50 protein-coding genes (1 of these 50 cut by a window edge) are annotated in these 56,656 nt (G+C 68.5%); 31 read left to right on the forward strand and 19 right to left on the reverse strand.

The window, feature by feature from the left end; translation table 11 throughout:
• Window positions 1-152: the 5' end (the start) of an Rrf2 family transcriptional regulator gene (locus ACW17X_RS11680; RefSeq protein WP_492097557.1), read on the reverse strand. The gene continues 319 nt to the left of window position 1, outside the view; the window shows 152 of its 471 coding nt (coding positions 1-152); the start codon lies at window positions 150-152; its stop codon lies off the left edge, out of view.
• A 167-nt stretch (window positions 153-319) separates the two neighbouring features.
• On the opposite strand from ACW17X_RS11680, the gene ACW17X_RS11685 reads away from it, so the two are divergent.
• The 8 genes from ACW17X_RS11685 to ACW17X_RS11720 all read left to right on the forward strand — a co-directional run bounded on the left by ACW17X_RS11685 (window position 320) and on the right by ACW17X_RS11720 (window position 11,762).
• Entirely contained in the window at window positions 320-2,296 is a 1,977-nt protein-coding gene (locus tag ACW17X_RS11685) for a potassium transporter Kup (protein ID WP_492097559.1), read from the forward strand.
• Between the two features lie 65 nt (window positions 2,297-2,361).
• Window positions 2,362-3,699, forward strand: a complete 1,338-nt coding sequence (locus tag ACW17X_RS11690; RefSeq protein WP_492097560.1) for an RsmB/NOP family class I SAM-dependent RNA methyltransferase — start codon at window positions 2,362-2,364, stop codon at window positions 3,697-3,699.
• A 46-nt stretch (window positions 3,700-3,745) separates the two neighbouring features.
• Window positions 3,746-4,411, forward strand: coding sequence for a ribulose-phosphate 3-epimerase (gene rpe / locus ACW17X_RS11695; RefSeq protein ID WP_492097561.1), 666 nt, complete (start codon window positions 3,746-3,748; stop codon window positions 4,409-4,411).
• Entirely contained in the window at window positions 4,408-6,261 is a 1,854-nt protein-coding gene (locus ACW17X_RS11700) for a heparinase II/III family protein (protein ID WP_492097563.1), read from the forward strand. The genes rpe and ACW17X_RS11700 overlap by 4 nt, the downstream gene beginning before the upstream one ends.
• On the forward strand, window positions 6,258-6,707 hold the full coding sequence (locus ACW17X_RS11705) for a WapI family immunity protein (protein ID WP_292123630.1): 450 nt from the start codon (window positions 6,258-6,260) through the stop codon (window positions 6,705-6,707). Before ACW17X_RS11700 ends, ACW17X_RS11705 begins: the two co-directional genes overlap by 4 nt.
• Before the next feature lie 83 nt (window positions 6,708-6,790).
• Window positions 6,791-8,395, forward strand: a complete 1,605-nt coding sequence (purH, locus tag ACW17X_RS11710) for a bifunctional phosphoribosylaminoimidazolecarboxamide formyltransferase/IMP cyclohydrolase (RefSeq protein ID WP_492097565.1) — start codon at window positions 6,791-6,793, stop codon at window positions 8,393-8,395.
• 149 nt (window positions 8,396-8,544) lie between these two features.
• Window positions 8,545-9,444 carry a dienelactone hydrolase family protein gene (locus tag ACW17X_RS11715; protein WP_492097567.1) on the forward strand — a complete coding sequence of 300 codons (900 nt, stop codon included), beginning with the start codon at window positions 8,545-8,547 and terminating at the stop codon, window positions 9,442-9,444.
• A 233-nt stretch (window positions 9,445-9,677) separates the two neighbouring features.
• The gene (locus tag ACW17X_RS11720; protein WP_492097569.1) at window positions 9,678-11,762 is read left to right on the forward strand and encodes a S8 family peptidase; all 2,085 of its coding nucleotides are present in this window, start codon (window positions 9,678-9,680) and stop codon (window positions 11,760-11,762) included.
• A gap of 102 nt (window positions 11,763-11,864) precedes the next feature.
• Here ACW17X_RS11720 and grpE read toward each other — a convergent pair whose 3' ends face one another.
• Genes grpE through ACW17X_RS11735 form a run of 3 tightly spaced genes read right to left on the reverse strand, consistent with a single transcriptional unit; the run spans window position 11,865 to window position 14,178 of the window.
• The gene (gene grpE, locus ACW17X_RS11725) at window positions 11,865-12,452 is read right to left on the reverse strand and encodes a nucleotide exchange factor GrpE (protein WP_492100466.1); all 588 of its coding nucleotides are present in this window, start codon (window positions 12,450-12,452) and stop codon (window positions 11,865-11,867) included.
• A 44-nt stretch (window positions 12,453-12,496) separates the two neighbouring features.
• Window positions 12,497-13,585, reverse strand: coding sequence for a heat-inducible transcriptional repressor HrcA (gene hrcA / locus ACW17X_RS11730; protein WP_492097571.1), 1,089 nt, complete (start codon window positions 13,583-13,585; stop codon window positions 12,497-12,499).
• Window positions 13,582-14,178, reverse strand: coding sequence for a DUF1287 domain-containing protein (locus ACW17X_RS11735; protein WP_492097572.1), 597 nt, complete (start codon window positions 14,176-14,178; stop codon window positions 13,582-13,584). Before ACW17X_RS11735 ends, hrcA begins: the two co-directional genes overlap by 4 nt.
• A 121-nt stretch (window positions 14,179-14,299) precedes the next feature.
• Here ACW17X_RS11735 and rph point away from each other — a divergent pair, with 121 nt between their 5' ends.
• Window positions 14,300-15,025, forward strand: a complete 726-nt coding sequence (gene rph, locus ACW17X_RS11740; RefSeq protein ID WP_492097574.1) for a ribonuclease PH — start codon at window positions 14,300-14,302, stop codon at window positions 15,023-15,025.
• Window positions 15,026-15,050: 25 nt separating this feature from the next.
• Here rph and ACW17X_RS11745 read toward each other — a convergent pair whose 3' ends face one another.
• Window positions 15,051-15,818 (reverse strand): DUF6065 family protein, encoded by a 768-nt coding sequence (locus ACW17X_RS11745; protein WP_492097576.1) that lies wholly within the window; start codon window positions 15,816-15,818, stop codon window positions 15,051-15,053.
• Between the two features lie 38 nt (window positions 15,819-15,856).
• Here ACW17X_RS11745 and ACW17X_RS11750 point away from each other — a divergent pair, with 38 nt between their 5' ends.
• Complete coding sequence (locus tag ACW17X_RS11750) at window positions 15,857-16,369, forward strand: prolyl-tRNA synthetase associated domain-containing protein (protein WP_492097578.1); 513 nt, start codon at window positions 15,857-15,859, stop codon at window positions 16,367-16,369.
• A 10-nt stretch (window positions 16,370-16,379) separates the two neighbouring features.
• Here the strand turns inward: ACW17X_RS11750 and ACW17X_RS11755 are convergent, their stop codons facing one another.
• A complete protein-coding gene (locus tag ACW17X_RS11755) occupies window positions 16,380-17,669 on the reverse strand; it encodes a cation:proton antiporter (protein ID WP_492097580.1) in 1,290 nt (429 codons plus the stop codon).
• Between the two features lie 281 nt (window positions 17,670-17,950).
• On the opposite strand from ACW17X_RS11755, the gene trxA reads away from it, so the two are divergent.
• The 7 genes from trxA to ACW17X_RS11790 all read left to right on the forward strand — a co-directional run bounded on the left by trxA (window position 17,951) and on the right by ACW17X_RS11790 (window position 25,880).
• A complete protein-coding gene (gene trxA / locus ACW17X_RS11760; RefSeq protein ID WP_492097582.1) occupies window positions 17,951-18,859 on the forward strand; it encodes a thioredoxin in 909 nt (302 codons plus the stop codon).
• Window positions 18,860-18,875: 16 nt separating this feature from the next.
• The gene (locus tag ACW17X_RS11765; protein WP_492097584.1) at window positions 18,876-19,532 is read left to right on the forward strand and encodes an LON peptidase substrate-binding domain-containing protein; all 657 of its coding nucleotides are present in this window, start codon (window positions 18,876-18,878) and stop codon (window positions 19,530-19,532) included.
• Between the two features lie 27 nt (window positions 19,533-19,559).
• Window positions 19,560-19,754, forward strand: coding sequence for a Trm112 family protein (locus tag ACW17X_RS11770; protein WP_183197330.1), 195 nt, complete (start codon window positions 19,560-19,562; stop codon window positions 19,752-19,754).
• Between the two features lie 83 nt (window positions 19,755-19,837).
• Entirely contained in the window at window positions 19,838-20,809 is a 972-nt protein-coding gene (gshB, locus tag ACW17X_RS11775) for a glutathione synthase (RefSeq protein ID WP_492097586.1), read from the forward strand.
• 41 nt (window positions 20,810-20,850) lie between these two features.
• The gene (locus ACW17X_RS11780; RefSeq protein WP_492097588.1) at window positions 20,851-22,467 is read left to right on the forward strand and encodes a YifB family Mg chelatase-like AAA ATPase; all 1,617 of its coding nucleotides are present in this window, start codon (window positions 20,851-20,853) and stop codon (window positions 22,465-22,467) included.
• 88 nt (window positions 22,468-22,555) lie between these two features.
• Window positions 22,556-24,094 carry a response regulator gene (locus tag ACW17X_RS11785; RefSeq protein WP_492097590.1) on the forward strand — a complete coding sequence of 513 codons (1,539 nt, stop codon included), beginning with the start codon at window positions 22,556-22,558 and terminating at the stop codon, window positions 24,092-24,094.
• 34 nt (window positions 24,095-24,128) lie between these two features.
• A complete protein-coding gene (locus tag ACW17X_RS11790; protein ID WP_492097591.1) occupies window positions 24,129-25,880 on the forward strand; it encodes an AmpG family muropeptide MFS transporter in 1,752 nt (583 codons plus the stop codon).
• Window positions 25,881-25,905: 25 nt separating this feature from the next.
• On the opposite strand, the gene ACW17X_RS11795 is transcribed toward ACW17X_RS11790, so the two are convergent.
• Window positions 25,906-26,043: an entericidin A/B family lipoprotein gene (locus tag ACW17X_RS11795; protein ID WP_054764494.1), complete on the reverse strand. Its 138-nt coding sequence runs from the start codon at window positions 26,041-26,043 to the stop codon at window positions 25,906-25,908.
• 186 nt (window positions 26,044-26,229) lie between these two features.
• Here ACW17X_RS11795 and ACW17X_RS11800 point away from each other — a divergent pair, with 186 nt between their 5' ends.
• From ACW17X_RS11800 to rplS, 3 genes are read left to right on the forward strand one after another with little or no spacing between them, the layout of a single operon-like run.
• The gene (locus ACW17X_RS11800; RefSeq protein ID WP_492097594.1) at window positions 26,230-28,080 is read left to right on the forward strand and encodes a DUF885 domain-containing protein; all 1,851 of its coding nucleotides are present in this window, start codon (window positions 26,230-26,232) and stop codon (window positions 28,078-28,080) included.
• 44 nt (window positions 28,081-28,124) lie between these two features.
• Complete coding sequence (gene trmD, locus ACW17X_RS11805; RefSeq protein ID WP_492097596.1) at window positions 28,125-28,865, forward strand: tRNA (guanosine(37)-N1)-methyltransferase TrmD; 741 nt, start codon at window positions 28,125-28,127, stop codon at window positions 28,863-28,865.
• Window position 28,866: 1 nt separating this feature from the next.
• On the forward strand, window positions 28,867-29,289 hold the full coding sequence (gene rplS / locus ACW17X_RS11810; protein ID WP_492088419.1) for a 50S ribosomal protein L19: 423 nt from the start codon (window positions 28,867-28,869) through the stop codon (window positions 29,287-29,289).
• Between the two features lie 79 nt (window positions 29,290-29,368).
• On the opposite strand, the gene ACW17X_RS11815 is transcribed toward rplS, so the two are convergent.
• The 4 genes from ACW17X_RS11815 to ACW17X_RS11830 all read right to left on the reverse strand — a co-directional run bounded on the left by ACW17X_RS11815 (window position 29,369) and on the right by ACW17X_RS11830 (window position 35,592).
• Window positions 29,369-30,121 carry a DUF1223 domain-containing protein gene (locus ACW17X_RS11815; RefSeq protein ID WP_492097598.1) on the reverse strand — a complete coding sequence of 251 codons (753 nt, stop codon included), beginning with the start codon at window positions 30,119-30,121 and terminating at the stop codon, window positions 29,369-29,371.
• Window positions 30,122-30,188: 67 nt separating this feature from the next.
• Entirely contained in the window at window positions 30,189-32,396 is a 2,208-nt protein-coding gene (locus tag ACW17X_RS11820; RefSeq protein ID WP_492097599.1) for a prolyl oligopeptidase family serine peptidase, read from the reverse strand.
• A 142-nt stretch (window positions 32,397-32,538) separates the two neighbouring features.
• A complete protein-coding gene (locus ACW17X_RS11825) occupies window positions 32,539-34,707 on the reverse strand; it encodes a prolyl oligopeptidase family serine peptidase (RefSeq protein WP_492097601.1) in 2,169 nt (722 codons plus the stop codon).
• A 93-nt stretch (window positions 34,708-34,800) separates the two neighbouring features.
• Entirely contained in the window at window positions 34,801-35,592 is a 792-nt protein-coding gene (locus tag ACW17X_RS11830; RefSeq protein WP_492026888.1) for a potassium channel family protein, read from the reverse strand.
• Between the two features lie 40 nt (window positions 35,593-35,632).
• Here ACW17X_RS11830 and dapF point away from each other — a divergent pair, with 40 nt between their 5' ends.
• The 5 genes from dapF (at window position 35,633) to ACW17X_RS11855 (ending at window position 41,078) form a co-directional block, all read left to right on the forward strand.
• Window positions 35,633-36,463 (forward strand): diaminopimelate epimerase, encoded by an 831-nt coding sequence (dapF, locus tag ACW17X_RS11835; RefSeq protein ID WP_492088414.1) that lies wholly within the window; start codon window positions 35,633-35,635, stop codon window positions 36,461-36,463.
• A gap of 142 nt (window positions 36,464-36,605) precedes the next feature.
• The gene (locus ACW17X_RS11840; RefSeq protein ID WP_492097603.1) at window positions 36,606-38,963 is read left to right on the forward strand and encodes an NADP-dependent malic enzyme; all 2,358 of its coding nucleotides are present in this window, start codon (window positions 36,606-36,608) and stop codon (window positions 38,961-38,963) included.
• Window positions 38,964-38,965: 2 nt separating this feature from the next.
• The gene (gene rsmI, locus ACW17X_RS11845; protein ID WP_492088412.1) at window positions 38,966-39,838 is read left to right on the forward strand and encodes a 16S rRNA (cytidine(1402)-2'-O)-methyltransferase; all 873 of its coding nucleotides are present in this window, start codon (window positions 38,966-38,968) and stop codon (window positions 39,836-39,838) included.
• Window positions 39,835-40,266 carry a YraN family protein gene (locus tag ACW17X_RS11850; protein ID WP_492097605.1) on the forward strand — a complete coding sequence of 144 codons (432 nt, stop codon included), beginning with the start codon at window positions 39,835-39,837 and terminating at the stop codon, window positions 40,264-40,266. The genes rsmI and ACW17X_RS11850 overlap by 4 nt, the downstream gene beginning before the upstream one ends.
• Complete coding sequence (locus ACW17X_RS11855; RefSeq protein ID WP_492097607.1) at window positions 40,263-41,078, forward strand: transglutaminase family protein; 816 nt, start codon at window positions 40,263-40,265, stop codon at window positions 41,076-41,078. Before ACW17X_RS11850 ends, ACW17X_RS11855 begins: the two co-directional genes overlap by 4 nt.
• Here the strand turns inward: ACW17X_RS11855 and ACW17X_RS11860 are convergent.
• Window positions 41,075-42,328, reverse strand: coding sequence for a UbiH/UbiF/VisC/COQ6 family ubiquinone biosynthesis hydroxylase (locus tag ACW17X_RS11860; protein WP_492097609.1), 1,254 nt, complete (start codon window positions 42,326-42,328; stop codon window positions 41,075-41,077). The two genes, ACW17X_RS11855 and ACW17X_RS11860, sit on opposite strands and share 4 nt — an antisense overlap.
• A gap of 129 nt (window positions 42,329-42,457) precedes the next feature.
• Here ACW17X_RS11860 and ACW17X_RS11865 point away from each other — a divergent pair, with 129 nt between their 5' ends.
• Window positions 42,458-43,549 carry an Acg family FMN-binding oxidoreductase gene (locus ACW17X_RS11865; protein WP_492097611.1) on the forward strand — a complete coding sequence of 364 codons (1,092 nt, stop codon included), beginning with the start codon at window positions 42,458-42,460 and terminating at the stop codon, window positions 43,547-43,549.
• A 90-nt stretch (window positions 43,550-43,639) separates the two neighbouring features.
• Entirely contained in the window at window positions 43,640-46,051 is a 2,412-nt protein-coding gene (locus ACW17X_RS11870) for a DNA translocase FtsK (RefSeq protein ID WP_492097612.1), read from the forward strand.
• A gap of 10 nt (window positions 46,052-46,061) precedes the next feature.
• Here ACW17X_RS11870 and holA read toward each other — a convergent pair whose 3' ends face one another.
• The 4 genes from holA to ACW17X_RS11890 form a co-directional block, all read right to left on the reverse strand.
• Window positions 46,062-47,114 (reverse strand): DNA polymerase III subunit delta, encoded by a 1,053-nt coding sequence (holA, locus tag ACW17X_RS11875; RefSeq protein WP_492097614.1) that lies wholly within the window; start codon window positions 47,112-47,114, stop codon window positions 46,062-46,064.
• A complete protein-coding gene (gene lptE, locus ACW17X_RS11880) occupies window positions 47,111-47,590 on the reverse strand; it encodes an LPS assembly lipoprotein LptE (RefSeq protein WP_492097616.1) in 480 nt (159 codons plus the stop codon). The genes holA and lptE overlap by 4 nt, the downstream gene beginning before the upstream one ends.
• Window positions 47,590-50,139, reverse strand: coding sequence for a leucine--tRNA ligase (gene leuS / locus ACW17X_RS11885; RefSeq protein ID WP_492097618.1), 2,550 nt, complete (start codon window positions 50,137-50,139; stop codon window positions 47,590-47,592). Before leuS ends, lptE begins: the two co-directional genes overlap by 1 nt.
• Before the next feature lie 185 nt (window positions 50,140-50,324).
• Window positions 50,325-50,777: a DUF3576 domain-containing protein gene (locus ACW17X_RS11890; protein ID WP_492097619.1), complete on the reverse strand. Its 453-nt coding sequence runs from the start codon at window positions 50,775-50,777 to the stop codon at window positions 50,325-50,327.
• A 369-nt stretch (window positions 50,778-51,146) separates the two neighbouring features.
• Here ACW17X_RS11890 and ACW17X_RS11895 point away from each other — a divergent pair, with 369 nt between their 5' ends.
• Window positions 51,147-51,539: an NtrZ family periplasmic regulatory protein gene (locus ACW17X_RS11895; protein ID WP_492088404.1), complete on the forward strand. Its 393-nt coding sequence runs from the start codon at window positions 51,147-51,149 to the stop codon at window positions 51,537-51,539.
• A 37-nt stretch (window positions 51,540-51,576) separates the two neighbouring features.
• Here ACW17X_RS11895 and ACW17X_RS11900 read toward each other — a convergent pair whose 3' ends face one another.
• Window positions 51,577-52,221, reverse strand: coding sequence for a thiamine phosphate synthase (locus ACW17X_RS11900; protein ID WP_492097621.1), 645 nt, complete (start codon window positions 52,219-52,221; stop codon window positions 51,577-51,579).
• Between ACW17X_RS11900 and ACW17X_RS11905 the strand changes: the two genes are divergently transcribed.
• Window positions 52,220-52,918, forward strand: coding sequence for a YggS family pyridoxal phosphate-dependent enzyme (locus ACW17X_RS11905; RefSeq protein WP_492097623.1), 699 nt, complete (start codon window positions 52,220-52,222; stop codon window positions 52,916-52,918). The two genes, ACW17X_RS11900 and ACW17X_RS11905, sit on opposite strands and share 2 nt — an antisense overlap.
• Window positions 52,919-52,998: 80 nt before the next feature.
• Complete coding sequence (locus ACW17X_RS11910; protein WP_492097625.1) at window positions 52,999-53,685, forward strand: response regulator transcription factor; 687 nt, start codon at window positions 52,999-53,001, stop codon at window positions 53,683-53,685.
• Between the two features lie 3 nt (window positions 53,686-53,688).
• On the opposite strand, the gene yczE is transcribed toward ACW17X_RS11910, so the two are convergent.
• A complete protein-coding gene (yczE, locus tag ACW17X_RS11915; RefSeq protein ID WP_492097627.1) occupies window positions 53,689-54,285 on the reverse strand; it encodes a membrane protein YczE in 597 nt (198 codons plus the stop codon).
• Between the two features lie 60 nt (window positions 54,286-54,345).
• On the opposite strand from yczE, the gene yczR reads away from it, so the two are divergent.
• Complete coding sequence (gene yczR, locus ACW17X_RS11920; protein ID WP_492097629.1) at window positions 54,346-55,794, forward strand: MocR-like transcription factor YczR; 1,449 nt, start codon at window positions 54,346-54,348, stop codon at window positions 55,792-55,794.
• A gap of 1 nt (window position 55,795) precedes the next feature.
• On the opposite strand, the gene ACW17X_RS11925 is transcribed toward yczR, so the two are convergent.
• Window positions 55,796-56,593 (reverse strand): exodeoxyribonuclease III, encoded by a 798-nt coding sequence (locus ACW17X_RS11925; RefSeq protein WP_492097631.1) that lies wholly within the window; start codon window positions 56,591-56,593, stop codon window positions 55,796-55,798.
• Window positions 56,594-56,656: the final 63 nt, after the last annotated feature.

Below are 56,656 nucleotides of genomic sequence, written 5' to 3' on the forward strand. Positions count from 1 at the left end.
AGGGCCGTCACCCGGCGCACAACCACGGGATTGGTTGGGATCGACGAGGCCAGCAACCCGCTGGGGGCCGCCTGGGCAGGCGAAAACGCGCCCTTGTGGGCCATATAGGCCAGGGCGTGGGCGGCGACGGGAAAGCGCTGGCTGTCTGACATGTTTGTGTTCCTGCACGTAAAATAGGCGTTCCGACGCCGAATCACAAATGCCGGGCCCCGCTGTGAAAGCGAATCCCGCGCGTCACGATTGAAGCGGGCGCGGAATGGGCCTAAAGGCTCGCCGCTTTGAAGGGCTCGACCTGTCGTCGGAGACCCGGAGGATACGCATGGCCGGGGATACTCCCCACGACGCGGGCGCTCTCCCCGCCGCGTCGAATACGCCGAACCAGCCCCCCCACGCCACGGGACCCGAGTCCCACGCCCCAGGGGGGCAGATCGCCAAGCACGGCGGCTTCTGGGCCCTGACCCTGGGCGCGATCGGCGTGGTGTTCGGCGATATCGGCACCAGCCCGCTTTACGCCCTGCGTGAAGCCATCGCCCACGCCCAGTCCGGCGTCGGCGGGGACCTGGCCGTAATCGGCGTCGTGTCGCTGGCCTTCTGGGCCCTGATGGTCGTCGTGACCTTCAAATATGTCTTCTTCCTGATGCGCGCCGACAACAAGGGCGAGGGCGGCACCCTGTCGCTGATGGCCCTGGCCCAGTTCGCGGTCGGTCGCCGCAGCGCCTGGATCTTCATCCTGGGCGTCTGCGGCGCGGCCCTCTTCTACGGCGACGGCATCATCACGCCCGCGATCTCGGTGCTCTCGGCCGTCGAGGGCTTGCAGGACGCGCCGGGCCTGGCCGGGCGTCTGGACCCCTTCATCGTGCCGATCTCGGCGGGCATCCTGATCGCCCTGTTCATGGTTCAGTCGCGCGGCACGGCCAGCCTGGCCAAATATTTCGGCCCGATCACCGCCGTCTGGTTCCTGTGCCTGGGGGCGCTGGGCCTCTACCATATCTTTGACGACATCAGCATCATGCGCGCCCTGTCGCCCCACTATGGCGTCATGCTGCTGATCAACGACGGCTTTCTCGGTTTCGTCATCCTGGGCAGCGTCTTTCTGGCCGTGACGGGGGCCGAGGCCCTGTATGCGGACATGGGCCATTTCGGAAAGGCGCCGATCCGCATGGGCTGGCTGGCCTTCGTCCTGCCCTGCCTGACGCTGAACTATCTGGGCCAGGGCGCCCTGATCCTCGACAATCCCGGCTCCGCCGAGAACCCGTTCTGGAACATGGTGCCGGAGTTCGCCTATTGGCCCATGCTGATCCTTGCGACGGCCGCCACCGTCATCGCCTCTCAGGCCGTGATCACCGGCGCCTTCTCGGTCACGCAACAGGCGGTCCAGCTGGGCCTGCTGCCGCGTATCGACATTCGCAACACCTCCGAGACCCAGGCCGGCCAGATCTTCGTGCCGGCCGTCAACACCTTCCTGATGGTCGGGGTCCTGGTGCTGCTGGTCGTGTTCCAGAGCTCGCATAACCTGACCGCCGCCTATGGGGTGGCTGTCACTGGGACCATGCTGGTCAATACGCTGATGAGCTATTCGGTCATCACCAAGGGCTGGAAATGGCCGATGTGGGCAGTGGCGGGAACCCTTATTCCGTTCGCCTTCATCGACAGCGTCTTCCTGACCTCCAACCTGCTGAAGATCCCGGATGGCGCCTGGATGCCCCTGGTGCTGGGGGCCTGTCTGGTCCTGATCATGTGGACCTGGGTGCGCGGCACCCAGATCCTGACGACCAAGACCCGCAAGGACAGCCTGCCGCTGAACGACCTGATTGAGATGCTTCAGGCCCGGCCGCCGCACCGCGCGCCCGGCACCGCCATCTTCCTGACCAGCGATCCCGACGTCGCCCCGGTCGCCCTGATGCACAATCTCAAACATAACAAGGTGTTGCACGAGAAGAACGTCATCCTGACCGTGCGCACCTCCGAGCGGCCGCGCGTCAAGGAGGCCGACCGGGTGCGGATGGAGCCGATCAACGACGACTTCAAGAAGCTGACCATCACCTATGGCTTCATGGAGACGCCGAACGTGCCCCGGGCCCTGGGCCTGTGCCGCAAACAGGGGCTGAAGTTCGACATCATGTCGACCAGCTTCTTCCTGGGCCGCCGCTCGCTGATCCCGTCGGCGCGCCAGGGCATGCCCCTGTGGCAGGACCGGCTGTTCATCTTCCTGATGCGCAACGCCGCCAACCCGACCGACTTCTTCCATATCCCGCCCGGCCGTGTGGTCGAGCTGGGCGCGCAGGTGGCCGTATGAGTTCCGAAGGACGCGGTTCTGAAGGACGGGGTGGCGGTCACAGCTCACAGGCGCGCGGCCGCCGCATGGCCACCAAGGGCCGGCCGCGCCCGGCTCCGGTCGAGGTCGCGCCAGCTCCGTCGCAGGACGACATCGGCGTCGAGGCCCGCGTGGTCGCCGGCATTCTGTTGAACGCGGCGCTGGAGAAGCGCAACGGCCTGGACGAGGCCCTGTCCCAACCCGCCGCCCGCGCGCTGGAGCCCGTCGACCGCGCCTTCGCCCGCGCGGTGGCCATGGCCGCTCTCCGTCGTCTGGGCGAGATCGACCATATCCTGAACCGCCGTCTGCAGAAGTCGCCGCCCGAGGCGGTCCGCACCCTGATGCGCATCGCCCTGGCCCAGACCCTGGTGCTGGAGACCCCGGCCTTCGCCGCCGTCTCCACGGCCGTGAAACTGGCCGAGCGCGATCCCAAGACCCGGCCCTACAAGAACCTGGTCAACGCCGTGCTGCGCGGCGTGGGCCGCGAGGGCCCCGGCCTGACCACGGCCGAGAGCAATCTGCCCGACTGGATCGCCGCCCGCTGGAAGGCGACCTATGGCGAGGCCGCCCTGACCGGCCTGGCCCTGGCCGCCCGCGAGGAGCCGGCCACCGACCTCAGCCTGAAGCCCGGCGTCGATCCCGCCGCCGTGGCCGCCGCCGTCGAGGGTGAGGCCGTTGAGGGCGGCACGGTCCGCACAGGCCGTCGCGGCGACGTGGCGACCTGGCCCGGCTTCGACGACGGCGACTGGTGGGTCCAGGACGCCGCCGCCGCCGTCCCCGGCCGTCTGCTGGACGTCAAGCCCGGCGAGACCGCCCTGGACATGTGCGCCGCGCCCGGCGGCAAGACCCTGCAACTTGCCGCCGCCGGCGCTTCGGTCGTGGCCCTTGACCGCTCGGCCCCGCGCCTGAAACGCCTGAGCCAGAACCTGGAACGCACCGGCCTGACCGCCGAGGTGATCGCCGTCCCCGCCGAGGACTGGGACGACGACCGCAGCTTCGACGCCGTCCTGCTGGACGCGCCCTGCACCGCCACCGGCACCTTCCGCCGCAATCCGGAAGTCCTGCGCGCCACCAAGCCCGCCGAGGTCGCCAAACTGGCCGACGTCCAGCACCGGCTGCTCGACGTCGCCGCCGAACGCGTCAAACCGGGCGGCCGGATGGTCTATTGCACCTGTTCCTTGGAGCGCGAGGAGGGCGAGACCCAGGTGATCGCCTTCCTGCGCCGCAACCCCGCCTTCCGCACCGTCGCGGCCGATCCCTCCGCCCTGGGCGCCCCGCTGGAAGCCCTGACGCCCGAAGGCTGGCTGCGCATCCTGCCCTCCATGTGGGCCGAACACGGCGGCCTCGACGGCTTTTTCGCCGCCAAGCTGGAACGGGTTTCCTGAGCGGGAGCGGCTTGCTCCCGCCCGCAACCCGCCTTATCCCGAGATCATGGCCGTTACCCCCCTGATCTGCCCGTCCATCCTCGCCAGCGATTTCGCGCGCCTGGGTGAAGAGGTCCGCGCGCTGGAAGCGGCGGGCGCCGACTGGATCCATGTCGATGTGATGGACGGCCATTTCGTGCCGAACATCACCCTGGGTCCGGACATCGTGAAGGCGATCCGGCCGCACACCCGCCTGCCGTTCGACGTCCACCTGATGGTCGCGCCGGTCGATCCGTGGCTGGAGGCCTATCGCGACGCCGGGGCCGATCTGCTGAGCGTCCATCCCGAAAGCGGGCCGCACCTGCACCGCACCCTGGGCCGTATCCGCCAGCTGGGGGCCAAGGCCGGGGTGGTGTTCAATCCGGCCACGCCTCTGTCGATCCTGGAAGAGGTCGTGGATCTGGTGGACCTGGTGCTGATCATGTCGGTCAATCCCGGCTTCGGCGGACAGAAATTCATCGACAGTTCGCTGCGCAAGATCGCCGGGGCCCGCGCCATTCTGGACCGCGCCGGATCGGCGGCCCATCTGCAGGTGGACGGCGGCGTGACCTCGGCCAATGCGGCGGCCTGCGTCGCCGCCGGGGCCGACGCCCTGGTCGCCGGCTCCTTCGTGTTCAAGGGCGATTATGCGACCAATATCGCCGCCCTGAAGGCCGTCCCGGCCGCCGCGTGAGCCCGATCGGCCCCTTCAGTCCGCGCGGCCAGGACGCCACGCCCGATGTCGCCTCCGGCCAGATCCCTGGCCTGGCCGGCGCGCCGGTCCGCACGCCTGTCCGTTCAGGGGCGACCGAGACCGGCCCCGGCCTGTGGCCGGCCATCGCCGGGCGGATCCTGACCCGCCAGCTGTGGATCGAACTGTACGGCCTGCCGGGCTATGGCCTGACGCTGAGCCCGGTGCTGGGCGGGGGCAAGGTCACGGCCTTTGCGGCCACGCCGCGCGACTTCCGGTCGCACGACGCTGCCCCGGGCAAGAATCTCTTGGTCGGGCGGTTCATCCTGGCCGGCGCCTCGATGGAGGTCGAGCCCTCGGCCGATCCCTGGAACCGCCCCAGCCCGTCGCGACCCTTCGCCGTCGAACTGCACGCCTTCAACTGGCTGCCGGCCCTGATGGCCCAGGGCGAGCGGGGCGCCCGCGAGGCCCTGCGTCTGACCCTGGCCTGGACCGACACCTTCGCCCGCTGGTCGCCTTTCGCCTGGGGTCCCGAAATCCTGCCGCGCCGGGTGATCAACCTGGCCTGCGCCGCCCGCAAGATGGGCGCCGTGGCGACCGAGGCCGAGCGGCTGAGGCTTGCCGACAGCCTGGCGCGCCAGACCCGCCAGCTGCTGCGCCCGCCCGGCGGCCTGGCCACCCGCGCCGAACGGCTGACGGCGGCGGCCATCGGCGGCTGCGTCCTGGCCGGCGCGCCGGGCCAAGGCCTGCGCCGTCGCGCCCTCGCCGGCTTGGCGGGCGCGCTGAAAACCACCGTCCAGCCCGACGGCGGCCACGCCTCGCGCAGTCCGGAAGCCGGGCTGGAGCTGCTGCTCGACCTTCTGACCCTCGACGACGCCCTGGCCCAGTTGTCCGAGCCGACGCCCGAGGCCGTGACCGGCGCCATCGCCCGCCTGACCGAGGGTCTGCGCCTGCTGACCCTGCCGGACGGCCGTCTGGCCAGCTTCCAGGGCGGAGGCCCGTCCACCGTCGCCCGCGTCGCCGCCGCCCGCGCCCATGACGAGGCCGCCACCGCCCGCACCAAGGCTGAGCCCGAGCATCCGCCCTTCGGCGCCGTCGCCGGCCTGACCCGGATCGCCAGTCCGCTGCTGACCATCCTCGCCGACGCCGCTGCGCCCGCGGCGGGCGCCTGGGGGGCGTCGGCCTGCGCCCAGCCGATGGCGCTGGAGATCGTCTGCGGCAAGGATCGTCTGATCACCGGCTCGGGCTGGACCCCGGCTTCGACGGATCGTCAGGCCTTGCGGCTGACGCCCGGCCATTCGACCCTGACCCTGGGCGAACGGTCGCTGAACGAACCCCTGGGCGGCTGGAAGGGCGAACTGCTGGGCCCCCGCCTGGTCGGCCCGCCGATCCATGTCACCACCGATCAGCGCGACGGCGACGGCGCGGTCTGGCTCGATATGGAGCATGACGGCTGGAACGAGGCCTTCGGCCTGAACCACCAGCGCCGCCTCTATCTGGACCAGCGGATGGACGAGCTGCGCGCCGAGGAGAAGCTGTTCCCGACGCCGGGCCGCAAGGAGATGATCCGCCAGATCGCCGCCCCCTACGCCATCCGCTTCCATCTGGAGCCGGGGGTTCAGGCCTCGCTGGCGCGCGACCGCCGCTCGATCCTGCTGCGCGGCGCCTCGGGCCGGGGCTGGTGGTTCCGCACCGACGGTCCCGACGTGGCCATCGAACCCAGCGTCCATATCGACGCCGGCCTGACCCGCCGCTCGCTGCAGATCGTGGTGCGCGGCTCGGCCCGCACCGACAGCGAGAGCCGGATCCGCTGGAAGCTGAGCCCGGCGGGCGCGAGCGGCGATCCGACGTGAAGCATCCGCAAGCCCTCTATGGAGAACCCGACCTAAAGCTCGGCTGGCTATCCATTTGGACCCTCTCGCGGGAGTTTGCGGATTCTGTCGATTATGATGACGCCAACTGGATCAACATCCACGCCCACATAGAGGCGCCCGGTTCGCGCATAGATATCCAGGGCCCATGGATACGAAGTGACGAAATCTCGTCGTTTCGTGACGAACTTTCGACATTGAATCTTCGGCTGGAGGGCGTCGCTCACCTCCGCTGTCTTGAGCCCTACATCAATGCCAAGGTCACCAGCGCGGCGCTAGGTCATCTAGATGTGGTTATCGAAGCGACCCCCGATCCGATGACGCAAACCCATCGGTTCGAGCTCGAGCTTGACCAGAGCTATCTCCCCGGGCTCATCGCCCAATGCGCCCAAATCCTCAGAGACTTTCCGATCAAAGGAAACCTCTAGCCCCTCAAGGCAAGGGATGACGCACCGGCGCCCCGGTGCTAGACGCCCCGCCATCCTCCCCCAGCCTTCACGGACGCCGCTTCATGCCCGCCGCTCCCGACTTTCCGCCCGCCCCCGACCGGGTCAAGCCGCAACGCGCCCTGATCTCCCTGTCCGACAAGGCCGGGCTGGAAGACGCCGCCCGCACCCTGCACGACCTGGGCGTCGAACTGGTCTCGACCGGCGGCACCCGCGCGGCCATCGCCAAGCTTGGCCTGCCGGTCAAGGACGTGGCCGATCTGACCGGCTTCCCCGAGATGATGGACGGTCGGGTCAAGACCCTGCACCCCGTCGTCCACGGCGGCCTGCTGGGTGTGCGTGACGCGGCCGACCACGCCCAGGCCATGACCGACCACGGCATCGGCGCCATCGATATCGTCTGGATCGACCTGTATCCGTTCGAATCCACAGTTGCTTCCGGCGGTTCGTTCGAGGCGGCGGTCGAGAATATCGACATCGGCGGCCCGGCCATGATCCGTTCGGGCTCCAAGAACCACGGCTATGTCGCCGTCGCCGTCGACGGCGAGTCCATCGGCCTGATCCTTGAGGCGCTGAAGGCGGAAGGCTCGACCGATCTGGCCCTGCGCAAGCGGCTGGCCGCCCGCGCCTTCGCCCGCACCGCCGCCTATGACGCCGCCGTCTCCGGCTGGTTCGCAAGCCAAGTCGAGGACGTCGCCCCGGCTCGCAAGTCCATCGCCGGATCTCTGGCCCAGACCCTGCGCTACGGCGAAAACCCGCATCAGACCGGCGCCTTCTACCGCACCGGCGAGGCCCGTCCCGGCGTGGCCCATGCGACCCAGATCCAGGGCAAGGAGCTGGGCTACAACAATATCGCCGACGCCGACGCCGCCTATGAGCTGGTGGCCGAGTTCGAACAGCCCGCCGTGGTCATCGTCAAACACGCGAACCCCTGCGGCGTGGCCGTGGGCAAGGACCTGTCGGAAGCCTACGCCCGCGCGCTGGAATGCGACGCCGTCTCGGCCTTCGGCGGCGTGATCGCGGTCAACCGCCCGCTGAACGGCGACGACGCCCGCGCCATCACCGGCATCTTCACTGAGGTGGTCATCGCCCCCGGCGCCGACGACGAAGCCAAGGAAGTCTTCGCCGCCAAGAAGAACCTGCGCCTGCTGATCACCGACGGCCTGCCCGATCCGCACGGACCGGGCGAGGTGTTCCGCTCGGTCGCCGGCGGCTTCCTGGTCCAAAGCCGCGACCGGTCGCTGATCAAGCCGTCGGATCTGAAGATCGTCACCCAGCGCCAGCCGACCCCGACCGAGATCCAGGACATGCTGTTCGCCTTCACCGTGGCCAAACACGTCAAGTCCAACGCCATCGTCTACGCCAAGGACGGCCAGACCGCCGGCATCGGCGCCGGCCAGATGAACCGCCGCGACAGCGCCCGGATCGCCGCCATCCGCGCCAAGGAGGCCGGAGAGGCGAAAGGCCTGACTCAGTCCCTGGCCGAGGGTTCGGCCTGCGCCTCGGAAGCCTTCTTCCCCTTCGCCGACGGCCTGCTGGAAGCGGTCGCGGCCGGCGCCACGGCGGTGATCCAGCCCGGCGGCTCGATGCGCGACGCCGAGGTCATCGCCGCCGCCGACGAGAAGGGGATCGCCATGGCCTTCACCGGGGTGCGGGTCTTCCGGCACTGATCCTTGAGGAGAAAGGGCGCTAACGCTCGCGACGCGGTCTCTCGCTGCTTGAGCGCCCTTTCTCCCATGGTGAATGTCCTCGCGTTCGTGACTGGACGCCCCCGGCGCGTCGTGATGGTCTGCGGCTCCCCCGTTTCTGGAGCCGTCCCATGACCACCCTGATCCGTCCCGAAGGCCAGACCGCCGATGATCTGAAGCTCAGCCGCCGGGCGGTGGGCGCCCTGGGGGGACTGCTGTTCTCCGGCTATGCGGTCGCGGCCCTGGCCAAGGAGGCCCAGCCGATCACCACTGACGCCGCCGGGCTCGAGACGGCCGAGGTGACCTATCCGGCGCCGGACGGATTCGAACTGACCGCCTATGTCGCCCGCCCCGCCGGCGACGGGCCCTTTCCCGTCGTGGTGGTGGTGTCCGAAATCTTCGGCGTCCACGCCTATATCAAGGACATCTGCCGCCGCCTGGCGAAACAGGGCTATGCGGCCATCGCCCCGGCCTTCTTCAACCGGGTCGAGGATCCGGCGCCCCTGTCCGACATGGGCCGGATCATGCAGATCGTCGGGGCTGCGAACTACGAACAGGTGATGGGCGACCTGTCGGCGACCCTGGAATGGGCCAGCCAGCAGCTGTGGGCGCGCGACGGCAAGGTCGGGATCACCGGCTTCTGCTGGGGCGGCAAGGTGGTGTGGCAGGCGGCGGCGCGGTTCGCCGTCATCGGCGCCGGCGTGGCCTGGTACGGCCGTCTGGCCCCCGCCCCCGACGCGACCCCGGTCCAGGTCTCGTCTGGCCAGCCCTGGCCGGTGGATCTGGCCGACGACCTGAAGGCGCCGGTCCTGGGGCTTTACGGCGGCCAGGACCAGGGCATCCCCCTGGCCAGCGTCGAGCGGATGCGCGAGGCCCTGGCCCGCGCGGGCCAGACCGACAGCCGGATCATCGTCTATCCCGATGCGCCCCACGGCTTCCACGCCGACTATCGCGCCAGCTACGCCGAGGCCGACGCCAAGGACGGCTGGGCCAAACTGCTCGCGGTCTTCGACAAATCTTTAAGAAGTTGAACTGCTACTGATGTGACACACTGCGGCGGGCTGTGTGTCGTGGAGGGGTGAAGGTGGCGAATTCTCGGTGGCGTAGGGCGATCCTGCTGGGTGCAGGCCTGTTGTTCCTTCCCCTTGCGGCCTGTGGCGGCGGGGGAGGCGGGGGCGGGGGCGGATCCGTGACGCCGGTCGTGCCGCCTCCTCCACCGCCTCCGCCGCCTCCACCTCCCCCGCCACCCCCGCCGCCGCCCTCGGTGACGTCGAGCGAATATCTGCGGAACTATGGCGTGGCCAATATCAAGGCCGAGGTCGGCTGGCAGGCCGGCGCCACCGGGAACGGCGTCACCGTCGCCGTGGTCGATTCCGGCGTCAGCAACAGCCAGGCGGATCTTGTCGGCCGTATTTCCAGCGCCTCGACCGACGTCGTCGTGGGCCGCAACACCCCCTATGTCGCCGACGACAGCCACGGGACTCTGGTGTCCGGCGTGATCGCCTCGAACTTCAACGGCCTAGGCTCGGTCGGGGTCGCCTATGAATCGACCATACTGTCGATCCGCGCCGACATTTCGGAGTGCGAGGATGAGGACGACGACGTCTGTTTCAGCAGCTCGGATCTGGTTCGGGCCCTGGACTTCGCCGTGGCCAACGGGGTCAAGATCATCAACATGTCCCTGGGCGGCGACGGACGGTTCGGTTCCGCCTTCGAGGCGGCCCTGCTGCGCGCGGTCGACTCCGGCGCCGTCATCGTCGCCTCGTCGGGCAATGATGGCGAGGCCAATCCCGGCTGGCCCGCCCAATATGCGGTCGATCCCCGGTTCGCCGGCTCTGTTATCGCCGTCGGCTCGCACGGTGCGACCAATCTCATGTCCGACTTCTCGAACCGCGCAGGGGTGACGGCCGCGGGCTATATTTCGGCCCCGGGCGAGGACGTCATCACCGGCTGCGACGGGACCAGCTGCTGGCGGATCAACGGCACCTCCTTCTCGGCGCCCCATGTCTCGGGCGCCCTGGCCCTGCTGATGGACGCCTTCCCCAATCTGTCGGCGCGCCAGGCCCTGGCTATTCTGATCGACACGGCGCGCGACGCCGGGGACCCAGGGACCGACATCGTCTATGGCCGGGGCCTGCTGGACCTGGCCAACGCCTTCCGACCGGCCGGCGCAACCTCTGTGCCGATGGCGAACGGCGCCTCCATCGTCGCCGAGACCGAGCCGGGCAGTTTTGTCGGCCCCGCCTTCGGCGACGCCTTCGCCCGCCAGACGGCGCTGGGGACCGTTCTGTTCGACGGCTATGACCGGATGTTCGCAGTCCAGCTGGGTGCAGCCTATCCGACGGCGCCCAGCCGCTCGTACCAGGCCGCCCCGTTCGAACCCAGCCGCACAGCGACGACCCGGCTGGCCCTGCCCAACGGGGGCCGGCTGAACCTGACCGCCTCCCAGCCCGTTCCGACGCCCGAACCCATCGCCCCGCGCTACGACCTGACCGACGCCCCCTGGCTGGGCGATGAGCCCCGGCAGGAGGCCATGCTGGACCTGGAGATGGGCCGGATGAGCTTCGCCACCTGGCAGGGCCGCGGCGGGGCTTCATCGCCGTTCGACGGCGCCGCCGGCGACGGTTTCGCCGCCCTGGCCCAGGTCGATCACGCGGTGCGCGGCGCCGTCCGGTTCGGCGCCCTGACCCTGGCGGCCGAGAGCGGCGGCGGCGATCGGCGCATGCCCTTGCGCCGGGTCGAGGAAGAGGCCTCGACCTATAGTCGCGTCACCCTGGCTTGGCGCGGCGCCGACGGCGGTCTGTCGCTCAGCCTGGGCGACCTGGACGAGCGTCTGGGGCCGCTCGGCGCCTTCCTGCCGGGCGGATCGGACTTCGCCCTGCCGTCGCGGACAAGCTTCTATGCGGTCGGCGGCGACTGGACCCTGCGGCCCGGCCTGGCCCTGATCGGCGAGGCCGGCCTCGGTTCGACCGAGACCGAAGGCCGTTTCCTGACGACGGACGGGGCGGCGATCAGCTCCAACTGGCGGCTGACCCTGCTGACCGGCTGCACGGTCCTGTGCGACCGGATCAGCTTCACCGTGTCACAGCCGCTGCGGATCGAACGCGGGACCTTCTCGGCCTGGCTGGCCGATGTCCCGGTCGAATATTTCGACCCCCTGACCTATTCGCGTCGCAACTTCTCGGCCGCGCCCAGCGGTCGTCAGATCGACTTCATCCTGGGCGGCGAGCGTCGGCTGTGGGACGGCTCAAGTCTGTCGGTCCAGGCCGTCGCCAGCCGCGAACCGCGCCACGTCGCCGACGCTGCGCCCGAGTTCGCCCTGATCGGCGGGTGGCGGCGTCAGTTCTGAGGGGGGCTGGTGAATCGTGAGTGGTGAGCGAGGGGTGAGCGGCTTTCGGAGACACCGCAGCTCACTATTCACCCGTCCCCAATCACCACTCACGTCCTGACATCAGGCCTTGCCGTCGAAGGCGTGGGTCTCGGCCTCGGGCGCCGCGCCATAGGGATTTGCGGCCTGCGCGCCCGACCCCTTGGCCGCGACCACGACCATGGCCGGGCGGATGGTGCGGCCGAACAGTTCGAAGCCGGATTGCATAGTCTGGAGCACGGCGCCGCCCGGAACCGTGTCCGACGGCTGTTCGATCATGGCCTGGTGCAGATGCGGGTTGAAGGCCTCGCCGGCCTCGGGCGCGACGCGCTTCAGCCCATTGGTCTCGAACGCCTGCAACAAGGCCTTCTGGGTCATTTCCAGACCGGTCACCAGGGCGACCGTCGGACCGTCTGTGTCCTTGGGCGCGGCCATCAGGGCGCGTTCCAGATTGTCGGCCACGCCCAGCAGGTCCTTGGCGAAACGCTGGATGGCGAAGGCGCGGGCGTCGTTCTGCTGCATCTCGGCGCGGCGCTTCAGGTTCTCCATCTCGGCGGCGACGCGCAGGGCGCGGTCCTTCCACTCGTCACGCTCGGCGATGACGGCGTCCAGCGGCGCCAGATTGTCCGAGGGATCGGCGTCCAGACCGTGTTCGGCGTTGGTTTCCGCCATGTCGGCGTCCAGTGCGTTGAATTCGTCGTTAAGGGGCTTGTCGCTCACTTGTCGTTCCCGTCCAGCATCCGGCCCAGCACCCGGGCGGTATAGTCCACCAACGGAATGACACGGGCGTAGTTCAACCTAGCGGGGCCTATGACGCCGATGGCGCCCAGAACCCGCTGTCGGCCGCTCATATAGGGCGCCGCGATCACGGCGGAACCCGAAAGTGAAAACAACCGCGTTTCGGCACCGATGAAAATTCGCACCCCCTGCGCGGCATCGACCCCGTCCAACAGGCCGATCAGCTGTTCCTTCTGCTCCAGATCGTCGAACAGGACCCGCACCCGCTCCAGATCCGCCAGGCCTTCGCCGTCCTGCAACAGGTTGGCGCGGCCCCGCACGATCAGGGCGCGCTCGCGGTCCGGCCCGCCGGACCAGGCGGCGAACCCGTCCTCGACCAGGCGGGCGGCGGTCTGATCCAGTTCGCGTCGGGCGATCTCCAGCTCCTGGGTCATCTCGCGCTTGGCGTCGGCGAAGGGCCGGCCGCGCAGACGGGCGTTGAGGAAGTTGGAGGCCTCGACCAGGGTCGAGGGCGTGACCCCGGCCGCCAGGGTCATGATCCGGTTCTCGACCGTGCCGTCGTCGGCGACGATGACCGCCAGGGCCTGATCCCCGCCCAGGGCCACGAACTCCACATGTTTGACGCCAGACTCGCGCACGGGGCTGGACACCACGCCCGCGCCTCCCGCCAGGCCGGACAACAGGTTGGACGCCTCATCCAGGGCGGATTCGAAATTCCGCCCCCGCCCGGCCAGCCGCCCGTCGATCTCGCGCCGCTCCTCTTTCGTCAGGTCGCCGATCTCCAGCAGGCCGTCGACGAACAGGCGCAGGCCCGCATGGGTCGGGATCCGCCCCGCCGAGGTATGCGGCGCAGCCAGCAGCCCGGCCAGGGTCAGGTCCTGCATCGTATTGCGGATGGAGGCCGGCGACAGGGCGATTCCGCCCAGCGACAGGGTCCGCGACCCCACCGGCTCGCCCGTCTCCAGATAGGATTCGACGATGCGCCGGAAGATGTCGCGCGCCCGAGCGTCCAGGCCGGCCAAACCTCCGGTTTCGATGGAGGTCGACGTCAGCAGCGAGGGCTTCATGTGCCTACCGGCCAGCGATAATGGCCTGCGGCGCGCGACGTCTTCATCAGCCAAAGACCATGCTGCATCACCCCGAGACCGAAATTATGAATGATCAGCGGGTGTTTCCCGGCGCGGCTGACCAGGCCGATGTGAGGCGCGCCGTTGCCGCCGCGCCAGGTCAGTATGTCGCCAATCGCGAGCGGTTCGGGGAAGCTCGATCCTTTCGGCGCGCCTTGCGGAGTCCAGACGGTGGCGCCCACACGCTGGAAATAGGCGTCCAGATTCGGAACCCTCCTGTGGTCGATATTGGAATCCGGACGAGTCAGGCCCCAGTTCCTGCGCGATGGATAGGCGTCGAACGCCTCGGTCATGTCCTCGTGCACCAATCGCTGAAGATCCAGATCCAGCCCGTCGCGAGCCGCCCGGACGATGACGTCGCAGCAGACGCCGGTCTTTCTCGGCACGTCGCCGTCTGGATAGGCGAGGGCCTGATAGGTCTTGTCGTAATCCTTGGTCACGCCCAGCTGCTTCTGGGCGGCCCAGGCCAGACGGGCAGGTGAGCCTTCAGGCGCGTCGATCGCCAGCTTCCCCGCGCAGCCGGTCGTCGTCACGGCGACGACACCGATCGCTCCACCGAGAAAGACACGGCGACTGGCGACAGACGATGGGGGGGCATACAGGCTCACCGTTTCAGGATAAGCAGCGCCGCCTCAGCTTCCAAGGATTCATCTCATGCGCCATTCGCAACGCACCGACGACCAGCTGCGTCCCGTGACCATCGAGACCGGGGTCAACCGCTATGCCGAGGGTTCGTGCCTGATCACCTTCGGCCACACCAAGGTTCTGGTGACGGCCTCGGTCGAGGAGAGCATTCCCGGCTGGATGCGCGGCAAGGGCCAGGGTTGGGTCACCGCCGAATACGGCATGCTGCCCCGCGCCACCCATACCCGCGGCCGCCGCGAGGCCGCCGCCGGCAAACAGACGGGCCGGACGCAAGAGATCCAGCGCCTGATCGGCCGCAGCTTGCGCGCAGTCGTCGATCTGAAGGCCCTGGGCGAGCGTCAGGTTGTGCTGGACTGCGACGTCATCCAGGCCGACGGCGGCACCCGCACCGCCTCCATCACCGGCGCCTGGGTCGCCATGGCCTCGGCCCTCAACTATCTGCGCGACGAAGGCGTGCTGAAGTCCGACCCTATCCTGGACCAGGTGGCGGCCGTCTCGTGCGGCGTCTGCGACGGCGTGCCGGTGCTGGACCTGGACTATGAAGAGGATTCCGAGGCCGAGGCCGATTCCAACTTCGTCCTGACCGGCGCGGGCCAGATCGTCGAGGTCCAGGCCACCGGCGAGAAGCGCGGCTTCTCCCGCGCCGAGTTCGACCGGCTGTTCTCCCTGGCCGAGGTCGGCTGCACCGAACTGTTCGCCCTGCAAAAGGCGGCGCTGGAGGCGGTGCGCCGCTAAGCGCACCGACCTCTTCGCACCCGCGTCAGCCGACGCGGGGCGTCTTCAGGCGGCGCTTGTTCGAATGGGTGGGCGGCGCCGCCCCCAGATCCTCGGGCACCTCGCCCTTGAAGTAGTAGCGCTGCCAGGCCTCCTTGGCCGCGTCCGGATCGCCGCCGGCCAACCGCTGGTTGAAATCGGTGCGGGCGCGGTTCCAGGCCTCGAACTGGCCCTTCATCACCGGGTTGGACTCCAGGGTGCGGATCACCGGCTGGAACTGTTCGACCTTCTTGTGCTCGATCAGATTGATGAAGCAGAAGGGCTCGCCCTTCTCGAACGTGATCCGGCCCGGCCGGGTGAAGATCCAGTTCATCGTGAAGGGGAAGGGCAACCAGTCGGTCTCGATCAGGCCGACCAGGGGCTGGATCCCGTCCTTCAGGTGATTGGGCGACCCCGAACACATCATCCCCCAGCCCGGCGGCGTGCGGAACAGATACTGCGGGTGCATGGTCAGGACCCCGCGCGAAAAGTGCGAGGTGACGAAATGGGCCAGGTCGTGCTGGGGCCGGTCGGGCGTGATGATGATGTCTTCCTGGCGCGGCCCGCCGTTCCACTCGGCCGAGAAGCCGAACGGGCACAGGATTTCCCACCCGGTGGTGTTGGCCATGTTCAGCGGCAGGCAGCGATAGGGGTGGCGGCTGATGAAGGCGTCCATCCAGTTGCGCGACTGGCGGCCGGGCACCAGATCCGGCGGCCGGGCCGTCATCGGATAGCATTCCAGTTCCAGCGGGCGCGTCTGCACGGTATCGACCATGGAACCGTTCCTAACGCCGCAAACGCCACTGCTCAACCATGACGCCACACCCAGCTTTCGACCGCGACGCCCTGACCGCCTGGCTGACCGAAAACGGCGTGGCCCACACCACCCACGACCACCCGGCCGTCTTCCGCGTCGAGGAAGGGCTGGACCTCAAGGCCGACCTGCCCGGCGCCCACACCAAGAACCTGTTCCTGAAGGACCACAAAGGCCGCCTCTGGCTGATCTCGGCCCGCCAGGACACGGTCATCGACCTGAAACGCGCCGCCGCCGTCATCGGCGCGGGCCGCCTGTCGTTCGGCGCCGAGACCCTGATGTTCGAAACCCTGGGCGTCCGCCCCGGCTCGGTCACGGCGCTAGGCCTGATCAACGACACGGACCGCCGCGTGACCTTCGTCCTGGACCGCCGCCTGTGGGACGCCGACATCGTCAACTTCCACCCGTTGACCAATACGGCCACCACAGCCCTGGACCAGACGGCGTTCCGGCGGGTGCTGGCGCTGCTGGGGCGGGAGCCGGTGGTGGTGGATTTCGGGGCGCTGGATTGAGCGGTCGGGCTCAGGCCGACATCCCCCGCCCGGCGGTCTCGGCTTCGGCCGCGTCGGCGTCCGGGTCGCGACCCTGGCTTCGGTCGAACCATCGCATGACGGGCGTGACCGTGATCCCGTGCAGCAGGATCGACATCAGGCAGATCAGGCCCACGATGGCCCACAGACGGTCGCCGCTCCCGAACGGCGCCGCGTTCAGCCCATAGGCCAGGTAGTAGAACGACCCGACACCGCGGATGCCGAAGAAGGCCAGGATCAGCTTTTCCCGCAGAGGCCGCCTGTAGCCGATGAAACCGATCATCCCGGCCATAGGCCGCACCACCAGCACGATGACCACCGCCACCGCCACGTCCAGCGGCCTCAGCGGCGACAGCAGGCCCGACACCAGGGCCCCGCCGAACAGGACCAGCACCACCATCATCGCCATCCGCTCGATCTGCTCAATGAAGTCGTGCATCTCGACGTGGAAATCATGGTCCCGGTCCGCGTGCCGGAAGGCCAGGGCTGTGATGAAGACGGCCAGAAACCCGTAGCAGTGCAGCATCTCGGTCACCGAATAGGAGATGAAGGTCGCCGCCAGCACGATGAACCCGTCCCGCGTCGCCGCCAGCCGCGAACTGACCGGAATGGTGAAGGTCAGCCAGCCGAATAGCCAGCCGACGGCCCAGCCGACGGCTAGCCCGGCGCCGATCTCCCACACGACATTGACGGTCAGCCAGTCCATGAACCAGTCGGTCTTCTGGCCGGACGCCGCCAGGGCCAGGGCGATGGCCAGGTTGACGAATGGAAAGGCCAGGCCGTCGTTCAGCCCCGCCTCGGACGTCAGGCCGAACCGCACCTCGTCCTCGCCCCCCTCGCGCGGCGCTCCCACCTGGACGTCCGACGCCAGCACCGGATCGGTCGGCGCCAGGGTCCCGGCCAGCAGGACCGCCCCGGCCAGTCCCAGCCCCAGCACCGTCCAGCCCAGGATCACGATCGCCGCGATCGATAGCATCATGGTCACGCCCAGCAGCCGCCAGGTCACGCCCCATCGCTTCAGATTGAAGATCCGGTCGATCTTCAGCCCCGCCCCCATAAGGGCGACGATGACGACGAACTCGGTTAGACGCTCGGTGATGTCGGGAAAGGTCTGGGGCAGGGGGTCGAACCCCACCTGCGGAAGGCTGAACAGCCCCGCCCCCAGGGTTACGCAGACGATCGGCAGCGACAAGGGCGCGCGGCGAAACACCAGCGGCAGCCAGGCCACCAGGGCGACCAGCGCCCCCACCACGAACAGGATCAGAATATAGGGATCGGGCATGGGGCTCCGGCAAGCTCGACGATAGGGCGCTGCCTTAATGCGGCAGGGCCGGTCTGGTTACCGAAGGCGGCGTTCATGCGATGCTGCCCGCAGGGTCTTTGAAACTGAATTCCCGCCGCCCCGCGAAGAATAGAGGAAAATGGACTCCATTTTTCGAGTGGATGCCGTTTATTTCGGCCCTCACAGCCGCTCCGTCGCGGCGCGGCCAATTCGCCGCTTGATGCCGAGGCATCCCGACGCCATCTGGTCCGTTACGACCTTCGAGCCTGCACGGACCCGTCATGACCCTGATCGACCCGACCCTTTCCGCAAACCGCTCCGGCGACGACCTGATCAAGGAAGGCACGGACGCCTCCTTCATGACCGATGTCATCGAGGCGTCGAAGCATCAGCCGGTCATCGTCGACTTCTGGGCCACCTGGTGCGGCCCGTGCCGGACCCTGGGCCCGGCGCTGGAGAAGGCCGTGCGCGCCGCCAAGGGGGCGGTGAAGATGGTCAAGATCGATGTGGACGCCAATCCGGCCTATGCGGGTCAGTTGCGGGTGCAGTCGATCCCCACCGTCTACGCCTTCGTCAACGGCCAGCCGGTGGACGGCTTCCAGGGCGCGATCCCCGACAGCCAGATCAAGGCCTTCATCGACAAGCTGACCGGCGGCGCCGGCGGCTCGACCGAGACGACGCAGCTGCTGGAGCTGGGCGAGGAGTCGCTGGGCCTCAACGACTTCGGCGGCGCGGCCCAGGCCTTCGCCCATGTTCTGTCGATCGAGCCCGAGAACGAGAAGGCGATCGCCGGCATGGCGCGGGTCTATCTGGCCAACGGCGATCCTGAGCAGGCGCTGCAGACCATCGCCATGGCCCCCCAGGACTCCAAGGAGCCGACGGTCCAGAGCGTGCGCGCCCAGCTGGCCCTGGCCGCCAAGGCCCCTTCGGGCGCTTCGGCCGAGCTGGAGGCCAAGGTCGCCGCCGATCCGACCGACCACCAGGCGCGTTTCGATCTGGCCGAAGCCCAGAGCGCAGCCGGCGACTTCAAGGGCGCCGTCGACAATCTGCTGACCATCATCCAGGCCGACCGCGAATGGAACGACCAGGCGGCGCGCAAACAGCTGCTGGTCATCTTCGACGCCGCCGGGGTCAGTTCCGACGTGTCCAAGGACGGTCGGCGCCGCCTGTCGTCCATCCTGTTTTCCTGAGCCTATCGGAGTCTTCATGCCCCAGGGCTATGTCAGGGCGCTCGACCTGCCGCAGGTGATCCCGGTCTTCCCGCTGGGCGGGACCATCCTGCTGCCGCGCGGGCAACTACCGCTGAACATCTTCGAGCCGCGCTATCTGAACATGGTGGACGACGCCATGGCCGGGGACCGGATCATCGGCCTGATTCAGCCCAAGGGCGGCGACCCGGCCCAGCCGGGCCTGTCGCCGGTCGGCTGCGCCGGGCGGATCACCAGTTTCGCCGAAACCTCGGACGGTCGGTATCTGATCACCCTGACCGGGGTGTCGCGGTTCCGCATCGCCGCCGAACTGCCGTCCAAGGCGCCCTATCGCCAGGTGCGCGCGGCCTTCGACGCCTATGAGGACGATCTGTCGCCCCCGCCGGAAGAACCGGACTTCGACCGCCACGCCTTCCTCGACGCCCTGCGCGCCTATATGGCCCACCGCCTGCTGGACATCGACTGGGAGACGGCCGAGACCGCGCCGATGGAGGCCCTGGTCAACAGCCTGTCGATGGCCCTGCCGTTCGAACCGGCCGAGAAGCAGGCCCTGCTGGAGGCCATGGGCCTGATGCCCCGCGCCGAGGCCCTGACCGCCCTGCTCCGCATCGACGCCGCCGACGCCGGTGACGACGCCGCGCCGTCCATGCAATAAGCGGCCACGCTTTCAGGAACCCGCCCAATGAGTGACGCCTTCAACACCCCCGTCTCCGTCGATCCCCGCCTGCTTGAGGTGCTGGTCTGCCCGGTCACGCGCGGCAAGCTGACCTATGACCGCGACGCGGGCGAACTGATCTCGGCCGGCGCCAAACTGGCCTATCCGATCCGCGAAGGCGTGCCGATCATGCTGGCCGAGGAAGCCCGTCCGCTGGACTGAGCCTGAGCCGGCGACCCTTCACTGGCCCTGAGCGCGGCGCGCCAAACGGGCCTCAAGTAGCGCGAAGCGCGATAGGCCCAAGCATGACACTCAAAATCGCCATCCAGATGGACCCGATCGAGGCCGTCGACATCGCCGGGGACACCAGCTTCCTGATGGCCGAGACGGCCCAGGCGCGCGGGCACCGGCTGTGGGTCTATGACTTTCGCACCCTGGCCCTGGAGGAGGGCTGCCTCTATTGCCGCGCCCGGCCGATCACCGTGCGGCGTGAGGTCGGGAACCACGTTGATTTCGGCGACTGGGTTCGGCTGGATCTGGCCGAGGACGTGGACGTCATCCTGATGCGCCAGGACCCGCCGTTCGACATGGCCTATGTCACCGCCACCTATCTGCTGGAGACGGTCCATCCCCGGACCCTGGTCGTCAACGACCCGGCCCAGGTGCGTTCGGCGCCCGAGAAGCTGCTGGTCACCGCCTTCCCCGGCCTTCAGCCGCCGACCCTGATCTCGGCCGACCCCGTCGCCCTGACCGCCTTCCACAAGACGCACGGCGAGGTGGTGCTGAAGCCCCTGCACGGCAACGGCGGCTCGGGCGTGGTCAAGCTGCGCGCCGACGACCCCAACCTGGACGCCCTGATCGAGATCCACGCCGCCGGCAGCCGCGACCCTCTGGTGATCCAGAAATTCATCCCCGCCGTGTCCAAGGGCGACAAGCGGATCCTCCTGATCGACGGCGAGCCGGTGGGGGCCATCAACCGTGTCCCGGCGGCCGGCGCCGTCCGCTCCAACCTGCACGTCGGCGGCACCGCCATGCCGGTCGAACTGACCCCGCGCGACCTGGAGATCTGCGCCGCCATCGGCCCGACCCTGAAGGAGCGCGGCCTGATCTTCGTCGGCATCGACGTGATCGGCGATTATCTGACCGAGATCAACGTCACCTCCCCCACCGGCGCCCAGCAGCTGAAGACCTTCACCGGCATCGACGCCACCGCCCTGATGTGGGACGTGATCGAGAAGAAGTGCCCTCACAGGTTGCGTAAACACCCCTTGCGCTAGAGCTCGGTTCATGCTTCGTTCTCTCCAGCGGAGGGAACGCCATGGTCGCGCGGGTTGTCACGGTCGCCTTTGACGGGGTTGAGGCCCGGCGCGTGGATGTCGAGGTCCAGCTGGTCGGCCAGGACCAGCAGACGGTGTTCAACATCGTCGGCCTGCCGGACAAGGCCGTGGCCGAAAGCCGCGAACGGGTGCGCGGGGCCTTCGCGGGCATAGGCCTGGCCCTGCCGGCGCGGCGGATCATCGCCAATCTGGCCCCCGCCGACCTGCCCAAGGAGGGCAGTCATTTCGACCTGCCCATCGCCCTGGCCCTGATGGCGGCCATGGGGGTGATCGCCCCCGACGCCCTGGACGGCTGGGCCGCCATCGGCGAACTGGGGCTGGACGGGCAGATCGCGCGGGTGGGCGGCGCCCTGCCGGCCGCCGTGGCCGCTGACGCCATGGGCTTGGGCCTGATCTGTCCCGAAGCCACAGGGCCAGAGGCGGCCTGGGCCGGCGGGGCGCGCATCCTGGCGCCGCGGTCCCTGATCGCCCTAGTCAACCATTTCAAGGGGACCCAGGTCCTGCGCGCGCCCGAGCCCGGCCCGCTGGCCAGCGGCAAGGCCGTGCCCGACCTGCGCGAGGTCAAGGGCCAGGAAGGCGCCAAGAGGGCGCTGGAGATCGCGGCGGCCGGCGGCCACAACCTGCTGTTCATCGGCCCGCCGGGGTCTGGCAAGTCGATGATGGCCCAACGCCTGCCCGGCCTCCTGCCGCCGCTGACCTCGCAGGAACTGCTGGAGACCTCGATGGTCTGGTCGGTTGCCGGCCTGATCGAACGGGGGGCTCTGACCCGGGACCGCCCTTTCCGCAGCCCGCACCATTCCGCCTCAATGGCGGCCCTGACCGGCGGGGGGCTGCGGGCCAAACCGGGCGAGGCGTCCCTGGCCCACAACGGCGTCCTCTTCCTCGATGAACTGCCCGAGTACAGCGCCCAGGCCTTGGACTCACTACGGGCGCCTCTGGAGACAGGCGAGATCGCGGTGGCCCGCGCCAACGCCCATATCCGCTATCCAGCCCGGTTCCAGCTGGTGGCGGCGATGAACCCCTGTCGCTGCGGCATGGGCGGGGCAGGGCGGGGCGCCTGTGGCAAGGCTCCCCGCTGCCAGCGCGACTATCAGAACCGCATCTCCGGCCCGATGTTCGACCGGATCGATCTGACGGTCGAGACCCCGCCGGTCACCGCCGCCGACATGACCCTGCCGCCCCCGCCCGAAGGCACGGCCGAGGCCAGGGCTCGCGTCGCCGCCGCCCGCGCCCAGCAAGAGGAACGGGCGCGCACGGCGGGGCTGGACCCGGCCCAAGGCCTGAACGCCCGCGCGTCCGGCGACACCCTGGACCGGTTCGCCACTCCTGATGAGGCGGGGCGGATGCTGCTGATGCGGGCGGGCGAGGCCGGGGGTCTGACCGCGCGGGGCTGGACCCGGACCTTGCGGCTGGCCCGCACCATCGCCGATCTGGACGGCTGCACCGGGGTTCTGCGCCGCCATATCGCCGAAGCCTTGATCTATCGGCGCAACACCGTGGGGGCCGAGGCCGACTTCAGCCGACGTCAGGCCCATCGCGGCGAAGCCTCCGAGATCCGCGAGGCGGCGCCGGACCAGGCACCCTTCCTCTATTCGTGAGACCGTCATCCGGACCGCCCGGTCCGTCAGGAGAGAAGAACAATCCTTAACCCGGCCCTCCTATGCTCCCAGGCTTGCGGAGACCCTGATGGCGCGACGGACGGCGACGAAACGGATCGACACCCAGCCGACGCCCCCCGTCGAGGCGGCGCAGCAGTTCCTGCGCCTGATGAGCCACGAGATGCGCACGCCCCTGAACGGGGTTCTGGGCATGATCAATCTGTTGCAACGCACCCGCCTGGACGGCGCCCAAAGGGCCTATGCCGAGAATGCGCGCCAGTCGGCCGAGCATCTGCTGGGCCTGGTCAATGACCTGCTGGACTACGCCCGGCTTGAGGCCGGATCGCTGGAATTCGACTTGGCACCGGTCGATTTGGAAGGCCTGGTGCGCGGCGTCGCCGAACTGCTAAGCCCGCGCGCTCACGACAAGGGGCTGGAGATCGTCTGGTCGGTCGCCGCCGATGCGCCGAACATCCTGGCCGACGAGGGCCGGCTGCGGCAGGTGCTGTTCAACCTCGCCGGCAATGCGGTCAAGTTCACCGAGACCGGCGGCGTTTGGCTGTCCGTCGAGCGGGCGCCTGAAGTCGGCTCCGCCGCCAAGGACAAACGCGTCCGCCTGGCCTTCGTCGTCGACGACACCGGACCCGGCGTGCCGCTCGAGGCGCGCACCCGTATTTTCGAGGAGTTCGGCCACGCCGATTCGTCAGACGCGGTGCGCCATGACGGCGCCGGCCTCGGCTTGGCCGTCGTGCGCAAACTGGCCATGGCCATGGGCGGAACGGTGGGTGTGGAGGACCGCCCCGGCGGTGGGGCCCGCTTCCGTTTCGAGGCTGATTTCGAGGCTGTCGCTGCGCCCCGCAAGAAGCGGCTGCGGGGCCAGAAGGTCGCCCTCCGCTCGCCCGACCCCTTTGTTCGCGCCGCCGCCGCCGCCCAGATCGAGGCGTCCGGCGGCAAGATCACAGACAATGCACCCGTGTGGTTGATCGACCATGCCGAGGCGGCGCCCGGCGAGTTGGTCGCCGCGCCGGACCGGGGGCGCGGCGTCGTTCTGCTGAAGCCGTCGGAACGCGACCTGATCCCCGGTTATCGGACCGCAGGCTTCCACGGCTATCTGATCAAGCCCCTGCGTCGGGCCTCCCTGGCCGAACGGGTGCTGGCGGCCGCCGGCGCTGGCGATTCCGTCGCGCCACCCGGCCTGCTTCCGCCCGAGGACGACCGGGTCGCGACCGCCCGCTTCGCCGGGGTCCGCGTCCTGCTGGCCGAGGACAATCCGGTCGGGGCGCTGCTGGCCCGCTCCCTGCTGCGACGCGAAGGCTGTACGGTCGAGACCGCCGCCACAGGGGCCGAGGCCGTCGCCGCCCTGGCCCGCGCCCGTTACGATCTGGTCTTCATGGACATGCGGATGCCCGGCATGGACGGCCCCGCCGCCGCCCGCGCCATCCGCGCCACGGGCGACGCCACCCCCATTCTGGCCCTGACCGCCAACGCCTTCGCCGAAGACCGCCGCCTGTGCCTGGAGGCCGGAATGGACGACCATCTGGTCAAGCCCCTGGACGCCGAAGCCCTGCGCGCCGCCCTGACCCGCTGGACGAAGCGCGACATCCGCGCCAAGGTCGCCCCCGTTTAGGCGACCGCGATTCCGGCCGCCGCCGGAGCCGTGCATGACCGACCAAGCCTCGACCGCAAAAGCGAAATCCGCCGGCGGCTTCGCCGTCTATGGCGAGCGGCGCGTCTTCATCATGCTGCTTCTGGGCTTTTCGGCGGGCCTGCCCAATCTGCTGATCTTCGACACCCTGACCGCCTGGTTGCGCGAGAGCGGCCTGACGCTGGAGGTGATCGGCTTCTTCGCATTGGCGACGCTGTCCTATTCGCTGAAGTTCGTCTGGGCGCCCCTGATCGATCGGACCGCTGTACCGTTGCTGACGCCGCTGCTGGGTCACCGCCGAGCCTGGATGTTGGTGACGCAAGCGGTGATCGTCTTCGGCCTGTGGTCGATCTCGACGCTGAATCCGGCCAACGCCCTGATCGCCGTCGCCGGGTTCGCCGCACTGGTCGGCTTCTTCGGCGCTACTCAGGACATCGTCATCGACGCCTGGCGGATCGAGGCGGCCGACGACAGCCGCCACGGCGCCATGGCCGCCGCCTATCAGATGGGTTACCGCGTCGCCATGATCGTGGCCGGCGCCGTGCCCCTAGTGCTGGCTGATCTCTACAACTGGAATCTCTCCTATGCGGTGATGGCGTGCCTCATGGGTTTCGGCATCGCCGGCGTCCTGTTCGCCCCGCGCGAGAAGGCGCATTCGATCCGGCCCATCCCCGTCGGCGACGTGCCGTCGCGGCCGAAGCTGGAGGTGGTGGAATGGATCGTGCGGCTGGCGGTGATCGGCGTCGCCGCCATGTTCCTGGGGACCGGCCTGACGGGCCAGTCGGCGCCCCTGAACGCCCTGTTCGGCCTGTTGGGCCTCGGCGCCGATGGCAAGGCTGCTGTGGCTTCGGCCCTGTCGGCCAAGCCAGAGGGGGTCTATCTGCAGTTCGTCTCGGTCTTCCTGGGCCTGGTGGTCATGGTGCTGGCCTGCTGGCCCCTGCCGGGCCTCAAGACACGTCCCGGCGCCTATCTGGCGGGCTCGTTCGGCCAGCCGATGGCCGACTTCTACCGGCGCTTCTCAGGCGTCGCGACGCTGATCCTGGCCCTCATCTGCGTCTATCGGCTGGCTGACTTCGTGCTGAACATCATGCCGCCCTTCTATATCGACCTCGGTTTCACCAAGACCGAGCTGGCCGAGGTGCGCAAGGTGTTCGGGGTGATCATGACGACGCTCGGCGTCTTCATCAGCGGCTGGTCGGTGGCCAGGCTGGGCTTGATCCGCACCATGGTCATCGGCGCCTTCATGAGCCCGGTCTCCAACCTGATCTTCGCCTGGCTGGCGACCCAGGGCCACAGTCTGTCGGCCCTGACCGTGGCGATCGGCGTCGACAACATCTCCGGCGGCTACGCCGGGACGGCCCTGATCGCCTATATGTCCAGCCTGACGTCGATCGGCTTCACCGCGACCCAATACGCTCTGTTCACCTCGCTGTACGCTCTGCCCGGCAAGCTGATCGCCTCGCAATCGGGCCGGATTGTCGAGGCCTCGGCCCGGGCGGCTGAGGGCAATGGGCCTTTCGCGGGTCTACGCGGTCTGTTCGCCAACATGCAGGAGGGAGTCCTGACCACGGGGGCGGCGACAAGCGGCGTCACCCCTGCCGCCCTGGGCGCCGGCTATGTCGCCTTCTTCCTCTATTCAGCGATCATCGGCGTGTTCGGCATCGTTCTGGCCTTCATCGTCGCCAGCAAACAGACCGCGCTTCAGGCCCGCCAATCGGCTCAAGAGGAGGATCCCGCCATCGCGGCGACCGAGGGCCAGCCATCCTGAAACGCGAAAGGATCGCCGCCTGATCCTAGTGTTTCGCCCTTTCGGCGCCCGAACTGACGGCCGAACCGGCGGCCGAGACGTCGCGACCCACGCCGGCGATGGTGTTGCAGGCGGATACCGCCAAGGCGGCGGCGACGAGAGAGAGGGTGATGATCTTGCGCATGGCGAAAACCCCAGGTGTTATGGTCAAGCTGTCCCCCAAACACTGCACATCGGCATAGGTTGCATCAAGCGGCGCCATATCCGGTTTCGACGAATCTCCGTTAGATCGGGACACGCCGCTGCGCTGACGCTTGCGTCGGGCGGACGACCCCCCGAAGGTGAACGCCTGTTCTTCGAGGGGTTGCTCATGCGTCGTCTTCTGATCTCGTCCACCGCCGTCCTGGCTATTCTTTCCGGCGGCGTTCAAGCCTTGGCCCAAACGCCGACTGCAGCCCCGGCAGGCGCGCCGTCGACCCAAGCTCAGAGCGCGGATGCACGGCTGAACGCCTTCTTCGAAGAGGCTTTCCAGGCCCGCATCGCCCTCAGCCCGCAACAGATGACGTCGCTGGGGCTCAAGACCGACTATGACAAGCTGGACGATGTTTCGGACGCCGCCGCCGACCGCGCCCTGGCCCTGTCCGAAAGCCAGCTGGCCCGGATGAAGGCCGAGTTCGATCCGCAGAAGCTGGGACCTCAGGCGCGGTTGTCGTGGCGAATGTTCGAATACGGCGTGCAACAGGCCCGGCTGTCGAACCAGTGGCGCGACTGGGGCTTTCAGTTCGCCGCCAACGGCAATCCGACCACCAGCCTGCCGGTCTTCCTGATCAACAACCACCGCGTCACCAGCGTGTCGGACGCCGAGGCCTATGTCGCCCGGCTGCGCGCCGCCCAGGTCCAGATGAGCCAGGTCGCCGACGAACTGCGTCAGCGCGCGGCGGCCGGCGTGGTGTCGCCCCGCTTCGTGTTCGAGCCCTCCATCGCCAATACCCGCAACGTCATCTCCGGCGCGCCGTTCGACGATGGGCCGGACAATCCGGTCTGGGCCGACTTCAACAAGAAGGTCGCGGCGCTGGACACGGATCAGTCGACCAAGGACCGGCTGCTGTCCGAAGGCCGCGCCGCCCTGACCGGCCCCTACAAGGCCGGGTTCGACACCGTGCTGGCGGCCCTGGCCGAGGTGCAGCCCAAGGCCGACAGCGACGCCGGCGTGTGGCGCCTGCCGCAGGGCGAGGCCTATTACAACGCCCGGCTCCAGCTCTCGACCACCACCGACCTGACCGCCGACCAGATCCACCAGATCGGCCTGGACGAGGTCGCCCGCATCCAGGCCGAGATGGAAGTGATCAAGGCCCAGGTCGGCTTCACCGGCACGCTGCAGGAATTCTTCGCCTTCCTGAAGACCGATCCGCGCTTCCAATATCCGAATACGCCGCAGGGCAAGGAACAGTATCTGACCGACGCGCGCGGCTTCATCGCCCAAGTGATGGCGGCGGCCCCGCAGTGGTTCTCGACCCTGCCCAAGGCGGCGCTGGAGGTGCGGGCGGTCGAGCCGTTCCGCGAGGCGACGGCTTCGATCGCCTTCTATAATTCGCCGGCGCCGGACGGGTCGCGGCCGGGCATCTATTACGTCAACCTGTCGGACATGACCCAGGTGCTGAAGCCCCAGATCGAGGGCATCAGCTATCACGAGGGCGCGCCCGGCCACCATTTCCAGATCGCCTATGCGCAAGAGATCGAGGGCCTGCCCCGCTTCCGACGCTTCGGCGGTTACGGCGCCTATGCCGAGGGCTGGGGGCTCTATGCCGAGCAGCTGGGCAAGGAGATGGGCTTCTATCAGGACCCCTATTCCGACTTCGGCCGTCTCTCGACCGAGCTTTGGCGCGCGGTGCGTCTGGTGACGGACACGGGCCTGCACGCCAAGCGCTGGAGCCGCGAACAGGCGATGGACTATTTCCGTCAGAACTCCCTGCTGTCCGAGCGCGACATCGAAAAGGAAGTCGAGCGCTACATCACCAATCCCGGCCAAGCGACCAGCTACAAGATCGGCGAGCTGAAGATCGAGGAACTGCGCGACCGCGCCAAGGCGGCCCTGGGCGACCGGTTCGACCTCAAGGATTTCCACGCCGTGGTCCTGGGCTCCGGCTCGGTGCCGCTGGACGTGCTGGAAGACCAGGTCGATGGCTGGATCGCGGCAGGCGGCGGGGCGCCGACGACCTGACCCGGCTCGCCTTTCCGGTCACGGGGCGGTAAAGGGCGCGCGCCATGTCCTTCACCGCCACCGTCCTGACCATGTTCCCCGAGGCCTTTCCGGGCCCGCTCGGCGTGTCTCTGATCGGCACGGCCTGGCGCGAGAAAGGCTTGTGGGGCCTGGATACGGTTGACATTCGCGCCTTTTCCACAGATACGCGCGGCTTCCTGGACGACACCCCTGCGGGTGGCGGCCCGGGAGCCGTGCTTAAGGCGGACGTGGTGGCTCGGGCGGTGGATAGCCTGCCGGGGCCGACCAACCCTTCTAAGGGGCGCCCGCTTTTGTACATGAGCGCCCGGGGTCGGCCCCTGACCCAGGCGCGCGTCAAGGAATGGGCGAAAGCCGACGGAATCGTCGTGCTGTGCGGCCGTTTCGAGGGGGTGGATCAGCGGGTGCTGGACGCCCGCGGGTTCGAGGAGGTCTCGGTCGGAGACGCGGTTCTCGCCGGCGGCGAGGCGGCGGCGATGGTCGTGATCGAGGCGTGCGTAAGACTGATCCCCGGAGTGCTCGGCGCGGCAGACAGCCTGTCGTCCGAGAGTTTCGAGGACGGGCTTCTGGAACACCCGCAGTACACGCGACCGCGGACGTTCGAGGGGCTTGAGATACCCGAGGTGCTGCTGTCGGGCGACCACAAGAAGGTCGCACAATGGCGCGAGGCGCAGCGGGAGAAGACCACGCGGGAGCGACGGCCGGACCTCTGGCAGGCGCATCTCGCCAACTCACAGGCAAAGAGCGCAAAGCTCGAGGAGAAATGACATGAACATCGTTCAACAGCTGGACGCCGAAGAAAAAGCCCGCGTCCTGGGCGAACGCAAGATCCCGGTCTTCCAGCCCGGCGACACCCTGCGCGTCAATGTGAAGATCAAGGAAGGCGAGCGCGAGCGCGTCCAGGCCTTCGAAGGCGTCTGCATCGCCCGTGACGGCGGCGGCATCAGCGAGACCTTCACCGTCCGCAAGATCTCGTTCGGCGAAGGCGTCGAACGCAAATTCCCCATTCTGTCGCCGAACATCGAGTCGATCGAAGTGAAGCGCCGCGGCGTGGTGCGTCGCGCCAAGCTCTATTATCTGCGCGATCGTCGCGGCAAGTCGGCCCGGATCGCCGAACGCCAGACCGTCCGTCCCGCCAAGGGCGCCGTGGTCCCCGAGACGGGCGCCGCCGACAAGGGCGACGAGGCCTGATTTCAGGTTTGAAGATCAGTCAAGGAAAAGGCCCCGGCGTCAGCGCCGGGGCCTTTTTTGTTGCGCCGGATCGGCCGGCCTATTGCCTGACTGCGGCGCCGATGATGCGGTGGTCGGTCTTGGCCTGAACCATCACCACCACGGCCTCCTCGTCGCGCGTCTGGGGCAGGTCGAACAGGATGGGGCGGCCGCGCCATTCGCCCAACCGGGCGATGTCGCGCACCACATTGACGTGGCGCACCGTTTGGCCCCGGTTTTCGCCGCGGCTGACCTTGACCACCTGGGGGCCGGGCGTATAGGTGACGGCGACGACCTCGGCGCCCCCGGCGGGGGCGCGGCCCGAACCTATGCCGACCCGGTCGCCAGTCTCGCGGAACTCGATTTCGGGCGGCCAGACCTGACGACCGGCTTCCTCGACGATGGCGGTCTCAAGCTCCTGACTACGCGCGCCGGATACCTGACGCCGACCGTCGATCACCACCTGGGGCGTCGAGACCCCGCGTTGGCGCAGGGCGACGCGATAATCGCGCTGGCGCTGGGTGAACTCGGGCCGGGCGAAGGTGTCGGTCCAGCCCAGATAGTCCCAATAGTCGACGCCATAGGTCAGGGCGATGACGCCGGGTTCCCCCGCCGCCCGCTCGAACACCGCATTGGCCTCGATACAGCCGCCGCAGCCCTGGGCGGTGAACAGTTCGACCACGACCGGCGGGCCGGCGTTCACGGCGTGACGCACAGGCTTGACGTGCGGCCTCGCAGGCTGGGCGACCGAGCCTGCGGACAGGACTGCGCCCGCAATGACCGTCGCTGCTATGACCCCGATCCTGTGTCTCATGGCCATGTTCTTAGACGTCGCGGACGTTGCCTGCGGTCATAAGTCCGTGAGCCGCCCGCGCCCCCTCTCAATCCATCAGCTGTTGCGACAGATAGACATAGTGCCGGGCCCAGCGACGCGCGTTGGCCACCGGATCGGCGTCGTTGGAGTGACCGCCGGCCGTGTCCTCATAATAGAGATGGTCGTGGCCCTGATCGCCTAGACGGGCGGCGAACTTGCGGGCGTGACCGGGGTGGACCCGGTCGTCGCGGGTGTTGGTGGTCAGATAGACGCGGGGATAGACCACGTCCGGCCGCAGCTGCTGATAGGCCGAATATCGGGCGATCCACTCGGCTTCTTCCGGAATGCGCGGGTCGCCGTATTCGCCGATCCACGAGGCGCCGGCCGGCAGCTCGTGATAGCGCAGCATGTCGACCAGCGGGCTCTCGATCACCGCCGCATTGAACAGTTCCGGATGCTGGGTGATGGAGACGCTGGTCAGAACCCCCCCGTTCGACCGGCCATAGATGCCCAGGCGGCGCGGGCTGGTGACGCCGCGCTGTTCCAGATCACGCGCCACGGCGGCGAAATCGTCGAAGGCGCGCTGGCGGTTCCCGTCCAGGGCCGCCTGGTGCCAGTCGGGACCGAACTCGCCGCCGCCACGGATATTAGCCTGGACGAAGACCCCGCCCCGCTCCAGCCACAGCTTGCCCATCTCGGGCTTGTAGGCCGGGTTCAGGCTGACCTGGAACCCGCCGTAGCCCAGCATGATCGTCGGGTTCGACCCGTCCAGCTTCATGTCGCGCGGACGGGTGATGAAATAGGGAATCTTGGTTCCGTCGGTCGAGGTGGCCTCATACTGCTCCACCACATGGGTCGAGGCGTCGAACTTGGCCGGGGCGGACTTCAGCTCGGTCAGAGCCGTCGATGCGACCGAGGCGAGGCTCAGAGTCGGGGGCGTCAGGAAGCCCTGGGTCGAGACGAAGACCTGGCCCTTCGACTTGGACGAGTCGCCCAGGCCGACGGCGACATTCTGGGGCGTCGCCACGTCCTGACGTCGCCAGCCGAACTCGCCCCGGTTCTCGAAGATCGCCAACCGCCCCGCGACATTGTCGGACAGGGAAGCGACCACCTGCCGATCGAGAACGCGGACGTCGCCCAACGATTGGCGCTCGGCGGGCTGATAGATCAGGTAGGCTTGATTACTGATGCTCAGATCGTTGCGGTCGGTCCGCAAATGGTTAAGCGGCATCGAAAGCAGCGAACCGGCCCTGTAGGCGGCGCCGGTGAAGGTCCAAGCCTCGTCATTCGAGAAGATCAGCAGATCGCCCTGGGCGCCGAAGACGCTGACTCGGTCCGGCAGGGTCAGTCTGGTCGTCGATCCGTCATGGGCCATGGCCCAGGTCTCGGACCGGAAGGTGTCCAGCGGGCGGGTGATGATCACCGCCGTCACCTTGCCGTCCTTGTCGCGATAGACGGCCGGGCTGACGCCATAGCCGCCGTCGCCCTGTTCGCCGCGATAGACCTCGACCGCCTGGGCCAGGGTCTGGCCGCGCTTCAGCGTCTTGACGATGAAGGGATAGCCGGACTCGGTCATCGTCCCCGCGCCGAAATCGGTGGCGACCAGAAGCGTGTCGCGGTCCAGCCATTCGATGCGGTGCTTGCCTTCGGGCAGGACGAAACCATCGTTCACGAACCGCTTGGTCGTCAGGTCGAACTCGCGCACGACCACCGCGTCCTTGCCGCCATCGGACAGATTGATCAGGCAGCGGGTCTCGTCGGGCGCCAGGCAGTCGGCGCCCTTGAACACCCAGTCCTTGCCCTCGGCCTTCGACAGGGCGTCGATGTCCAGCAGGGTCTCCCACTGCGGCGTCGCGGTGCGGTAGCTGTCCAGCGTCGTGCGGCGCCAGACGCCCTTGGGATTGGCCGCGTCCTGCCAGAAATTGCCGATCCCGTCGCCAAGGAAGGACGGGCCGGGGATCCGGTCGGTGGCGGTCAGGATCGCCTGGGCCTCGGCGCGGAAGGTCTCGTAGCGCGGGTCGCCGGTCAGGGCGGCCAGCGACTTGCGGTTTTCTTCGGCGACGAAGGCCATGGCCTCGGCCCCGTCCACCTGCTCCAGCGCCAGATGATCGTCCGCTGCGGCGACGCCCGCGGGGGTCAGGTCGCGGGGAAAGTGGGGCGGGCGGCTGTCGTTCGTCGAGACGACGATTTCGTCGGCGCCGCCCGTTATGGCGGCTCCGGAACAGGCTCCGAGAAGAAGGGCCGGAATGGCGGCGGACAGGATCAGGTGACGCATCTAAAAACTCCGCTCATCCCGGCGAAAGCCGGGACCCAGACCTTTGGGCGTTCGGCGTCGCCCATTCGTACAGAACTCGATCCCAGCCGCCGAACCTTGCGAAAGAACTGGGTCCCGGCTTTCGCCGGGATGAGCAGGAGGACTATTCTTGCGCCGGGGAATCCATCAGCCGCCGCGACAGATAGGTGTATTCCAACGCCAACCGCCGCGCCGTCTCTTGCAGGTTCGCCCCCGCCGCATGGCCGCCGTCGGTGTTCTCGTAGAACAGCACCGGATAGCCCAACTCCTCCAGACGCGCCGCCGCCTTGCGCGCGTGGCCCGGGTGGACCCGGTCGTCCTTGGTCGAGGTGTGGATGAAGACCTCCGGATAGGGCTGGCCCGCCCGCAGGTTCTGATAGGGCGAATAGGCCTGAATCCAGGCGCGTTCTTCCGGAACGTCGGGGTTTCCATACTCGCCGATCCACGAGGCGCCGGCCAGCAGCTTGTGGAAGCGCAGCATGTCGAACAGGGGCACCTGGATGACGGCGGCGTTGATCAGGTCGGGCCGCTGGGTCAGCATGGCTCCCATGAACAGGCCGCCTTGCGAGCCGCCCATGATCCCAAGCTTGGGCTGGCTGGTGATGTCGCGGGCGATCAGGTCCAGAGCCACGGCCTGGAAGTCCTCGTGCGCCCGTTGGCGGTTCTGCTGCAGGGCCGCCTCGTGCCAGCGCGGTCCGAACTCGCCGCCGCCGCGCGTATTGGCGATGACATAGACCCCGCCCCGCTCCAGCCACAGCTTGCCGACCGTGGCCGAATAGCCGGGCAGCAGCGAGCTTTCGAACCCGCCATAGCCGTACAGCAGGGTCGGGTTCGTCCCATCCAGCGGCATGTCCGCCTTATGGACCACGAAATAGGGGATCATCGTGCCGTCGGCCGAGCGGGCCTCGTGCTGGTCCACCGTCATGCCGGCGGCGTCAAACTTGGCAGGCATCGACTTGACCTGATCCACCGCCCCGGTCGCCGCATCGGCCAGCCACAGGCTGGACGGGTTCAGATAGCCGGTGACGCTGACGAAGACCTTGTCGTCCACCTCCGACGCCGAGCCGACGCCGACCGAGACGTTCTGCGGCAGGTCCAGGGTGGAATAGGTCCATTCGGTCTCGCCGGGCCGATAGACCCGCACCGAACCGCGCACATTGTCGTACAGGGCGACGACCAGGGTGTTGCGCGTGGCGCTGACCCCCTCGACGGCCTGGCGCTCGGTCGGGCGCAGCACCAGGACGGCCGGCGTGGCCTGGTCTTCCAGCCAGGCGTCCAGCGGCCAGGCGATCAGGTCTCCGCTCTTGAAATCCTGGCCCGACGGCGCGGTCCAGTCCTGCTTCAGCGACACCACCAGCTTGCCGGCGACCAGTCCGGTGATGTCCGACTTGGCGGGCAGGGCCAGTTTCACCACCGCCCCGTCGTCGCTCACGCGATAGGTCTCGGACGAATAGAAGTCGATGGCCCGGTTGATCAGGGTCGCCTTCAGCACCCCGTCGGCGTCGCGCAGCGTATAGCCGGACACCGAGACGTCGGTCGGCTCGCCCATGAACAGGACGTCGGCCTGATCCAGCGACTGGCCGCGCGTCATCCGCTTGACCACCATCGGATAGCCGGAGTTGGTCAGGGTGCCGGCGCCGAAATCGCGCGAGATCAGCAGGGTGTCCTTGTTCAGCCAGGTCGCGCCGCCCTTGGACTCCGGCAGGAAGAAGCCCCCCTCGACGAAGCTGCGGGTCACACTGTCGAACTCGCGCAGGGTCACAGCGTCCTTGCCGCCGTTCGACAGGCTGATCAGGCAGTAGCGCTCTTCGGGGGCCAGGCAGGTCGAACCCTTGTAGACCCAGTTGGCGCTCTCGGCCTCGGCCAGGGCGTCGATGTCCAGCACCGTCTCCCACTGGGGCTCGGCGGTCTTGTAGGAGTCCAGCGTCGTGCGCCGCCAGACGCCGCGCACATGCTGGGCGTCCTGCCAGAAGTTGTCGATATGGCCGTCGTGGGTGAAGCCGGGCGACGGGATCCGGTCGCGCGCCTGAACGATGGCGAGCGCCTGCTGGTGCAGGGGCTCATAGCGGGGGTCGCCCTGCAGCACGCCCAGGGAATGGGTGTTGTGGTCCTTGACCCAGGCCATGGCCCGCTCGCCCTCGACATCCTCCAGCCAGACATAGGGGTCGGTCGCCTCGCTGGTGGCGAAACCGGCGGCGGGGGCGGAGGCGGGAGCAGTTTGGGCCATGGATACCGACGTCAGGCTGGTGGAGGCGAGAAGAGCTGCAAGCACAGCGGCGGATGAGCGGATCATGGACAGTCCCCGGAATTGAAGACGGGCACCTTAACGGCGAGCCGCCCTGCGGCAAGGCGACGAATCCGCCCTTACGGCTTTGTCATCTTTGTCTCAGCCCTCGTCGGGGATGCAGATCAGATTTCCGCAGGCCTTGCAGTGGACGGCGTCGGGGTCGTGGGTCTGAAGGCCGCATCGGTCGCAAGGGAAACGAACCTTGTGCGGCTTGATCAGGGCCTGGGCCAGACGCAGGAACAGGGTGATGCCGACCAGCATGATGGCGATAGACAACAGCTTGCCCAGCACCCCCGGCAGGGTGACGTCGCCGAAGCCGGTCGTCGTGAGCGTCGCCACGGTGAAATAGAGGGCGTCGATATAGCCGCTGATCCCGTCATGCCCGCGGAAGGTCGCATAGACGAAACCGGTCACCACGAAGACGAAAGTCACCAGGCCTGACAGAGCCCGCACGATCCCCTCGACCCGCGTGTCGTCGAACCGCGCGCCGACCGTGCGCCAGAAGAAGTCGGAGTTCAGCAGGGTCCACAGCCGCAGCATCCGCAGGAAGCCGAGATTGAACAGCCAGGCCGGGAACAGCAGGGTCGCCAGGATGAACAAATCCAGCCAGACTATCGGCTTCTTCAGCCAGTCTCGAACGTCGGAATAAGCATAGGCCCGCGCCGCCAGATCGACCGCCAGCAGGGCGGCGATCAGATAGTCGAGCACATAGAAGGCCCAGCCCATATTCTTCAGGATCGGGGCCGCCAGGAAGAAGGCGATGATGGCGAAGTCGATGACGATGACCGTCAGCCGAAACTTCACCGCCGCCGGCTGGCCGCCGTGATACAGGTATCGCAGCCGCGCGCGCAGCCTCAGGCCGTCCTTGGGGTCGGTTTCGCTCTGGGACACAGTGGTTTCCGGACGACAGGGATAGGCCTATATGGCCTGCATGACCCGTCCTTTCATCAAGATGAACGGCGCCGGCAATGACTTCATCGTCATCGACGCGCTGGAAACGCCGTTTCGTCCGACCGAGGACCAGATCCGCGCCCTGGCCGACCGCGCCTCGGGCGAGGGTTTCGACCAGCTGATCGCGATGGAGCCGTCCGACACGGCGGACGCCTTCATGCGGGTGTGGAACGCCGACGGCTCGATGGTCGAGACCTGCGGCAACGCCCTGCGCTGCGTCGGCTGGCTGTTGATGGAGGCAGGCGGCGGCGACAGGGTGACGATCGACACCGCTGCCGGCCCGACCACCGCCACGCGGGCCGGCGACCGCCGGGTCACGGTCGATATGGGCAAGCCCCGGCTCGACTGGACCCAGGTGCCCCTGGCCGAGGAAATGGACACCCGCGGCATCGAGCTTCAGGTCGGCCCCATCGACGCCCCCCTGCTGCACACGCCGGGCGCCGTTTCGATGGGCAATCCGCACGTCGTCTTCTTCACCGATCGACAGGACGACGGCTTCGTCACCGGCTCCGGCTCCCTGGTCGAACATCACCCGCTGTTTCCCCAGGGGGTCAATGTCGGCTTCGCCCATGTGCTGGACCGCGACCATATCCGTCTGCGCGTCTGGGAACGCGGCGCCGGTCTGACCAAGGCCTGCGGCACAGGCGCCTGCGCGGCCCAGGTGGCGGCGGCCCGGCGCGGCCTGACCGATCGCAAGGCCACCGTCGTCGTCGATGGCGGCGAACTGGTGATCGACTGGGACGCGGCGACCGACCATGTCCTGATGACCGGCCCGGTCGAGATCGAACGCACGGGCGCTCTGACCTTCTAGGCGGCGCTGCCGGTTGACGCTGACGCGAACGGAAGCTTCGGAACAGGTCTGTACGCCTTACGGGGGGTCAAGGCTTGGCGCGGCCCTTCCCACACTCTAGGACACGAACGGTTACAACCCCGCCGACGCCCTGGACGCCCCGATGCCCGATCAAACCGAAAAACAGACCTTCTCCGACCAGGAGGCGCTGGACTTCCACCTCTTCCCGACCCCGGGCAAGATCTCCATGGCCCCGACCAAGCCGATGGCGACCCAGCGCGACCTGTCGCTGGCCTATTCGCCGGGCGTGGCCGTGCCGGTCCTGGCCATCGCCGCCGATGCGGACAAGGCCTACGAATACACCTCCAAGGGCAATCTGGTCGCCGTCATCTCGAACGGCACCGCCATCCTGGGCCTGGGCAATCTGGGCCATATGGCCTCCAAGCCGGTGATGGAGGGCAAGTCGGTCCTGTTCAAACGCTTCGCCGACGTGGACAGCTTCGACGTCGAGGTGAAGACCACCGATCCGGACGAGTTCATCACCGTCGTCAAGAACATCGGCGACACCTGGGGCGGCATCAATCTGGAGGACATCAAGTCTCCCGAATGTTTCGTCATTGAGAGCGAGCTTCAGGACCTGCTGGACATCCCCGTCTTCCACGACGACCAGCACGGCACGGCCATCATCTCGACCGCCGGCCTGATCAACGCCTGTCATGTCGCCGGCAAGCGACTGGACGAGGTCAAGGTGGTGCTGGCCGGCGCCGGTGCGGCGGGCCTGTCGTCCATCGCCCTGATGAAGGCTGCCGGCGTCAAGGCCGAGAACACCGTCATCTGCGACAAGGACGGCGTGGTCTACCAGGGCCGCGAACACGGCATGGACCAGTGGAAGGCCGCCCATGCGACCAACACCTCGCTGCGCACCCTGGCCGAGGCCATGGTCGGCGCCGACGTGGTGCTGGGCCTGTCCGCCAAGGGCGCGATCACCAAGGAGATGGTGGCCTCCATGGCGCCCAATCCGATCATCTTCGCCATGGCCAACCCCGATCCCGAAATCACGCCGGAAGACGTCAAGTCGGTCCGGTCGGACGCCATCATCGCCACCGGCCGCTCGGACTATGTGAACCAGGTCAACAATGTCCTGGCCTTCCCCTATCTGTTCCGGGGCGCCCTGGACGTGCGCGCGCGTCGCGTGAACCACGAGATGAAGGTCGCCTGCGCCCAGGCCCTGGCCGCCCTGGCCCGCGAGGACGTGCCGGACGAGGTCGCCGCCGCCTATCGCGGCCGCAAGCTGAAGTTCGGCCCGGACTACATCATCCCGACCCCGTTCGACCCGCGCCTGATCTGGTACATCCCGCCCTTCGTCGCCCAGGCGGCGATGGATACCGGCGTGGCCCGCGTCCAGATCGAGGACATGGACGTCTATCGCAACGCCCTGCGCTCGCGCGTCGATCCGTCCGCCGCCCTGATGCAGAAGATCAGCTCGGCCGTGCGCGGCGGGGCGAACAAGCGGGTCGTCTTTGCCGAGGGTGAAGAACTGGCCGTGATCCGCGCCGCCTGGGGCTTCAAACAGGCCGATCTGGGCACGCCGATCCTGGTCGGCCGCGAGGATCTGATCCGTCAGAACGCCGCCGAGGCCGGGCTGAACTTCGACGACCTGGGCATAGAGATCACCAACGCCCGCGTCTCCGAACACAATGTCGAGGACACCGACTGGCTGTACGAAAAGCTGCAACGCCGGGGCTATCTGCGCCGCGACGTGGCGCGGATGATCAACCAGGACCGCAACTATTTCGCCGCCACCCTGGTCGCCAAGGGCCGGGCCGACGCCATGGTCGCGGGCGTGACCCGCAACTTCAACATGGCCTTGAAGGAGGTCCAGCGCGTGCTGGACGTCGAGGACACCCTGATCGGCCTGTCGATCCTGCTGGCCAAGGGCCGGACCCTGTTCGTCGCCGACACCTCCATCCACGAACTGCCGGACGCGGCGGAACTGGCCGACATCGCCATCAAGGCGGCGGAGACGGTGCGCAAACTGGGCCGCAATCCGCGCGTGGCCTTCCTCAGCTATTCCACCTTCGGCAATCCGCCCGGCGATCGGGCCGAGAAGGTGCGCGAGGCCATCCGCATCCTGGACAAGAAGGGCGTCGACTTCGAATACGAGGGTGAAATGCCGCCCGAGGTCGCCCTGGATCCCAAGGGCCACCCCGCCTACGCCTTCAACCGCCTGACCAAGCCGGCCAACGTCCTGGTCATGCCCGCCATTCATTCAGCCGCCATCTCGACCAAACTGGTCCAGGCCCTGGGCGGCGCCACGGTGATCGGCCCGCTTCTGGTCGGGTTGGAGAAGCCGGTGCAGATCGTCTCCCTGGGCGCTTCGGTCAGTGAGATCATTACCGCTGCGACCTTCGCAGCCTATGACGCCGGTCCCGCCTTCCAGGGGTCGGGCCTGACCTCGGCCCCGCGTCCCCCCGCCGCCGTCGTCGAAAAGCCGAGCACTGCGGTGCCCCCCACCGTCTGATCATGAGCGAACCCGGCCCCTTCCCGCCCACCGCCCCCCCGCCCCGGCGGGTGGAGCCGGGTCTCTATCTGGTGGCGACGCCGATCGGGAACCTGCGCGACATGACGCTCAGGGCCCTGGACGTCCTGGCCGCCGCTGACCTGGTCCTGGCCGAGGACACCCGCGTCACCGCCAAGCTTCTGTCCGCCTATGGGCTCAAGGCGAAGCTGGAGCGCTGCGACGACCACGCCTCAGGCCGGGCCGCCGAACAGGCGATCGAGCGCCTTCGGGCCGGCGAGGTCGTGGCCCTGGTCTCGGACGCCGGCACGCCCCTGGTCTCCGACCCCGGCTTCGTCGTCGCCCGCGCCGTGATCGCCGAGGGCCTCCCGGTCCACCCGATCCCCGGCCCGTCCAGCCTGCTGGCCGCCCTCTGCATCGCCGGCCTGCCCGCCGACCGCGTCCTGTTCGCCGGCTTCCTGCCGCCCAAGACCGCCGGCCGGACCGCCGCCCTGGAAGGGCTGAAGGGCCAACGTCAGACCCTGGTCTTCTTCGAAAGCGGGCCGCGCTTGCGCGACAGCCTGACCGACATGGCCGCCGTCCTGGGTCCCCGCCCGGCCGCCGTGGCCCGCGAACTGACCAAGCTGTACGAGGAATGCGTGCGGGGATCGCTGGACGAACTGGCGGTCGATCCGCGCCTTGACGGGCCCAAGGGCGAGATCGTCGTGGTCATCGGCCCCGGCGAGGCGGAAGAAGCGACCCAGGCCGACGCCGACGCCGCCCTGACCGACGCCCTGACGCGGCTTTCGACCGGGGAGGCCGCCTCGGAAGTGGCCCGGGCCCTGGGACTGAACCGCAAGACCCTCTACCGCCGCGCCCTGGAGCTTCAGGGCAAGTGAGCCACCGCCTGCACCGCCCGGCGCCGAACCGACGCCCCAAGGCGGCGTGGCGTCAGGCCAAGGGCGGCGCCGCCTTCAAGGCCGGCCATGCGGCGGAATGGATCGCCGCCCTGTGGCTGATGCTAAAGGGCTATCAGGTCTTGGGTTTCCGGCTGAAGACCCGCTCCGGCGAGATCGACTTGCTGGCCCGACGCGGCCCCGTCCTGGCGGTGGTCGAGGTCAAGCGCCGCACCAGTCTCGACCTCGCCGTCCTGGCGCTGAAGCCCGCCCAGCATGACCGGTTGGTCGCGGCGGGCGAGGCCGTCCGACGAAACCGACCGGCCCTGCAACCGCTTGAATTGAGAATTGATATGGTGGCGCTGGCTCCCGGTCGGTTTCCGCGTCATCTTCGCGGCGTTCAGAGACAGGGCGCTGAAGGGATCGTATGACGCGGGAAGAGGCCGAGGCCATCCTGACGTCGGCCGGTGAGGGCGGCGACGACAGCTTCCCCCTGCTGGAGGCGGCGATCGCCTGCGCCATTCACGACTATCCGTTCCGCGATCCCGAACCCGTTCGCACCCTGGCCCGCAGCGCCTGCGAACGGCTGAAGGAAAGGATCGGCGGAGAAGGTCCCGACGAGGCCCTGTCCGAGACCCTGTCCGCCGATCTGCAGCTGAACGGCGACCTGCTGCACTCGGACCACCCCGCCAATACCGACATCATCGACGTGGCCGAGCGTCGGCGCGGCCTGTCGGCGGCCCTGGCGGTCTTCTACCTCCATGCGGCCCGAGCAGCCGGGCTCAAGGCGGCGGGCGTCGATTTTCCGGGCCATTTCCTGGTGCGGGTCGAGACGGCCGAGGGCCCGGTGGCCCTGGACCCCTTCAGTCAGGGCCGGCTGGTCCTGCCTAGCGAACTGACCCGGCGCGCGCTTCGCGCCGGCCTGACGCCGCATGTCGCGGACCGCCTGGATCTGTTGATGGCCCCGGTGACGGACCGCCAGTCGCTGATCCGGTTGCAAAACCTGCTGTTCAGCCGCGCCATCCGCAGCCGCGACTATGACGCCGCCGAACGCTCGGCCCTGCGTCGCGCCCTGCTGGACCCGGACGACCACCGCCCTTGGTTGGACGTCGCCGCGGCCCGCGAGAAACAGGGGGCCCTGGCCGGCTCGCTGGACGCCCTGTCACGCGCGCGGGGCCTGGGCGGGGTAGAGGAGGCCCGGCGTTCGACGACCTTCGAGCGCGTGCGGATGCGACTGAACTAGACCGCCTCGCCACGCAAAAGCCGCGGCAGATCGCCGGTCGCCCCGCCGGCCTCCTGCATGAAGGCCCGGCGCAGCGGCCCGATCCGGTTCACCGCGGCCATGCCCAGGTCACGGGCGATCCGTACCGGGGCGATATCGTTGGAAAACAGGCGGACAAAGGCGTCGAAGCCGGCCGCCAGGGCCGCGGTGTCGAACCGGCGCCACCGGGCGTAACGCTCCAGCACGGTCTCGGCCCCTAGGTCCTCGCCCAGCCGCGCAGCCTCGACCAGCACCTCGACCAGGGCGGCGGCGTCCTTCAGACCCATGTTCAGCCCCTGGCCCGCGACGGGATGCACCCCGTGGGCGGCGTCGCCGATCAGGGCGATGCGCGGCGCGATCAGTTTTTCGGCCAGGCTGAGCGACAACGGATAGACAAAGCGCGGCCCCTCGACCGAAACCCCCTCCAGAAACTCCCCGAACCGCCGCATCAGATGGGACTGGAAGGCCGCGCCCGAGGCGTCGCGCAAAGCCTCGGCCCGCCGTGTCGTCTCGGTCCAGACCAGGCTGGCGCGCTGGTCCGTCAGCGGCAGGATGGCGAAGGGGCCGCTGGGCAGGAAATATTCGTGGGCGACATTGCCGTGGTCGCGGCCCAGCCGAACCGTGGCCACCACGCCGCTCTGGCCATAGCCCCAGCCCACGGTCTCGATCCCGGCGGCGCGGCGAACGGTCGAGCCGCGCCCCTCGGCCCCCACCACCAGGGCGGCGGTCAGGACCGAACCATCGGCCAGGGTCACGGTCGCCTTGCCTGTGTCGGTCTCGACCGAGGCGACCGAGGCCGGCGCCCGAACCTCGATCCCCGCCGCCGTCACCGCCTCGGCCAGGGCCGAACGGATCCGCCGGTTCTCGACCATATAGCCCAGGGGCTCGCCGCCGGTGCGCCCGCCGATCTCCTCGGCGTCGAAGCGCAGGAAGGCCGGGGAGGCCGCCCGGCTGGCCGCCCCCGGCCGGCGGCCGTCCGTCACCAGGATGTGATCCATCCGACAGGCATGGGGCCTCAGCGTCTGGCCCAGTCCCAAGGCGTCCAGCATGCGGAAGGTCGAAAAGGCGACGGCGGTCGAACGCCCGTCAAAGGTCGGCGCCAGCTGGGCGCTGAACGGCTGCGGATCGACCAGCACCACCTTCAGCCCGCCCTGCGTCGCCGCCAGGGCGAAGGACGCCCCGGCTAAGCCCGCGCCGGCGATGATGATGTCGTAGCGGTCAGTGTCTGCCATGACAGGCTTGTCGCGCTCGATGACGTAAAGGTCCAGACTGGAAATCGTCACAGCCCCCACGGACCTTGACCGAGGTCAAGGCTATCACCGGATGACGGCCGCAAGATTGTCGGGAGCAGGAGACTGACGGTGAACAGGCGACGGATTCTGATCGGCGCGGGCGCTACGCTCGCCTTGGGCGCGGTCGGCGGCGTCGGTTGGCGGGCCTCGACCGGATCGCGCGGCGACTACGACCGTCTGACCGCCGGGTTCCGCGCCCCCCTGACAGACGCGCCGCCCCTGACCGAACTGATCCGCTATGCGGCCCTGGCGGCCAGCGGTCACAACACCCAGCCCTGGCGGTTTCGCCTCTCCGACGGCGCCATCGACATCCTGCCGGACTTGTCGCGGCGGACTCCTGCGGTTGATCCGGATGACCACCATCTCTTCGTCAGCCTGGGCTGCGCAGCCGAAAACCTGCGGATCGCCGCCGCCGCGACAGGCCGCCCCGGCGAACTCACCGTAGGCGCTGACGGACAGAGCCTGCGCTATAGCTTCACCTCCGACGCCGCCCAGCCGGACCCCCTGTTCGCCGCCATACCGGCCCGACGCTCCAGCCGCACCCTCTATGACGGCCGCCCCATACCCGCGAGCGCGCTGGCGAGTCTGCGCCAGGCGGCGACAGCGCCAGGGATCGCCGTCCATCTTCTGATCGACCGGCCCAGTCTGGACGGCGTCCGCGAACTGGTCGTCGCCGGCAACACCGCCCAGATGGCCGATCCGGCCTTCATGGCCGAGCTGAAACAGTGGTTGCGGTTCAATCCGCGCGCGGCGCTTCGCCACGGCGACGGCCTGTTTTCGGCGGCCAGCGGCAGCCCCGTCCTGCCCGACGCCCTGGGCGGGCTCGCCTTCGATCAGTTCTTCACCGCCGCGAGCGAGAACGCCCGCTATCAGGCCCAGATCGCCTCATCCGCCGCCGTGGCCGTCTTCGTGGCGGAACGGTCCGACCCGGCCCACTGGGTCGCCGTCGGTCGGGCCTGCCAACGGCTGATGCTGGCTGCGACGGGCCTGGGCCTTCGCCACGCCTTCGTCAACCAACCGGTCGAAGTCGCGGCCCTGCGCCCCGAGTTGGCCGCCCTGGTCGGGGAGAGCGGCAAGCGCCCGAATCTGGTGCTCAGGCTCGGCTACGGCCCGGCCCTGCCTCTGTCCCCACGCCGCTCCATCGAGTCGGTGATCATCTGAGGATCTGGGCGGGGCTGGTAAACAACCCCTTAACCCTGAGGGTGCGAAAAGGACTGCCGAACGTCACCCGCCCGGAAGGTCACGCCTTTCATGTCCACCGCCCTCGCCGTCGGCCGTCAGGCCTGGATCAGCGCCCGCATCCTGTGGGAGGCGCCCTTTGTCGTGCGGTTCCGGGGCGTGCTTCAGGCCCTGCTGGCGACCCTGCTGCTGGTCGCCCTGGTGTCCTGGAACCCGGCGGACGCCAGTCTGAACGCCGCCTCCAGCCTGCCGACCACCAACTGGCTGGGCGCCAACGGCGCCCTGTTCGCGGACCTGTTCATGCAGTCGCTGGGCCTCGCCGCCTGGCCCGCCGCCCTGTTGCTGGTCGCCTTCGGCCTGGCCCGCGCCGTCGGCGACGCCATCCAGCAGAGATTGAAGCCCAGCCCGATCAAGGCCCTGGCCGCCACCGCCGGGACCCTGCTGCTGTCCGGCGCCCTCGCCGCCCTGGCTGCGCCCGCCGCCTGGCCCCTGGCCGCCGGTCTGGGCGGCCTGTGGGGCGACGCCTTCACCGGTCTGACCGCCCAGGGCCTGGCCGCCCTGCGCATCCCCGGCGGACGGATCATCGCGGGCCTGGTCTTCCTCGGCGGCGGCCTATGGCTGACCGGTTTCGCCATCGGCCTGCGCGCCATGGACTTCGTCGATACGCTCCACTGGAGCAGGTCCTTGCGCGCCCCCGCCGCGCCGCCCCCGCCGGCTGCCCGCAAACCGCGCGCCAAGGCGGCGCCGAAGCCTAAGCCCGAGATTCGCGCGCCTGCGCCTGTCATGGACGCCGCCTTCGCCCCGGATCAGGATCCCGACGGTCCCCAGACGGCCTATGACGACCTGCCGCCGTGGGAGGACGAACCCGCCCCCGCCGCCCGCGCCGCGCCCCGTTCGGTCGAACCGCGCGTCGCTGCGGTCAAGGCGCCCAAGCCCCGCAAGGAAGACGCCGACCAACAGGCCTTCGTCTTTGATCGTCCGGAAGGCGCTTTCGACCTGCCGCCGCTGGGCATACTGACTAAGCCCCCCCAGCGCGTGGGTGCGGTCGATGAGGATTCGCTGAAGCAGAACGCCAAGATGCTGGAAGGCGTCTTGCAAGAGTTCGGCGTGCGCGGCGTGATCGACCAGATCCGCCCCGGCCCGGTCGTCACCCTGTACGAACTGGTGCCCGCCCCCGGCGTGAAGCACGGCCGCGTTGTGGCCCTGGCCGACGACATCGCCCGGTCCATGTCCGCCCGCGCCTGCCGCATCTCGGTGGTCCAGGGCCGCAACGCCATCGGCATCGAACTGCCGAACGCCAAGCGCGAGACCGTCTATCTGCGCGACCTGCTGTCCAGCGCCGAATACGACAAGAAGGGCCACCTGCTGCCCCTGGCCCTGGGCGAGACCATCGGCGGCGAACCCTATGTCGCCGACCTGGCGCGGATGCCCCACCTGCTGATCGCGGGCACGACCGGCTCGGGCAAGTCGGTGGGGGTCAACGCCATGATCCTGTCGATCCTGTATCGCCACAGCCCGGCCGAATGCCGCTTCATCATGATCGACCCCAAGATGCTGGAGCTGTCGGTCTATGACGGCATCCCGCACCTGCTGGCGCCCGTCGTCACCGATCCGAAGAAGGCCGTCGTGGCCCTGAAGTGGACGGTGCGCGAGATGGAGGACCGCTATCGCCGCATGTCCAAGCTGGGCGTGCGCAATATCGCCTCCTACAATGAGCGCGCCCGCGAAGCTCAGGCGAAAGGCGAGCATTTCGAACGCACGGTCCAGACCGGTTTCGACGACCAGGGCCGCCCGGTCTACGAGTCCGAGAAGATCCGGCCCGAGCCCCTGCCCTTCCTGGTCGTGGTCATGGACGAGATGGCCGACCTGATGCTGGTCGCCGGCAAGGACGTGGAAGGCGCCGTCCAGCGCCTGGCCCAGATGGCCCGCGCCGCCGGCATCCACCTGATCATGGCGACGCAACGCCCGTCGGTGGACGTCATCACCGGCACCATCAAGGCCAACTTCCCGACCCGGATCAGCTTCCAGGTCACCTCCAAGATCGACAGCCGCACCATCCTGGGCGAACAGGGCGGCGAACAGCTGCTGGGCCAGGGCGACATGCTCTATATGGCAGGCGGCGGCCGCATCACCCGCCTGCACGGCCCCTTCGTCGACGACAAGGAAGTCGAGGACGTCTGCAAACACCTGAAGGCCCAGGCCGAGCCGGACTACCTCGACCTGATCACCGACGAACCGGACGGCGACGCCGACGGGGCGATGGATGACGGGGGCGGCGGCTCAGGCGACGACCTCTACGACCGCGCCGTGGCCGTGGTCACGCGCGACCGCAAGGCCTCGACCAGCTACGTCCAGCGCCGTCTGCAGATCGGCTACAACCGCGCCGCCTCGCTGATCGAGCGGATGGAGCAGGAAGGCGTGGTCAGTCCCGCCAACCACGCCGGCAAGCGCGATGTCCTGGCCGGCCCCCCGCCGATGGTCTGACGACCCGGCTTCAGAGCCCCAGACGTCTGGCCCGCCCGGCGATCTCCAGCAGCAGGCGTTCGGCGATCAGCTGATCCGGCATGCCGGTCGTCTTGGTGGCGACGTCGGCGGTGTTGATGCTGTCCAGAACCTCGTCCAGCGCCTCTAGCCGCCAGGCGCGGGCCTGACGCAGCATTTCCGCCTCCTGTTTCCAGAAGACCCCGGCCGCCTTGGCCGCCTCCTTGGCCCCCGCGCCATTGGCTTGCAGGATATTGATCCGCCGCAGCCGGCCCAGATGCAGCGCGGCAGACCGCACCGCCAGGACCGAGGATTCGCCTTCAGCAAAGGCGCGCCTCAATCCCGACTGGGCGGGACCCGGACGGGCGCCGAAGGCCTGAAGCGCCGCGTCGGACAAGGAGGCGTCCGGTTCGACGCCCAGATGCTGTTCCAGCTCTTCGACATCGATGGTCCGGCCCGAGCCGGGACCGATGAACAGGGCCAGGCGCTCGATCTCCTGACGCATCAGGCCCCGCTCGCGCGGCAGGCGGCCGACGAACCGGTCCAGTGCGTCGGCGGTCAGGCCCACCTTGTCGACGGCCAGGGCCTCGCGCGTCATGCGGGCGACATCGCCGGTCTCGTCCTCGTAGCAGACGATGCCGACGGCTCCGTTCTCCTTCTCGGCGGTCTTGCGCAGGGCGGAGTCGCGGCCCAGTTGGTCGGCCTCGACCACCAGCATGGCGTCAGGATTATAGCCGCCCTCGGCATGGATCTTCACGGCGGCGGCGACGGCCTTGTCCACGCCGGGTTTCAGCGTCGAGAGCCGGATCCGCACCAGACGACGCCCGCCCATCAGGGACATGGCCGTCAGGGCCTCTTCCAGCTTGGACTCGTCGCCGTCGATGTCGCTGTCGGTCAGGACCGTGACATTGAAGGGGTCGTTCAGGTCCGGGGTGACGGTACGGCACAGGACCTCAGCCCGTTCGGCGACGCCGGACCGGTCCTTGCCGTGGATCACCGCCGCCCGGATGGCCGGATCGGGCGCCTTCAGAAAGCGATCGATCTCTGGGCGTTTGGCGAGGATCACCGGTTCGACAGCGCCTGCATCAGGGCCAGACGGATCCGCCGGGCCAGCTCGGAGGCGGCGCGTTCTTCGCCGTCCTGCTGGGCCGAGATGGCGGCATAGGGCTGGTCGGCCGAGGCGTAGGTGGTGGTCACGGTCTCCACGCCCGAGACGGGCGCGCCGCCGGCCACAGGAGTCAGGGTCCAGGTCGCCTTGACCGTCAGCTCATAACGGGTGGCGGTGTCGTCGATCCGGCGGCCCAGCGAGCGCCGCTCCTGCTCGACCTGCGTCGTCAGGCGATAAAGGGGCGCAGCGGAACGATCCCAGCCCAGGGCGTCCTCCAGTTGCTCGCGCAACCGATAGCCCAGCCGGTCGTCCTGCACCGAGACGGCGATCCGGCGCAGGGGCGAACCCACGGCCGGCTCGGCGTACATGGGGGTGAAGCCGCAGGCGGAGACCGCCAGGGCGCCCAGGACCGCGAAAACCGCTGCACCGCGCATCAGCCGGCCACCAGATTGACGATCCGGTCCTTGACCACGACGATCTTCTTCACGCTCAGACCCTCCAGACGCGCCTGCACGGTCTCGTCGGCCAGAACCAGGGCCTCGACCTCGGCGGGCTCCATGCCGCGCGGCACGCGGATTTCCGCGCGACGCTTGCCGTTGATCTGGATGGGCAGGACCACCTCGTCGTCGGCCGCCAGCGCAGCGTCCCACACGGGCCACGGCGCGTCCAGAACCATCCCGTCTTCGCCCAGCTGCGTCCAGCATTCCTCGGCCAGGTGCGGGGTGAAGGGGGCGATCAGGCGGGCCAGGGCGGACAGGGCCTGACGCTTGGCGTCGCCGCCGGCCTGGGCGCTGTCGCGGACGGTGGCGACGAAGGCGTACAGCTTGGCGATGGCCGAGTTGAAGCGGAAGCCCTCGACCCCTTCGGACACGGCCTTGATGGCCTTGTGCGTCTCGCGCAGCAGCTCGGCGTTGGCCTTGTCCTCGCCCGCGAAGCCCGCGTCATAGGTGTCGAACAAGGTCCAGGTGCGCTGCACGAACCGGCTGGCGCCCTCGACCCCTCCGGGGGTCCACTGCACGTCCCGTTCGGGCGGACTGTCGGACAGGACGAACAGACGGCCGGCGTCCACGCCATGCGATTCCAGGATTTCCTGGGGCGCGACGACGTTCTTCTTGGACTTGGACATCTTCTCGATGTCGCCGATGACCAGGGTCTCGCCGGTCGACAGCTGGCGCGCGGAGCGGACGCCGTTGTCATTGCTGAGCTCGACATCAGTGGGCTCAACCCACTGGCCGGCCTGGCGGCGATAGGTCTCGTGGACCACCATCCCTTGGGTGAACAGGCCGGCGAACGGCTCCTTCACTGACAACATGCCGGCGTCGGACAGGGCGCGGGTGATGAAGCGGGCGTACAGCAGGTGCAGCACCGCGTGCTCGACCCCGCCGATATACTGATCCACCGCCAGCCAGCGGTTCGCCGCCTCGGTGTTGATCGGCTCGGCCGCGGTCGGGTCGGTGAAACGGGCGAAATACCAGCTGGAGTCGACGAAGGTGTCGAGCGTGTCGGTCTCGCGCGTCGCGTCCTGGCCGCAGGACGGGCATTTGACGTGTTTCCAGCTGGGGTGGCGATCCAGCGGGTTGCCGGGCACGTCGAAGGTCACGTCGTCGGGCAGGACGACCGGCAGTTGGTCGGCGGGAACCTCCACCGGTCCGCAGGACGGGCAGTGGATGATCGGGATCGGGCAGCCCCAGTAGCGCTGGCGCGAAACGCCCCAGTCGCGCAGGCGATAGATGGTCGCGCCCTGGCCCGTGCCGGCCGCCTCGACGCGGCGGACCGCCTCGGCCTTGGCCGCCTCGATGTCCAGGCCGTCCAGGAAGTCGGAATGGAAGATGGAGCCGGGGCCGGTATAGGCCTCGTCGCCCACGGCGAAGTCGTCGCCCGCGCCCTCGGGACGGACCACCGGGATCACCGGCAGGCCGTATTTGCGGGCGAAGTCCAGGTCGCGCTGGTCATGGGCCGGGCAGGCGAAGATGGCGCCCGTGCCGTATTCCGACAGGATGAAGTTGGCGATCCACACCGGAACCTCGGCTCCGGTGAAGGGATGGAGAACCTTCAGGCCCGTGTCCCAGCCGATCTTCTCGGCCTGGTCGATGTCGGCCTGGGACGTGCCGCCCGCGCGGCATTTGGCGACGAAGTCCGCCACCGCCGGATCGGCCTCGGCCAGCTGTTTCGAGATCGGGTGATCCGGCGCCAGGCCCAGGAAACTGGCCCCGAACAGGGTGTCGGGCCGGGTAGTGTAGATTTCGACGCCGGATTCGTAACCGGCGGGGGCCTGACCAGCGAAAGCCCAGGTCATCTGCAGACCCTTGGAGCGGCCGATCCAGTTTTCCTGCATCAACCGGACCTTCTCGGGCCAGCGGTCCAGGGTCTTCAGACCGTCGATCAGATCGTCGGCGTAGTCGGTGATGCGCAGGAACCACTGGTTCAGCTTGCGCTTCTCGACCACGGCGCCCGAGCGCCAGCCGCGCCCGTCGATGACCTGTTCATTGGCCAGGACGGTGTTGTCGACCGGGTCCCAGTTGACCACCCCGTCCTTGCGATAGACCAGGCCGCGCCGATACAGCTCCAGGAACCAGGCCTGCTGCTTGCCGTAATATTCCGGGTCGCAGGTCGCGAATTCGCGCGACCAGTCCAGCGACAGGCCCAGCAGCTTCAGCTGGTCCCGCATCTGGGCGATATTGTCGTAGGTCCAGCCCTTGGGGTGGATGCCGCGCTCCATGGCCGCGTTCTCGGCCGGCATGCCGAAGGCGTCCCAGCCCATCGGGTGCAGGACGTCATAGCCCTGGGCGCGCTTGGACCGCGCCACCACGTCGCCCATCACATAGTTGCGGGCGTGGCCCATGTGGATGTTCCCCGAGGGATAGGGAAACATTTCAAGCACATAGTATTTCGGCCTGCCGGTGTCCTTCGTCACGAAGGCGGAGGCGTCCGCCCAGCGAGCCTGCTGGCGGGGTTCGGCGGTCTTGGGTTCGTAACGGGCCACGGTCGTCCTGAAGTCAAAAGGGCGCTGCCGCCCTCCCGGCTCACTAGCCCGAAGGACGACAGCGCCCAAGAAGTAATGCGTCTCGGCTGTCCGAGAACGACGGCTGAGTCTAAGCCAAACGGTGCTTAAGCAGCTCGAAGGGCGGTAGCACCTACAAGGAAAGCTGAATCAGGCGTTCGCCTGCTTCAGCCCGCATTAGACAGGTTCAGCTGGCGCGCCTTGGTCAGGATGGCGTTTTCCAGATCGGCCTCGGTCTGGGCGGCGACCGGGGCGGCGGTCCACTGACCATCGGCGCCCTTCACTTCCTTGGTCACCGTGACGTTCAGCGCGTCGGCGCGCAGACGGGTGTCCAGGATGAAGACGGTCGCCTTGAAGCGCTCGTTCGGCGTCTGGGGGTTGGCGTACCAGTCATAGTTGATGACCCCGCCCCACGGATCGGCGGTCAGCAGCGGCATGAAGCTGAGGGTGTCCAGCGAGGCGCGCCACAGATAGCCGTTGACGCCGATGCCTTGCTGCACGTCGGTCTTGGGCGTCTTGTCGCCGCCGCCGACGAAGGGAATGCTGGAGCAGGCGCTCAGGGCGACGCCCGAGACCAGGGCGACAGCGACGCCGCGAACCAGGGCCTTGTTGAGGCTCATCAAGGAAGTCTCCGTAAACTCAGGGACGTGGGGGCCCTCGCCCACACGCGCGAACGACATTTCGCCTTTCGGGGGGCGACGCTGCGTGGCTCTATAACACGGGCAAAAGGGGCGATGACAAGGCGAACCGCCCGACGAAGACGATACGGCTTTCCGTGTTCTGTGACAGCGCGCTGACAGCGAGGGTCGTTTTTCGCCAATTCCCGTGACGCTTGAGCCACATCGCACCGCAACAATGCGAGGAACCGGGTGATCTGGACCACGTTGCGTTGACCGGGAGGACCCCCGGTGTCTAATCGCGGCGTTCACGACCAAAAAGGTCGGTTCAGGTTAAGACGTCTTCAATCGAAGGCGTCTAAAGGGTGCAGGATGCGTCTCGGCGATTTTTCCGTGGTGGTGGTTGCAGCGATGGCGTTCGCCGTCGGCGCCCCCGCGCTTGCCCAGACCGCGCCTTCGCGCGCGCCCACTGTTTCTCTGGCCGAAGCTCAGGCCGCACAGCGCAACGCCCCGGCTCAACAACGCCGCGGTCTGCGTCTGAACGACAACGGCCGCTGGGGCCTCGACTTCAATCTGAACCAGCCGGTGGGCCGTGAAACCGACTGGGGCGACGTCGAGGCGGGCGCCTACTACCGCTTGAACGACCGTCTGCGTGTCGGCGCTGCGGCGGCGGTGGCCTCGCCCGAGGCTGACCCGGCTCGCGCGCCCGAAACGAACGGCCGCGCCCAGCCCCGCGTCCGGCTCGAAACCATCTTCAAGTTCTGACCTTCGCCGTTCGGATCAGATCCGAGCGCGACGGGCGTCATCGAAACGCGAACTGGATCGCGGCGACGCCCGCCAGTCCGCACGCGCCTGAGCCGATCAGGTCTGGACCCGTCTGCGCATCCACGCCGCCGAGCGCATAGACGGGCAGGTCCGCCGTGTCCGCGCATCGGCGCAAGGCCTCGACGCCCATAGGCGGCTTGACCGCTGACGCCCCGCCTGCCGGAAAAATCGGCGACAGCACCAGGGCGTCCAGATCCTGGGTCTGATGACCTCCGCCATGCCGGGCCGCCGTCAGCAGCCAACCGGGATGGGCCCGGCGGACCGAGGCCGCCCGCGCCGCCTCGCGCTCGGGCAGGTGCAGGCCGTCCGCCTCGACGGCCTCGGCCAGGGCCTGGTCCCGCCCGACCAGCAGTTTCACGCCCGCATCACGGGTGGCGCGCCGCAGCTTCGCCCCCGTCTCGGCCGCATCTTCGGCGCCGAAGGCGCGATAGACGACCGCCGATCCGGCCGGCAAGCGCGCCGCCGTCTCCCAAGGCCGGGGCGTGCGATCCGGGTCGGTAAAGAACAACAGTGGCGGCAAACCGGCGGCCTTCGGGCTGACAGCAGCGGCGGCGCGGTTTAGAGCGGTCGCCGCATCCCAGAGCGCGCGCGCCTCATCGCTGTAATCGGCCGACAGGATCATGACCCCTACTTCCCCTGCTTCCTCGTCCGCGTCCATCGCCGAAAACCTGGCCGAGGTTCGCGCGCGAATCGACGCGGCCTGCCGCGCGGCCGGACGGGATCCCGCCGCCGTCACCCTGACCGCCGTGTCCAAGACCCAGCCGCCCGAGGCCATCGACGCCATACTGGCCGCAAGCCAGCGGGTGTTCGGCGAAAACCGGGTGCAGGAGGCCCAAGGCCGCTGGACCGAGCGCCTCCCCGGTCTGAACGCCCTGGAACTGCGTCTGATCGGTCCCTTGCAGACCAACAAGGCCGAGGACGCCGTGGCCCTGTTCGACGTGATCGAGACCCTGGACCGCGAAAAACTGGCGCGCGCCCTGTCCGAGGCGGCGACAAAGCTCAACCGCGCGCCGCGGGTCCTGATCCAGGTCAACACCGGCGCAGAGCCCCAGAAGGCGGGTGTCCTGCCCGACGACGCCGACGCCCTGATCCACGCCGCGCGCGACACCTACGGACTCTCGGTCGACGGTCTGATGTGTATTCCGCCGGCGGATGAAGGTCCGACGCCCCATTTCGTCCTGCTGAAACAGATCGCTGACAGAAACCAACTTTCGGTCCTGTCGATGGGGATGAGCGGCGACTACGAGACCGCCATTCGCTGCGGCGCCACCCATGTTCGCGTGGGAACGGCGTTGTTCGGGGAACGAAATCGTCCTTAAACACCCTCTAGGCCGTAACCCGACGTGAATTCGCACCCCCAAGCCTTGGCGCGGGGGCCAAGCCTCGCCATTGTCTGTCCATGCCCACGCCCAAGACCATTCTGATCATCGACGACGACGACGACCTGCGCGAGGCCCTGGCCGAGCAGTTGAATCTTCACGAGGAGTTCAAGACTCAGCAGGCCGCAACCGCAGCGGACGGCGTCCGCATGGGGCGCGAAATCCGCGCCGACCTGATTCTGCTGGACGTCGATCTGCCGGACATGGACGGCCGCGAGGCCTGCCGCCTGCTGCGCAAGGACGGGGTCTCGACCCCCGTCATCATGCTGACGGCCCAATCCGCCGACGCCGACGCCATCCTGGGCCTGGACGCCGGCGCCAACGACTATGTCACCAAGCCCTTCCGGTTCGCCGTCCTGCTGGCCCGCATCCGCGCCCATCTGCGCAGCCACGAACAGTCGGAAGACGCCGTCTTCTCCATCGGTCCCTACGAGTTCCGGCCCGCCGCCAAGGTCCTGATGGACGCCAAGGGCAAGAAGGTGCGGTTGACCGAAAAGGAAACCAACATCCTCAAATACCTCTACCGCGCCGGCGCCAAGCCCGTGTCGCGCGAGGAGCTGCTGACCGAGGTCTGGGGCTACAACGCCGGCGTCACCACCCACACGCTGGAAACCCACATCTATCGCCTGCGCCAGAAGATCGAACCCGAGCCCGGCCAGGCCCGCCTGCTGCTGACCGACGCGGGCGGGTATCGACTGCAGCCCTAGACGTCAGCGCTTCGTCGCAGGGATCGTGAGCATCGGCAGGAACAGGTGGACCAGCGGGCCGATGGTCAAAGCGTAAAGCACCGTGCCCGCGCCGACCGAGCCGCCCAGCAGCCAGCCCAAGGCGATGACGCTCAGCTCGATCGCCGTTCGGACCCATTTCACCGGCCAACCGGTGCGCGCTACGATGCCCGTCATCAGGCCGTCGCGCGGACCCGGACCCAGGCCCGCGCCGATATAGGCCCCGCTGGCGACGCCGTTCAGCACGATGCCCGCGCCCAACAGGCCCGCCCGGACCGGTAGGGCCAGGTCAGACGGGATCCAGTCCAGACCGAAGTTCGCCACTGTGCCGATCACCAGAACATTGGCCACAGTCCCTATTCCAGGCCGCTGGCGCAGGGGAATCCATAGCAGCAGCACGGCCATACCGATCAGATTGACCACCAGGCCGACGCTGATTCCGGCTGGGTCGGCAAACCGCTCGAACACACCCTGATTCAGCACATCCCAGGGATCCAGCCCCAGATCGGCCCGAACGATCAGGGCGATGGACAGGCCGTAGAGGAGGAGGCCGGCGAAGAGTTGGAGAAGGCGGCGGGTCATTTCGACGGTTTGCGCATAACTGGACGCGCAAAAAAGGGCCAGTTATGGCATTCTGGCCTCATGTCCCCTCGCTCCATCGGCCTAGGCCCCCTTGTCCGCCATCTCGGCGCCTGGCGTTCGTCGGGGGGGGGCGCAGCCTACCGGCAGCTCGCCGCAGCGGTACGACTTCTGATCCTCGACGGGCGTCTGCCGCTCGCAGCCCGCCTGCCGGGCGAGCGCGAAGTGGCTCAGGCCCTGGGTTTGAGCCGTACGACCGTATCGGCCGCCTATGGACGACTCCGGGATGACGGGTTTTTGGTCGGCGGACAGGGGGAGGCGGCGCGCACCAGTCTCCCGGCCGGGCCCGCCCCTCGCCAGCCGCAGCCAGACGGGTCGCCAAAGCCGGGGATGATCGATCTGACGGCGGCCGTCCTTCCCGCCGACCCCAATGTCCACGCCGCCTATGTGCGGGCGCTGGAGCGACTTCCCGCCAACCTGCCCGGCCATGGCTATGAGCCGGAGGGCCTCGAGGAACTCCGCGAGGCCGTGGCCCAGGGCTATCGACGACGGGGCCTGGCGACGTCGCCGGGTCAGATCCTGATCACCCACGGCGCCCACAACGGGCTGGTTCATCTGTTGCGCCTGACCGTTCGGCCCGGCGCCCCGGTGGTGTTTGATCACCCCACCTATCCTCAGGCGATCGACGCCATCCTGGCCGCTGGGGGGCGGCCGACGCCGGTCGCCTTGCCCGACGACGGCGACAGCTGGGACGTGGACAGTCTGGTCTCGGCCTGCCGCAGCAGCGGCGCGCCGATGGCCTATCTGGTGCTGGACCATAACAATCCGACCGGCCGGATGATGCGCGCCCCGGACCGCGCCCGACTTCTGGCCGGGTTGAAGGGCTCGGAGACCCTGCTGGTGCTGGACGAGACCCTGGTCGAGCTGACGCTCAGCGGCCCGCCGGCGCTCACCGCCTCGGCGGTGGACGCCCCACGCGTCGTGCGGCTGGGCTCCATGTCCAAGAGCGTCTGGGGCGGTCTTCGCATCGGCTGGATCCGCGCCGACCGCGCGGTGATCCAGCGCCTGGCCCAGAGCCGCGCCAGTTTCGATCTCGGCGTCCCGATTCTGGAGCAGCTGGCGGCCGTGGAACTGTTGACCGACGGCGGCGCGGCCTTGGCGGCGCGACGTCCGCTTTTGCGAGGGCGGCGGGATCACCTTCGCGCCCGCCTGGGGGAACGCCTGCCAGACTGGTCCTGCCCCCGGCCGGCCGGGGGCCTGTCGCTTTGGGTCAAGCTGCCGGGGGCCATCAGTTCCAGCCTGACGGTCCAGGCGGCGGCGCAGGGCCTGATCCTCGCGGCCGGCCCGCGCTTCGGCGTGGACGGCGCCTTCGAACGCCGGCTGCGCCTGCCCTACACCCTTGCCGAGAGCGAACTGGACGAGGCTGTAGATCGGTTGGCGAAAGCGGCGAAGACGCTCGGCAGGCGCAAATCGAACGCGCCGGTCGCGAGCAAGCCCGTCGCCGTCTATTAACTCACACGTCCAGATCGACCGTCACGGGCGCGTGGTCCGACGGGCGGTCCCATTCGCGGACGTCGTCGTGAATCCGGGCGGTGTCCTTGACCACGGCGGGGGTCAGGCCGGGAGAGGTCCAGATGTGGTCCAGGCGCAGCCCGCGGTTGGATTTGCGGAAGTCCGCCGCGCGATAGCTCCACCAACTGGCCAGCTTCTGCGGTTCGGGGAAGCGGTCGCGCAGCACGTCGGCAAAACCGCCCGTGGCCTGGAGCCGGTTCAGGGTCTCGACCTCGATCGGCGTGTGGCTGACGATCTTGGACATGTAGCGATGATTGAAGACGTCGCCCTCGCCCGGGGCGATGTTGAAGTCGCCGGCCATGACCAGGGGGCGCGCCTTGTCCTGCTTGGCGACGATGGCGGTCAGCTGCTCGTAGAAGTCCATCTTGTGATCGAACTTCGGGTTCAGCGCGCGATCCGGCACGTCGCCGCCAGCGGGGATGTAGAAGTTCTGCACGTCGATCCCGGCGACCCGCGCCGAAACGCAACGCGCGTGGCCCAATTTGCAGACCTGGAAGGTGTCGCTGTCCTCCAGCGGCAGGCGCGAGGCGATGGCCACGCCGTGCCACCCCTTTTGGCCCGCCACCCGCAGGTGCGGCAGGCCCATGGCTTCGAAATCAGCGCGCGGAAACTGGTCCGTCGTGCATTTGATCTCCTGCAACAGCAGGACGTCGGGCGCGCGTTCGGCGACGAATCGGGCGACCTGGTCGATGCGCAGGCGGACGGAGTTGATGTTCCAGGTAGCGAGGCGAATTGTCATGGCCCGCTGTAGCAGGCCCCGGCGGATAAAAAAGGCCCGGCCGCTACGGGCCGGGCTCATGAA

It is taken from the genome of Brevundimonas sp. FV1ye4L, from assembly GCF_058681255.1.

What these genes read in the sequence shown, in the direction of transcription:
- ACW17X_RS11745 (WP_492097576.1), bottom strand. Translation starts at nt 15,818, where the DNA reads ATGGTCGATACCGTGCAGACGCGCCCGCTGGAACTGGAATGCTATCCG.
- ACW17X_RS11910 (WP_492097625.1), top strand. Translation starts at nt 52,999, where the DNA reads ATGCCCACGCCCAAGACCATTCTGATCATCGACGACGACGACGACCTG.
- ACW17X_RS11690 (WP_492097560.1), top strand. Translation starts at nt 2,362, where the DNA reads ATGGCCACCAAGGGCCGGCCGCGCCCGGCTCCGGTCGAGGTCGCGCCA.
- ACW17X_RS11790 (WP_492097591.1), top strand. Translation starts at nt 24,129, where the DNA reads ATGACCGACCAAGCCTCGACCGCAAAAGCGAAATCCGCCGGCGGCTTC.
- grpE (WP_492100466.1), bottom strand. Translation starts at nt 12,452, where the DNA reads ATGGCGGAAACCAACGCCGAACACGGTCTGGACGCCGATCCCTCGGAC.
- ACW17X_RS11770 (WP_183197330.1), top strand. Translation starts at nt 19,560, where the DNA reads ATGAGTGACGCCTTCAACACCCCCGTCTCCGTCGATCCCCGCCTGCTT.
- rph (WP_492097574.1), top strand. Translation starts at nt 14,300, where the DNA reads ATGCGCCATTCGCAACGCACCGACGACCAGCTGCGTCCCGTGACCATC.
- ACW17X_RS11820 (WP_492097599.1), bottom strand. Translation starts at nt 32,396, where the DNA reads ATGCGTCACCTGATCCTGTCCGCCGCCATTCCGGCCCTTCTTCTCGGA.
- ACW17X_RS11685 (WP_492097559.1), top strand. Translation starts at nt 320, where the DNA reads ATGGCCGGGGATACTCCCCACGACGCGGGCGCTCTCCCCGCCGCGTCG.
- ACW17X_RS11800 (WP_492097594.1), top strand. Translation starts at nt 26,230, where the DNA reads ATGCGTCGTCTTCTGATCTCGTCCACCGCCGTCCTGGCTATTCTTTCC.
- yczE (WP_492097627.1), bottom strand. Translation starts at nt 54,285, where the DNA reads ATGACCCGCCGCCTTCTCCAACTCTTCGCCGGCCTCCTCCTCTACGGC.
- ACW17X_RS11765 (WP_492097584.1), top strand. Translation starts at nt 18,876, where the DNA reads ATGCCCCAGGGCTATGTCAGGGCGCTCGACCTGCCGCAGGTGATCCCG.
- ACW17X_RS11925 (WP_492097631.1), bottom strand. Translation starts at nt 56,593, where the DNA reads ATGACAATTCGCCTCGCTACCTGGAACATCAACTCCGTCCGCCTGCGC.
- ACW17X_RS11860 (WP_492097609.1), bottom strand. Translation starts at nt 42,328, where the DNA reads ATGGCAGACACTGACCGCTACGACATCATCATCGCCGGCGCGGGCTTA.
- trmD (WP_492097596.1), top strand. Translation starts at nt 28,125, where the DNA reads ATGTCCTTCACCGCCACCGTCCTGACCATGTTCCCCGAGGCCTTTCCG.
- purH (WP_492097565.1), top strand. Translation starts at nt 6,791, where the DNA reads ATGCCCGCCGCTCCCGACTTTCCGCCCGCCCCCGACCGGGTCAAGCCG.
- ACW17X_RS11785 (WP_492097590.1), top strand. Translation starts at nt 22,556, where the DNA reads ATGGCGCGACGGACGGCGACGAAACGGATCGACACCCAGCCGACGCCC.
- ACW17X_RS11825 (WP_492097601.1), bottom strand. Translation starts at nt 34,707, where the DNA reads ATGATCCGCTCATCCGCCGCTGTGCTTGCAGCTCTTCTCGCCTCCACC.
- rsmI (WP_492088412.1), top strand. Translation starts at nt 38,966, where the DNA reads ATGAGCGAACCCGGCCCCTTCCCGCCCACCGCCCCCCCGCCCCGGCGG.
- gshB (WP_492097586.1), top strand. Translation starts at nt 19,838, where the DNA reads ATGACACTCAAAATCGCCATCCAGATGGACCCGATCGAGGCCGTCGAC.
- ACW17X_RS11715 (WP_492097567.1), top strand. Translation starts at nt 8,545, where the DNA reads ATGACCACCCTGATCCGTCCCGAAGGCCAGACCGCCGATGATCTGAAG.
- rpe (WP_492097561.1), top strand. Translation starts at nt 3,746, where the DNA reads ATGGCCGTTACCCCCCTGATCTGCCCGTCCATCCTCGCCAGCGATTTC.
- trxA (WP_492097582.1), top strand. Translation starts at nt 17,951, where the DNA reads ATGACCCTGATCGACCCGACCCTTTCCGCAAACCGCTCCGGCGACGAC.
- ACW17X_RS11750 (WP_492097578.1), top strand. Translation starts at nt 15,857, where the DNA reads ATGACGCCACACCCAGCTTTCGACCGCGACGCCCTGACCGCCTGGCTG.
- ACW17X_RS11840 (WP_492097603.1), top strand. Translation starts at nt 36,606, where the DNA reads ATGCCCGATCAAACCGAAAAACAGACCTTCTCCGACCAGGAGGCGCTG.
- lptE (WP_492097616.1), bottom strand. Translation starts at nt 47,590, where the DNA reads ATGCGCGGTGCAGCGGTTTTCGCGGTCCTGGGCGCCCTGGCGGTCTCC.
- ACW17X_RS11870 (WP_492097612.1), top strand. Translation starts at nt 43,640, where the DNA reads ATGTCCACCGCCCTCGCCGTCGGCCGTCAGGCCTGGATCAGCGCCCGC.
- ACW17X_RS11890 (WP_492097619.1), bottom strand. Translation starts at nt 50,777, where the DNA reads ATGAGCCTCAACAAGGCCCTGGTTCGCGGCGTCGCTGTCGCCCTGGTC.
- ACW17X_RS11905 (WP_492097623.1), top strand. Translation starts at nt 52,220, where the DNA reads ATGACCCCTACTTCCCCTGCTTCCTCGTCCGCGTCCATCGCCGAAAAC.
- ACW17X_RS11815 (WP_492097598.1), bottom strand. Translation starts at nt 30,121, where the DNA reads ATGAGACACAGGATCGGGGTCATAGCAGCGACGGTCATTGCGGGCGCA.
- ACW17X_RS11900 (WP_492097621.1), bottom strand. Translation starts at nt 52,221, where the DNA reads ATGATCCTGTCGGCCGATTACAGCGATGAGGCGCGCGCGCTCTGGGAT.
- rplS (WP_492088419.1), top strand. Translation starts at nt 28,867, where the DNA reads ATGAACATCGTTCAACAGCTGGACGCCGAAGAAAAAGCCCGCGTCCTG.
- ACW17X_RS11855 (WP_492097607.1), top strand. Translation starts at nt 40,263, where the DNA reads ATGACGCGGGAAGAGGCCGAGGCCATCCTGACGTCGGCCGGTGAGGGC.
- ACW17X_RS11795 (WP_054764494.1), bottom strand. Translation starts at nt 26,043, where the DNA reads ATGCGCAAGATCATCACCCTCTCTCTCGTCGCCGCCGCCTTGGCGGTA.
- yczR (WP_492097629.1), top strand. Translation starts at nt 54,346, where the DNA reads ATGTCCCCTCGCTCCATCGGCCTAGGCCCCCTTGTCCGCCATCTCGGC.
- ACW17X_RS11895 (WP_492088404.1), top strand. Translation starts at nt 51,147, where the DNA reads ATGCGTCTCGGCGATTTTTCCGTGGTGGTGGTTGCAGCGATGGCGTTC.
- ACW17X_RS11755 (WP_492097580.1), bottom strand. Translation starts at nt 17,669, where the DNA reads ATGCCCGATCCCTATATTCTGATCCTGTTCGTGGTGGGGGCGCTGGTC.
- hrcA (WP_492097571.1), bottom strand. Translation starts at nt 13,585, where the DNA reads ATGAAGCCCTCGCTGCTGACGTCGACCTCCATCGAAACCGGAGGTTTG.
- ACW17X_RS11780 (WP_492097588.1), top strand. Translation starts at nt 20,851, where the DNA reads ATGGTCGCGCGGGTTGTCACGGTCGCCTTTGACGGGGTTGAGGCCCGG.
- dapF (WP_492088414.1), top strand. Translation starts at nt 35,633, where the DNA reads ATGACCCGTCCTTTCATCAAGATGAACGGCGCCGGCAATGACTTCATC.